Consider the following 56,673-nt stretch of genomic DNA (forward strand, 5'->3'; position numbering starts at 1 on the left):
GGCCAGCAAGGCGAACCAAAAGATCCTCCCCCTCTGGGGGAGGTGGCCCGGAGGGCCGGAGGGGGCCGCCGTCAGGCGGCTACGGAACCAGCACAACCTTCCCCACGTGCTCGCCGGCCTCCAGGTGCGCATGGGCCTTGGCTGCGTCGGCCAGGGGGAAGGCGGCGTCGACGATGGGTTTCAGCTTGCCCGCCGCGATCCACGGCCAGACGGTGCGCTCGACCTCGGCGGCCAGGCGGGCCTTCTCGTCGGAGGGGCGGGGGCGCAGGGTCGAGCCGGTGATCACGGCGCGCTTCTGCATCACCTTCATCACCGGCACCTCCAGCGTCCCGCCGGCCAGGGCGGCGATGTAGACGATGCGGCCGCCGGTCTTCAGGGCGTCGAGGTTCTTGTCGAAATAGGCGGCCCCGACCATGTCGAGCACCACGTCGACACCGCCAGCGGCCTTGGCGACTTCCGCGAAGTCCTCGGTCTTGGCGTCGACCGCCAGGTCGGCGCCCAGTTCCAGGGCCTTGGCCTTCTTGTCGGCCCCGCGACCGGTGGCGATGACGATCGCGCCGGCCGCCTTGGCCATGGCGATCGCCGTTGTCCCGATCCCGGACGTCCCACCATGAATCAGAATGGTCTCGCCAGGCTTCAGCGCGCCGTGTTCGAACACATTGGCGAAGACGGTGAAGACGGTCTCGGGCAGGGCCGCGGCGTGGACGAAATCAAAGCCCTCGGGCACCGGCAGGGCCTGGCGAGCGTCGACCACGGCGTATTCGGCATAGCCCCCGCCGCCCAGCAGGGCGCAGACCTTGTCGCCGACCTTCCAGCGTCCGGCGGCGACCTCGACCTCGCCAGCGACCTCCAGGCCCAGCGTCGTCGGCGCGCCGGGCGGCGGCGGATAGAACCCCAGGCGCTGCAACAGGTCCGGACGATTGACGCCGGCCGCGCGCACCCGGATCAGGATCTCGCCCGGCCCCGGAACGGGACGTTCCACCTCCGCCGGGCGCAGGGCGTCGGCCGCCCCCTTGCCGCCTTCGATCTCGATCGCGGTCATGGTCTGGGACATGCTGGCGGCTCCGTCGCGCTTGCGTCGCGCCCTAGGTAGGCGTCTGATGGCCGATCGGAAAGGGAGGATGGCCGATGATGGAAGAGCCGGTCGAGCCGCGCGCGTTCCGTGGCGATGCGCTGAACAGCGCCGCGCACGAGGATCTGGAGACCTACGGCGTCATCGAACTGGAAGAGCGGATCGAGGCTCTCGAAGCCGAAATCGCCCGCACCAAAGCCCAGCTGAGCAAGAAGAAAGCCGGGCGCGCCGCGGCCGATGCGCTGTTTGGTCGCCTCGACTAACGAATGGTTTACGCTACCCGTGGACCCTTGAGGCGCGTCCGTCGGTCACAGTGAGTCGGGGCGGTCGCGAAACGGGACGTTAAGACTTGGCACGGGGGTTGCAGTCCGCCTCCTCAAGCGAGACGTCCTCGCGGCCTTAGAGGCATTGAGTAGACATGACCGATCCGAACGCGTCCACGGCCCCCTGGCGGGCGGGAGTCATTCAGGACTTCGCGCGCTCCGAACTGTTCGACCGCACCTTCGACGAGGGCATGCTGCTGGTCGAGGAGACCGCGGCCTATCTCGACGGGGCCGGCCGTCATGACAGCAAGATCCTGTCGCGCAACGCCGCCCTGGCCTACGCCAGCGAAAGCATGCGCCTGACCACGCGTCTGATGCAGGTGGCCTCGTGGCTGCTGGTGCAGCGGGCGGTCAAGGAAGGCGAGATGGCCCCCGAGGCCGCCTGCGCCGAGAACTATCGCCTCGCCGTCGAGACCAGCGAGCAAGCCGCGGCGATCGAGGACCTGCCGTTTGGTCTGGTGAACCTGCTGCAGCGCTCCGAGCGCCTGTACGAGCGGGTCCGCCACCTGGACCGCCGCATGTATGTCGAGGCCGCCGCCGTCGACGAGGCCCCGCGCCCCGTCCAGGCCCAGTTCGACCGCCTGACCGCCGCCTTCGGCGTCGCTTGACGTGTTTCCTTGGCGCCTTCGGCGTCGCCTAACATCTTTCTTGGGCGCCTTCGGCGTCGCCTGATCCCCGTTCAAACCGACGTCGAAGCGGGGTAGGACAGGCGCGTGACCCAAGCGCCTTCCCCCGATTCCGCCATTCCCGCCGGCCCCTTCAAGGGCCGTGTCCTCATCCTGGCCGGATCCGATTCCGGCGGCGGCGCGGGCATCCAGGCCGACATCAAGACCGTCACCGCGCTTGGCGGCTACGCGGCCACGGCGATCACCGCCATCACGGTGCAGAACACCCTGGGCGTCACCGGCGTGCATCCGATCCCGCTCGACATCATCGAGGCCCAGGCCCGAGCCGTGCTCGACGACATCGGCGCCGACGCCTTCAAGACCGGCATGCTGGGCGACGTCGGCGTGGTCGAGACCGTGGCCCGCGTCCTGGCCGGCGCCCCGCACGTGCCGGCCGTCGTCGATCCGGTGATGATCGCCAAGGGCGGCGCCCCGCTGCTGGCCGACCGGGCGATAGACGCGGTCAAGGCGCTGATGATCCCGCGCGCCACGCTGCTGACCCCCAACGCCCCCGAGGCTTCGGCCCTGACCGGTCTGCCGGTCGAGACCATCGACGACCAGCGCCGGGCCGGCGAGGCCCTGCTGGAGCTCGGCGCTCACGCCGTCCTGATGAAGGGCGGCCACGTGGCGGGCGAGCGGGTCGTCGACCTGCTGATCACCCGCCAGGGCGAGACAAGCTTCGAGGGCGAGCGGATCGACACCCGCCACACCCACGGCACCGGCTGCACCCTGGCCAGCGCCATCGCCACCGGCCTGGCCCAGGGCCTGCCGCTTACCGAAGCCGTCGCACGGGCCTGGAACTACGTCCACGAGGCCATGCTGCGCGCTCCGGGCCTGGGCAAGGGCCACGGCCCGCTCGACCACGCCTGGCCGGTGCGGGGATGAAATCGAGCCCGAAAGGCGCGAAGCTTTTCTGGATCGCCGCCGCGGCGGTGCTCGTCGTGGCCTATGTCTACGTCACGCATGGCGGCGTGCGGGACGGCGGCGTGACCCGCATCGGGATCGCCGGCGCGCCGGGCGAGCGGCTGGCGCGACACTTTCCAGGCTCGGACACGGTGTGCGAATTCACGCCCGGCATCAAATCGCCGCCGGACGCGAGCATGCTCTACACCGACGACAACACGCACGACGCCGTCCAGTCCGTTCGCGCCGTCTGCCCCGACATCGGCAAGCTCGACATCCCGTTCAGCTTTCTGGCGGTCGAGGAAAGCGTCTTCGTCGGCCTCAAGGGTTGCCGCGTGACCGGCGTCTACAAGATCTACAAGGGCGAGCGGCCGATGGACGGCTCTCCGCAAGGGTTCTGCGCGCCGCCCTCCCGACTGCTGGTGACGAACGATGGAGGCGTGGGCCTTGACCCCTGAGACCTTGGAAGCCCGCCTGATCGACATCGTCCGCGCCACGCCGACGACGATGCAGGTGCTGCGCACCGTCCGCGACCTTGATTTGCCCGACTGGATGATCTTCTCCGGCGCGGTCTACCAGCCGGTGTTCAACAGCCTGACCGGCCGGCCGCTGGACTACGGCATCAAGGACTACGACGTCGCCTATCACGACGACGGCGACACCTCGTACGAGGCCGAGGACGTCGTCATCCAGCGCGTCGCCGCCGCCTTCGAGCCGCCGCTGCGCGAGCTGGTCGAGGTGCGCAACCAGGCCCGCGTGCACCTGTGGTTCGAAAAGAAGTTCGGCGCCGACGAACCCTATCCGGCCCTGCGCTCCAGCGCCGAAGCCCTGGAACGCTTCGTGGCCACCGCCTTCTGCGTCGGCGTGCGGCTGGAAGCCGACGACGCCTTGCGCGTCTGGGCTCCGTTCGGCCTGGACGACCTCTTCGCCATGCGCCTGCGGCCCAATCCGCTGCGGGTGAAGGGGGCGGGCGGCTGGGCGCGCACCACCGGCTCGGCCAAGGCCCGCTGGCCGGAGATCAGCATCGAGGGCTGAGGCTCTGGACGTCGCCGCCGCGCCGCTCTACGGAATTTGATAGCGCTATCATTTTCGTGAGCGACCTCCATGGCCCTGCCGCGCCGCACCCTGTTCAAAGGCCTCCTGGCGGGCGCCGCCGTCGCGCCGGCCCTGGCCGCGCAAGCCGTGGAGGCCAAGCCGGCCGCCCAATCGAGCGTCAAGGTGACGGTCCCGACCTGGGGCAAGGGTCCCGACGGCCGCCGCACCGCCGACCTGGGCGATGGGACCTACCTGAACCCGATCATCGCCGGCGATCACCCCGACCCGACGATCCTCAAGGACGGCGACGTCTACTACATGACGTTCTCGTCGTTCCTGGCCTATCCGGGCCTGGTGATCTGGAAGTCGACGGACCTGGTGAACTGGACCCCGGTCGGGCCGGCCCTGCGCAAGCCGCTGGGCACGATCTGGGCCGTCGATCTGGTCAAGCACGACGGCCGCTACTTCATCTACATTCCGGCCGATCCGACGGGGCAGGGCTGGTCGATCTTCGCCATCTGGGCCGACAGCATCGAGGGGCCGTGGAGCGATCCGGTCGACCTGAAGATCAGCGGCTGCATCGATCCGGGCCACGTCGTGGGCGAGGACGGCAAGCGCTACCTGTTCGTCAACGGCGTGCGCAGGATCCGCCTGACCGACGACGGCCTGGCCACCGACGGCCAGCTGGAAAAGGCCTACGATCCCTGGCGCTATCCCGACGACTGGATCGTCGAGAACTTCGCGCCCGAAGGCCCCAAGCTCTTGCGCCACAACGGCTGGTTCTACCTGATCACCGCCGTCGGCGGGACGGCCGGGCCGGTGACCGGCCACATGGTCATCGCCGCCCGCTCGCGCTCGGTGAACGGGCCGTGGGAGCACTGCCCGCACAATCCTCTGGTGCGCACCCGCAGCGAGGCCGAGCCCTGGTGGTCGCGCGGCCACGCCAGCCTGGTCGAAGGCCCGGCCGGCGACTGGTGGATGGTCTATCACGCCTACGAAAACGGCTTCCGCACGCTGGGTCGCCAGACCCTGCTGGAGCCGATCGAATGGACCGCCGACGGCTGGTTCAAGCCCCTGGGCGGCGACCTCTCCAAGCCGATCAAGAAGCCGCGCGGCGGCAAGGCCGGACCGTCGGGCTTCAACCTGTCGGACGACTTCTCGGCCGACCGCTTCGGCCTGCAATGGGCCTTCCACGATCCCAAGCCCGGGGAGGGCGAGCGCACCACCTTCGAAACCAAGGCCTTGCGCCTGAAGGGCTCAGGGACCTCGCCGATCGACAGCGCGCCCCTGACCTGCATCGTCGGCGACCGCTCGTACGAGGCCGAGATCTCGCTGGACCTGATCGGCGACGCCGAGGCGGGGCTGCTGCTGTTCTACAATCACAAGGCCTTCGTCGGCCTGGGCGTCACACCGACGGCGCTGAAGACCTTCCAGTATTCCGAGGAGCTGGCCTGGGCGCGGATCAGGCACGAGGCCCGCAGCGTCCGCCTGAAGGTGCGCAACGACGAGCACGTCGTGACCTGGTGGTATTCCTACGACGACGGCGCCACCTGGACCCGGCATGGCACGCGGATGGAGGTCTCGGGCCTGCACCACAACGTGTTCGGCGGCTTCATCAGCCTGAAGGTCGGGATCTACGCGGCCGGGGCGGGCGAGGTGCGGCTGCGCAATTTCGTCTACCGGGCGGGCCTGCCCAGGACGGTCGAGAGCGCCTGACGTCCCGCGCAGGGAGTATTGTCATCGTGACAATACTCCTTTTGCTTCATGGATCATTGCCCGTTACCGCTTGAGCCTCACGCAAGAGGAGGCTTCCGGTGCGGATTGCGGTTCTGACGTTCGATGGGTTCAACGAGCTGGACTCGTTCATCGCCGCGGCGATCCTAAACCGCATGAAGGCCAAGGGCTGGGCGGCCTGCATCACCTCGCCGACGCCGGAGGTCACGTCGCTGAACGGGGTGACGGTGCAGCGCCAGCAGCCCCTCGAATTCGCCGCCGAGGCCGACGCCGTGCTGATCGGAAGCGGGTCGAAGACCCGCGAAATCGCCGCCGATGCGGACCTGCTGGCCCGGCTGAAGCTTGATCCCGCGCGCCAGCTGATCGGCGCCCAATGCTCGGGAACGCTGCTGCTGGCCAGGCTCGGCCTGGTCGGCGACCTGCCGGCCTGCACGGATCTGACGACCAAGCCCTGGGTCATCGAGGCCGGCGTCCAGGTGCTGGACGCGCCGTTCGTGGCCCACGGCAATGTCGCCACCGCCGGCGGCTGCCTGGCCTCGCAGTACCTGGCCGCCTGGACGATCGCGCGGCTGGCGGGCCTGGCCGAGGCGGAGGAAGCCATCCGCTACGTCGCGCCGGTGGGCGAGAAGGACCTCTACGTCGCCCGCGCCCTGGCGGCGATCACGCCCTTCCTGCCGGCCGGCCAGGCCGCCGCCTGATTTTCGGGAGAAGCCCCATGCGCCAATGGACCATCGACGCCTTCGCGTCCGCCCCCTTCAAGGGCAACCCGGCCTGCGTGGTCGAGCCGTTCGACCGCTGGCCGAGCGACGCCTGGATGCAGGCCCTGGCGGCCGAGAACAACCAGGCCGAGACGGCTTTCCTGCTGAAGACCGCCGATCCGGCCCGCTACGGCCTGCGCTGGTTCACACCGGCCAGGGAGGCCCCGCTTTGCGGCCACGCCACGCTGGCGTCGGCCCACGCCCTGTTCGCGGAGCTGGGCGCGGACGTCGAGGTGCTGGCCTTCGACACCCTGTCGGGCGAGCTGCGCGTGCGGCGCGACGGCGAGCGGCTGGAGATGGACTTCCCGGCCAACCCGCCGCGCCGGGTCGAGATCCCGGAGGGGCTGGAGGAGGCCCTGGGCGCGCCGGTGCTCGAGGCCTGGGCCGGCGCCTATCTGGTGGCGGTGCTGGAGGACGAGGCGGCCGTGCGGCGGCTGGAGCCGGACTTCGCCGCCCTCAACCGTCTCGAAAGCGCGGCGACCGACGGCAAGGGCCAGGTCATCGCGGTCGCCCTGGCCGATGCGGGCCGGCCCTATGCGGTGGTCAGCCGCTTCTTCGCGCCGGCGGCGGGCATTCCCGAGGATCCGACCACGGGCTCGGCCCACTGCATCCTGATGCCGCTCTACGGCGACAAGCTGGGCAAGCCGGCGCTGGAGTTCCACCAGGCCTATCCGGGCCGGGGCGGGGACCTGTCATGCGAAAGCCGCGGCGCGCGCGTGATCCTGCGCGGCCGCGGCCTTACGGTGGTGGAAAGCCGGCTCCGGGTGGAGCCGGCCTTCACAAGCTAGTCGCGGTTACCAGCGACCGCGGTTGTCGTTGCGGTCGCCGCGGCCGTAGCCCTGGCCGTAGTCGCGGTCATGACGCTCGTAGCGGATCTGGGCGCTGACGCGGTCCAGGCGGCGGTCGAGGTCGGCGCGCTCCCAGCCGTTCAGGCCGCCGGCGCGGTAACGGTATTCGAGGCGGGCGACTTCGCGCAGCTCGCCGTGCAGACGGCGGGCTTCGTGGCGGTTCAGGTCGCCGTTGCGCACGCCGCGGTCGATCCGCTGCTCAAGCTGAGCCTGACGCTGGTTGATGGGCTGGGCCATGGCCGCGGCGGGGATGGTGGCGGCCGCCAGGGCCGAGACCGCAACGATCGGGAGAATGATCTTCTTCATCGGTTCGGTTCCTTCTCAATCTGATCCGCCGTCCTTGTCGGCGGCGTTGAGGAGAAGAAACCACGTCCCGCCTGAAGCGGTTCTGAGCCCGTCGTTATGTTGGGTTCATCTACCTGAAGGCGTCCCTCGACAAGCTCAGGACGAGGGAGAGGTCAGGCGGCCGCCGCCATGCGCGCCGCGGCGGCCACGGCGTCCTCGATGGCGGCGTAGAGCTTGGTGACCTCGATCGGCTTGGCGACGTGGCCGTCCATGCCGGCGGCGAGGTAGCCCTCGACCTGGTGGACCAGGGCGTTGGCGGTGACCGCCACGATCGGGGTGCGGGCGCGGCCCTCGGCGGCTTCCAGCGAACGGATGGTGCGGGCGGCCTCGACGCCGTCCATCACCGGCATGTGGATGTCCATCAGGATCACGTCGTGACCGCCGGCGCGCCAGGCCTCGACGCAGGCCGCGCCGTCGGCGACCAGCGCCACCTCGGCGCCCAGCGGGGCCAGGACGGCGGCGATGACCTTCTGGTTGGTCAGGTTGTCGTCGGCGGCCAGCACGCGCAGGCGGCGGCCGGCGGCGGCGTCGGACGGCTCGTCGACCGGGGCGGCCTGGGCGATCTCGCCCTCGCCGCGCGGCATGGCCACGACGACGGTGAAGGTCGAGCCCTGGCCCTCGCGGCTCTGGACGTGGATGCCCCCGCCCATGACGGCGGCCAGCTCGCGACAGATCGACAGGCCCAGGCCCGAACCGCCGAAGCGGCGCGTGGTCGAGCTGTCGGCCTGGACGAACTTGTCGAACAGGCGCGGCAGGATGTCGGCGGCGATGCCGATGCCGGTGTCGGTGACGTCGATGCGCAGGCCCGAACCGTCCTCGGCCGAGGCGAAGCGGACCGAGACCGCGCCCTCCAGCGTGAACTTCAGGGCGTTGGACACCAGGTTGTTGAGGATCTGGCGCAGGCGATCGACGTCGCCGTGCCAGCCGCCCAGGGCCTCGGGGGCGACCATGACGCCGAAGTCCAGGCCCTTGTCGCGGGCCTGGTCGACGAAGGTCTCGCGCAGCGAGGAGGCGAGGGCGGAGAGCTCGAAGTCGCGCTCGACCAGCTCCAGGCGGCCGGCCTCGATCTTCGACAGGTCGAGCACGTCGTTCAGCACCGCCAGCAGCAGGCCGCCCGACTCGCGGATCACCGACAGGCGCTCGCGCTGCTTGGACGACAGGTCGTCCATGGCCATCACTTCGGTCATGGCCAGCACGCCGTTCAGGGGCGTGCGGATCTCGTGGCTCATATTGGCCAGGAAGTGCGACTTCAGCACGTTGGCGGCGTTGGCGTCGTCGCGCGCCTTGACCAGTTCGCCCATGGCCGAGCGCAGGTCGTGGTCGTTGGCCTCCAGCCGGGCCACGAGGTGGTTGAAGCTGTCGGTCAGGCTGTGGAAGACGTCGTCGTCGCTGGCCTGCTGGACGGGGCTGTAGCGGCCGCCCTGGGCCATGTCGTGCATGGCGTCCGACAGACGCTGCATCGGCTTGGTCATCCGCCGGGCGAGGCTGTTGGCCAGAAGGATGGCCAGGCCCGCGGCGCCGAAGAACAGGGCGCCGGTCAGGGCCAGGTCGCGGGCCAGGATCTCGACCAGGCTCGGTTGGCGCGCCACCAGCGACAGTTCGCCGACCTTGCGGCCGAGCAGGGTCACCGGACGGGTCAGGGTCTCGACGTTGTCTTCGTTCTCGACGCCGATGCGGGCCACGATCTGGCCCGAGGTGTCGGTGAGGCGGGCGCCGGCCACGTGCGGGGCCTTGATGACGGCGTCGAGGGCGCGGCTGGCGCCCACCGCGTTGTGGTCGGCGAGGGAGGCGGCGGCGCCGGCGGCGACCATCTCGGCCAGCACGCGGTGGTTCTCGCGGGCTTCCTGGCGGGCGACGCTCCACTGCTGGAGCATGAAGCACAGGCACGCCGCGGTCAGGGCGGCGATCGTCGTGCCCAGCGCAACGCCGGCGATCCGCGCCTGTAGAGGCGCGTGAGCCGAAGTTTCGGAGATGTGCCTCGTATCGTCCATGGGCCTTCCGGCAGGTCTAACATGGGCATTCTGCCGGTAGGTTCCTAACGCTTCGCTTCCAGCCCCAGGTGCAGTCGCGACAAAACAACGCTAGGGCGCATTTCACCATTGCCGACGGGTTAACGATTCGTTTACCTATTCACTCGGTTCTCTGGAGGAGTCGGGTAAGTGGAAAAAGTGTTCGTAGCTCAACGGGTCGCCAATAAGTTGTTTGCGACCGAAAACGCCGTCGATGCGGCGATGGTGAACGCCGCCGAACTGATGTCGGACATGCTGAGGGCCCGTAAGGACCTTGGTCTGTCGGCCGTCGTCGGCGACAAGGCCAGCGCGAAGCTGGTCGAGGCCCTGGCTGCGCTGGGAGAAGCCCGCAGCGCCATGGTCGACATGCACAACGAGCTCAGCGAAGTGAAGCTCCGCGTGGGTATCCGCACCAAGCTCGCGGGTGTGGAAGTCAAGGAAGACAACGTCACGACCACCGGTCAGAAGTCGACGGACCTGCGCGGCGTCGCCTGACGGCGAAGTTGCAAGACTTTAACTTAGCAAGGCCCCTAATTTGCGTTAGGGGCCTTGCGCATGTTTGGAAACCTCATCGCCGTCGCCATCTGGGTCGCGATCATCGCGCTGGCGGCGTTCGCGTGGGCGAAGGGCGGTAAGGCCGAACGGCTGGCCGCCCTGGCGGTGGTGATCGGCAGCGTCGGGGTCTCGGTGATCCACCTGCTGCTGCCGCCGGCGATTCAGCCGGTGATCCTGCTGATCGACGATGCGGCCCTGGCGGTGGTCTTCCTGCTGCTGGCCATGCGTTTCGTCAGCGCCTGGCTGGGCGTGGCGATGCTGCTGCAGGCGGTGCAGTTCAGCCTGCACGCCTACTATCTCGTGGCCGAGAAGGCGCACGACAACCTCTACAAGATGGTCAACAACATCAACACGATCGGGGTGCTGGCCTGCATCCTGCTGGGCACCGTCCTGGCCTGGCGCCGCAAGGCCCGCGCCGCAAAATAATTGCCGAGCGCGGACGATCGGTCGCGCCCAGCGGAATAAAATTCCAGAAAATGGCGCTTGCGTTCGCCGCGAAAACGGGGTTTTTCGCCGGCGGGCCACGCCCCCCCAACGGGGCGCAGTCCATCTGTAAGGATGGGAGACATCGCCATGACTACCCTCGCCAAGCCGGCAATCCGCCCGGCTCGCCCCGAGTTCTCTTCCGGCCCCTGCGCCAAGCGCCCAGGCTGGACCCCCGAAAATCTGAGGAACGCGGTCCTGGGCCGCTCGCACCGCTCCAAGCTGGGCAAGGCGCGCCTGAAGGCCGCCATCGACCAGACGCGCGACGTGCTCGAAGTGCCCGCCGACTTCCTGATCGGCATCGTCCCCGGTTCGGACACCGGCGCCGTCGAGATGGCGATGTGGTCGATGCTGGGCGCCCGCCCCGTGCAACTGCTGGCCTTCGAGTCCTTCGGCAAGGACTGGGTCACGGACGTCACCAAGCAACTGAAGCTGCCCGACGTCGAGGTGCTGAGCGCCCCGTACGGCGAGCTGCCCGACACCGCCAAGGTCGATCCGGCCAAGGACCTGGTCTTCACCTGGAACGGCACGACCTCGGGCGTGCGCGTGCCCAACGCCGACTTCATCTCGGACGACCGTGAAGGCATCACCATCTGCGACGCCACCAGCGCCGCCTTCGCCCAGGACCTCGACTGGACCAAGCTCGATGTCGTGACCTTCTCCTGGCAGAAGGCGCTAGGCGGCGAGGGCGCGCACGGGATCCTGATCCTGTCGCCGCGCGCCGTGGCCCGCCTGGAAAGCTACGTCCCGGCCTGGCCGATGCCCAAGCTGTTCCGCATGACCAAGAACGGCAAGGTCACGCTCGACCTGTTCGAGGGCGCGACGATCAACACCCCGTCGATGCTGTGCGTGGAAGACGCCCTGGACGCCCTGCAATGGGGCGCCTCGATCGGCGGCCTGCAGGCCATGCAGGGCCGCGCCGACCAGAACCTGAAGGTCCTGGCCGACTGGGTCGAAAAGACCGCCTGGGTCGACTTCCTGGCCGCCAGCCCGGAAATCCGCTCCAACACCTCGGTGTGCCTGAAGGTGGTCGACGCCGAGATCGCCGCCCTGCCGGCCGACGCCCAGGCCGACTTCGCCAAGAAGCTGGCCAGCCTGCTCGAGAAAGAGGGCGCGGCCCTCGACATCGGCGGCTACCGCGACGCTCCGGCCGGCCTGCGCATCTGGTGCGGCGCCACGGTCGAGGCCTCGGATCTCGAGGCCCTGACCCCGTGGCTCGACTGGGCCTTCTCGGAAACCAAGGCGGCGGTCCTGCAAGCGGCCTGACGCTGGTGTTCGCCGATCCCCTCACGCAGCGCCTGGCCGATTTCGTGATCGGCCTCGGCATCGACGTGAGGCCGGGCGAGCTCCCCGACGACACCTTCCTGCCGGGCGTGGACATCCGGTTCGGCGGGTTGGTGATCGACGAGAGCCGCCTGGCCCATCCCGGCGACATCCTGCACGAGGCCGGCCACATCGCCGTCACCGAGCCCGAAGGCCGCCAGGCCGAACGGCTCGAACCCTCCGACGGCGAGGAAATGGCCACGCTGGCCTGGTCCTGGGCGGCCCTGACCCATCTGGGTCTGGAGCCCGCCGTGGTCTTCCATCCGGAAGGCTACAAGGGCGAGGCGGCCTGGCTGGCCGAGACCTTCGCGTCGGGCGGCGCCATCGGCGTGCCGCTGCTCCAGTTCTACGGCCTCTCCCTCGAACCGCGACAGGCGGCCGAGCGCGGGGTCGCTCCCTTCCCGCACATGCTGCGCTGGCTTCGCTGAGCGCGGCTTTCAAGACAGACATCGCGGCCCGACCGGCCGCCACCGATCAAGGAACTCGCAACATGGCTCCTCGCGTCCTCATCGCCGACAAGCTCAGCCCCGCCGCCGTCGACATCTTCAAGAACCGCGGCGTCGACTTCGACATCAAGGTCGGCCTGTCTAAGGATGAACTGATCGCCGTCATCGGCGACTACGACGGCATCGCCATCCGCTCGGGCGCCAAGCTCGACAAGGACGTCATCGCCGCCGCCAACAAGCTGCAGGTCATCGCCCGCGCCGGCATTGGCGTCGACAACGTCGACATCCCGGCCGCCACCGCCAAGGGCGTGGTGGTGATGAACACCCCGTTCGGCAACTCGATCACCACGGCCGAGCACGCCATCGCCATGATGTTCGCCCTCGCTCGCCAGCTGCCGGCCGCCGACGCCAGCACCCAGGCGGGCAAGTGGGAAAAGAACCGCTTCATGGGCGTGGAGCTGTACGCCAAGACCCTGGGCCTGATCGGCGCCGGCAACATCGGCGGCATCGTCGCCGACCGCGCCTTGGGCCTGAAGATGAAGGTCGTCGCCTACGACCCCTTCCTGAGCCCTGAGCGCGCGATTGAAATGGGCGTCGAGAAGGTCGAGCTGGAAGAGCTGCTGGCCCGCGCCGACGTCATCACCCTGCACACCCCGCTGACCGACAAGACCCGCAACATCCTGTCGGCCGAAAACCTGGCCAAGACCAAGAAGGGCGTGCTGATCGTCAACTGCGCCCGCGGCGGCCTGGTCGACGAAGTGGCCCTGCGCAAGCTGCTGGACGACGGCCACGTGGGCGGCGCGGCCTTCGACGTGTTCGTCACCGAGCCGGCCAAGGAAAACCCGCTGTTCGGTTCGGACAAGGTGGTGGCCACCCCGCACCTGGGCGCCTCGACCTCGGAAGCCCAGGAGAACGTGGCCCTGCAGGTCGCCGAGCAGGTCAGCGACTACCTGCTGACCGGCGCCGTGACCAATGCGCTGAACAGCCCGTCGGTCAGCGCCGAGGAAGCCCCGAAGCTGAAGCCGTTCGTGGCCCTGGCCGAGAAGATCGGCGCCCTGGCCGGCCAGATGGTCGACTTCGGCATCAAGGCCATCGACATCGCCTTCGAGGGTGAAGTCGCCGCCCTGAACGTCAAGCCGCTGACCTCGGCGGCCCTGGCCGGCGTGCTGAAGCCGATGCTGGCCGAGATCAACATGGTTTCGGCCCCGGCCGTGGCCAAGGAGCGCGGCATCACCGTCTCAGAGAGCCGCCAGGAAAAGAGCCCGACCTACGACTCGCTGCTGCGCGTGACCATCACCACCGAGAAGGGCAAGCGCGTCTTCGCCGGCACGGTGATCGCCGGCGCCCCGCGCGTCGTCGAGGTCAAGGGCATGGAGCTGGACGCGGGCTTCTCGCCGGCCATGCTCTACATCAACAACCTGGACAAGCCGGGCTTCATCGGCGCGCTGGGCATGCTGCTGGGCGAAGCGGGCGTCAACATCGCCACCTTCAACCTGGGCCGCGTCTCGGCCGACGAGGACGCCATCGCCCTGGTCGGCGTCGACCAGGCCCCGAGCGAAGAGCTGCTGGCCAAGATCCAGGCCCTGCCGCACGTGAAGGAAGCCCGCGCGCTGACCTTCTGAGACTGATCGGACGGTGGATGGAAGGAGACTTCCATTCACCGTTTCATCCCCGTCTCTCCCAATTGCCTTCCTGGGCCTTGTGCCCAGGATCCATCGTTCAGCCGCTCAGACCTCGACAGGGCGAACTGGGTCTGAGCGGTCGCCGGCATGGGCCCTCGCCACAAGGGCGAGGGAGGCGGCGTGGTGGGCGGGGCGGTGATGAGCACGGCCGGGATGCGTTTCCAGACCACCCATCCGCGCCACGCGGATGCAGATCGCGTGCAGAGCGTGACAAGAATGGCCGCGCAGGCGTCGCCGCCATTTTCAAGCCCCAGGTGAGCGGCTAGGGCAGGGCTCGCCTCTCTCCAGGAGCCCTGATGTCCCGCAGCTTCAAGCGCAAGATCAACTGGCTGGCCTTCGCCGTGTTCGCGGCCGCCGCCGCCTACGCCTTCTGGAAGGCGGTCACGCCCGGCGACGACAGCGTCGGACTGATCCCGTGGGACAAGGCCAAGCACTTCATCGTCTTCTACGTCCTGGCCGTGCTGGGGTGCCTGGCCATGCCCAAGAGCCGGCTGTGGCGGATCGGGGCGGTGCTGGTGGCGTTCGGCGCGCTGATCGAGATCGTGCAGTACTTCGTGGGCCGCGACATGTCGTTCGGCGACCTCGTCGCCGACTTCTGCGGGGTGTCGGCGGCCTATGGCTACAGCGTGGTGGGGGCGATCCGCCGCAAGCTGCCGGCCCGCTGAGCTTGACCGTCGTTACGGGGGCGCTCACCACTGCGGCGTGAAACCGTTTCCGCCGCTCAAGACCGATTCCGACGACATGCTGCACCTGGACGCCCTGCGGGCGCTGGGGGCGGTGCTGATCGTCGTCTTCCACTTCAACCGGTTCATCAATATCGACGGCCGCTGGCAGGCGGTTGACGACACGGTCAAGAGCTTCAGCCTGCTCGTCGACCTGTTCTTCGTCATCTCCGGCTATGTGATCAGCGCCGTCTATACGGGCCGGATCCGCACGGTGTCGGACTTCCGCTGGTTCCTGCAGAAGCGGGTGGCGCGGCTGATGCCGCTGCACTGGCTGACCCTGGGCGTGTTCATCGTCATAGTGATCGCCGGCGTGCTGGGCCTGGTCAACGACCGCGACCCCAGCCGCTACGACCCCGCCTGCGTCGTGCCCAACCTCCTGAACCTGCAGGCCTTCGGCGTCTGCCGGGCCCAGACCTTCAACTTCGTCAGTTGGTCGATCAGCGCCGAGTGGGCGATGTACCTGATCCTGCCGATCCTGTTGTGGCTGGCGGGACGGGGGACGGCCTGGCTGACCCTGGCGACGACCGCGATCCTCGCGGTCCTGTTCGCGGTTCCGCTGTTCGTCCCCTCGGCCGCCCAGCCCTTCCACATGTGGACCGCCGACTTCGGGATCGCCCGCGCCGCGCCGGGCTTCATGATCGGCATGATCGCCTATGGGATCCGCTGGGCCCTGGGCCGGCTGCCGGGCGCGCGCTGGTGGTTCTTCGGATCGTGCGTCGCCTTCGTGGCCGGCGCGGCCGCGCAGCTGGACCGCAGCATCCTGCTCTTCGTCTGCTACGCCGTCGGCCTGCTGGGCGTGGCGGCCGACAACGCGCCGGTGAAGGCCGGCGCCGTCGTGCGCTGGCTGGCGCCGTGGGGGCAGCTGTCCTACTCGATCTACATGCTCCACCCGATCGTACTGAAGATCGCCCTGAACTGGGTGGGCCTGGGCATGCTGCACCTGACCGGCGACGTCATGCGCCTGTGGTGCCTGGCCTGGGGCCTGGTGCTGATCCCGGTGAGCTACGCGTCGCTGATGTATTTCGAGAAGCCGGCGCGGGATGCGATCGCAGGGTGGGGCAAGAAAAAGAAACCTCTCCCATAGGGAGAGGGAGGGGTCCGCCGCGTAGCGGTGGGAGGGTGAGGGGTTACGAGGTTTGACGTCGTGCCGGCACGCCGTCTTCCGTCCCTAACCCCTCATCCGGCGCTTCGCGCCACCTTCTCCCTATGGGAGAAGGGGTTTTGATACGTGATCCACGAAGGCCGGGAGCGCGCTGATCGAGGCCAGCTCCACGTAGCGCGGATGGTTCTGCGGGGCCTCCGCCGCCTCGTGCGCCCAGACCAGCGGGTAGGGGATCAGCGCGCCCCAGGCCCCGGCTTCCAGGGCCGGCAGGATGTCGGAGCGCATCGAGTTGCCGGCCATCAACGCCTGCTCCGCCCCCGTGCCGTAGCGTTCGAACACCCGGCGGTAGGTCTCGGCGTTCTTTTCGGAGACGATCTCGACGGCGGCGAACAGGTCGCCCAGGCCCGAGGCGGCCAGCTTCTGCTCCTGGTGCAGGAGGTCGCCCTTGGTGATCAGGATCAGGCGGTAGCGCTTGGAGAGCTCGGCCAGGGCCTTTTCGACGCCGGGCAGGGGCTCGACCGGCTCGGTCAGCATTTCGCGGCCGACGGCCAGGATCTCGCGGATCACCCGGGTGGAGACCGCGCCGTCCGTCAGGTCCAGCGCGGTCTCGATCATCGACAGGGTGAAGCCCTTGGCCCCGTAGCCATAGACCCGAAGGTTCTTCTTCTCGGTCACGGCCAGCTGGGCGTTGATCCGCTCCTCGTCGCCGAATTCCGCCAGCAGTTCGACGAACCGCTGGTGCGACAGGCGGAACAGGGTCTCGCAGTGCCAGAGGGTGTCGTCGGCGTCGACGCCGACCGTGGTGATGAGGCTCATCTCCTCCGTCTACATCACCCCAGGGTTCGCTTGTAGAGGTCCAGCAGGTTGGCCCAGGCCGTTTCGGCGGCGGTCTCGTTGTAGACCTGGCTGCCCTTGACCGTCCAACCATGGGCGGCGCCGGTGAAGACCTCGACCTTGGCCGGGCGCTTGGCGGCGGCGAAGGCGGCCTTCAGCTTGTCCTTGGTGTCCGGCTCCTTCTGGTCGTCGTTGTCGGCGATCTCGATCAGGAATTCGGCGTGGGTCTTGGGGATCAGCAGGTGCGGGCTGGTCGGCTGGTCGGTGACCAGGCCCCCGCCGTGGAAGCTGGCGACGGCGGCGATGCGGCCCGGCGCGGCGGCGGCGGTGCGGAAGGCCAGCGGCCCGCCCATGCAGTAGCCCTGCACCCCGACCTTCTTGCCCTTGTCGGTCTCCTTCTGGGCGTCGAGGAAGGCGACATAGGCCAGGGCGTCCTTGTCGGTGCCCTCCGGGGTGACGGTGGCGCGCAGCGGCGTGATCTTGGCGCGGTCTTCGGGGTTGGCGAAGTTGAACGTCCCCTCGACCACCGGCGCCTTCTTGATGCGGTAATAGAGGTTGGGAACCAGCACGACATAGCCCTGGGCGGCCAGGCGGCGGCCCATGTCGCGGAACACGGGGCGCAGGCTCATGACGTCGGGCCAGATCAGCACGGCGGGCCATTTGCCCTTGCCGGCCGGCTTGAACAGCGCCGCGTCTGCCTCGCCATCGGGCGTCTTGATGACGACGTCGGTCTCCACGACCTTGTCGTCGGCGCGGGCGGCGGTGGCGGCAAGGCCGCCTGCCGCGGCCGTCATCAGGCCGAAGGCGCGGCGCGAGACGCGCGGATCATGGACCAGGCCTTGGTGGATGTCGTCGTCGCACATCGCGCGGGCTCCTTCGCAACTGAGAGGCGCCCGCACGGTGCACGACCAGAGCCCGAAGGCAATCGGCCGGACCCGTTTAAGTTCAGAAGCTGAGGATTACGAATAGCGCGCCGCTGGCCACGATGCCGGCGCTCAGCACCAGGCCGAGGGCCTGACCCGCCAGGCTCTGACCGACAAGGCGCGACCAGGCGATCTTCGACGCGCGCGGGGCGGCGACGGTGCGATCGTGGACGGCGACGGTCATGGCTCTGGTCTCCTCGTTTACGCCCAAGCTTGTGGGGCCTGACGAGTTAACGACCGTGAACCGCCGAACGATCCAGGCGTGCGACCGATTGAACCAGGGTGCGCCTAAAGGGCCACACCCCGGCCGTCCGGAGCGGGTCCGGGAGCGGGGCGAGGGGGCGGCTGGGGGCAGGCCGAGTGGGCCTTGTTGATCCGCCGCAGCGAGGCGGGAAAGCGGTGCAGCTTGCCGTCGGGCCGGATCGGCCGGGCGACTAGGTCGCCCTCGCAATTGGGGCAGACGCCGAGGAATCGGGCGTCGGCGCAATCGGCGCAGAAGGTGCACTCGAAGGTGCAGATGCGGGCCTGGTCGCTTTGGGGCGGCAGGTCGCGGTCGCAGCATTCGCAATTGGGGCGCAGTTCGAGCATGGGCCGTCCTCCCGTGTTCTTATGCGTTGAAGCCCCGCACCATAAGGGCTTGAGGGCTCCGCGCGCGAGGGGGCGTCTTCGTCGATCACGGTAATGTGGCGGGCGGGGCGGAAACGCGTGATCCAGGGGGTTGACCCCCCCTCCCAAGGTCCCTAAACACGCCGCCGTTTGCGCAGGCGGGCGGGGTTCTCCCCGGCCCGCCTTTTTGCGAAAATGACCATGCGTTCTGGAGGCGCTTTTCGAGATGTCCCAAGACCTTCTCCCCGGCGTTACTGGCGTTCTGGTCCTGGCTGACGGCACGGTGCTGCAAGGCGTCGGCTGCGGCGCGGTCGGCGATGCGGTCGGCGAGGTGTGCTTCAACACCGCCATGACCGGCTATCAGGAAATCCTGACCGACCCGTCCTACATGGCCCAGATCGTGGCCTTCACCTTCCCGCACGTCGGCAATGTCGGCACGAACGCCGAAGACGTCGAGCAGGTCACCGGCGTGGCCGAGACGGCCGCCCGCGGCGCGATCTTCCGCGACGTCCCGACCGATCCGGCCAACTGGCGCGCCAACAGCGACTTCGACGGTTGGATGCAGCGCCGCGGCGTCGTCGGCCTGGCCGGCGTCGACACCCGCGCCCTGACCCGCAAGATCCGCGAGACCGGCATGCCGCACGGCGTCATCGCCCACGCGCCGGACGGCAAGTTCGACCTGGAGGCCCTGAAGGCCAAGGCCCGCGACTGGTCGGGCGTAGTCGGCCTGGACCTGGCCAAGGACGCCTCGACCACCCAGACCTTCACCTGGGACGAGGGCCTGTGGTCGTGGCCGGCGGGCTACGCCAAGCTCGACAACCCGAAGTACGAAGTGGTCGTCATCGACTACGGCGTGAAGCGCAACATCCTGCGCGCCCTGGCCCATGTCGGCGCCCGCGCCACGGTGGTGCCGGCCAGCACCTCGGCCGAGGACATCCTGGCCCGCAATCCCGACGGCGTGCTGCTGTCCAACGGCCCGGGCGACCCGGCCGCGACCGGCCAATACGCCGTGCCGGAAATCCAGAAGCTGGTCGCCAGCGGCAAGCCGGTGTTCGGCATCTGCCTCGGCCACCAGATGCTGGCCCTGGCTCTCGGCGCCAAGACCGTGAAGATGGAACAGGGCCACCACGGCGCCAACCACCCGGTCAAGGACCTGACCACCGGCAAGGTCGAGATCGTCTCGATGAACCACGGCTTCACCGTGGACAGCGAAAGCCTGCCCGAGCCGGTGCAGGAGACCCACGTCTCGCTGTTCGACGGCACCAACGCCGGCATCGCCCTGAAGGACAAGCCGGTGTTCAGCGTCCAGCACCACCCGGAAGCCTCGCCCGGCCCGACCGACAGCCTCTACATCTTCGAGCGCTTCGCCGGCCTGATGGACAAGGCGAAGTAAACGAGGCGAAGCAAGAACAGGACGCCCCGCCGAAAGGCGGGGCGTTTTTCGTTTCGGCCTCCGCGACGTCGGCTGTCACGAAACCATCTCCCAGGGTTCACGCACCGCTTCGGCGACCCGTGTTAGCTTTTCGGCCGTTCCCCAATCCCCGCGAGGACGGCATGACGGCCTATGAACGCATCGGCGGCGAGGCCGCCGCCCAGTCGGTGATCTCCGACTTCTTCGTCCGCGCCCAGGCCGACGATCGCCTGAAGGACCTGTTCGGCGGCGAGATCGCCCCCGGCGCCCGCGCCTTCGTGGCCGCCGCCCTCGATCCGGACGCGGCCGAAGCCCGCGGCGACCAGGACCTGGCCTTCGTCTGGCTGGGCGCCAACAGCCTCGAGGACGACGAGCTCGACCTGGTCATCGGCCACCTGGCCGCCGGCCTGGAAGCGGCCGGGATCGACGACGAGATCATCGCCGACGTCGCCGACCAGATCGAGATCCTCCGCGACGAGTCGCTCGGTCCCGACGAGGACGAGTTCGACGACGAGGACGGCGACGAAGAGGGCGAAGTGGCGGCCTGACGCCTGCGAAGCCCCCTCCGGCCCTCCGGGCCACCTCCCCCAGAGGGGGAGGATTTCCTAAACGCCGTGCCTAGAAGATGCTCCCCCTCTGGGGGAGCTGTCGCGAAGCGACTGAGGGGGTCTTCTTCCCCTACGTCCCAAACTGCGTGAACGGCACCTTGTTGAACAGCTCCCGCTCGCCGCCGCGCGGGTCATCCTGCATGCGGGTGGCGTCGTCGAACACCAGGGTCTGGCGGCGGGGCAAGGTGTAGGGCTCCCACTTCGGAATGGCCGCGCAGTTGGGATCGCCCGTGCGGGCGAAGGCGACGAAGGCGTCCATCATGGTGTTGGACATCGCCTCGCTGCGCGGGCCGGTCCCGACGATCGAGCCCTTGGCGTCCAGCGTGCCGAAGACCAGGCCGATGTCGATCGTGTGGGGCGCCCCCCAGACGCCGCCGTCCTTGGGCGACTTCCAGTCGACCTGGTAGACCCAGGCCGGCGCGCGGGTCGGGGCGCGGGCCTCGGCCTGCAGGATCGCCGCCTTCCAGGAGCGGCCGGCGGTCGAGGCGGCGAAATAGACGTCCGACGGCGAATAGGCCGGATACATCTTGCGATAGGCCGCCACCACCGTGGCCGGGTCGATGTCGATGCGGGCGTTGAACTGGCCGGGCAGCTTCTCGACCACCTGCTCCCAGGTCATGTCGAACACCTTGCGGTCCCAGCCGGCGAAGCCGCGCGTCTCGTCATGGGTATTGCCGCAGATCAGCGGCACGTCGAGGCCTTGGGTGGCGGCGTCGGGGAAGAACGGGTGGCGGGTCAGCGACCGCTCGTCGAGCACCGGGCCCATGTAGACGCCGCCCGAACCGGCGACCGGATCGACAGCCTTCAGGCCGTTCAGCAGCTGGTCGGCGGGCAGGGCGCGCAGGGCCGCCAGGTCGCTGATCCCCAGCTTGTCGAGGAACAGCTTGGCCCGCTTGGTGGCGTTGAACGGGCCGCCGGCGGTGACCTGCTGGCCGCTCATGGTGACGGCGCGGTGGAACAGGCCCTTGGCGGCCGGCATGGCCAGCAGGGTGGCGATCTTGGCCCCGCCGCCCGATTGGCCGAACAGCATCACCCGATCCGGATCGCCGCCGAACTGCGCGATGTTGTCCCGCACCCATTGCAGGGCGAGCACCAGGTCCAGCTGGCCGACATTGCCGCTGTCGGCGACGCTGGGATCGTCGAACAGGCGGGCCAGATAGAGATAGCCGAAGGCGTTGAGGCGGTGGTTGACGGTCACCACCACCACGTCGCCGCGCCTGGCCAGCTTGGTCCCGTCATACCAGGGGCTGCCGCCCGAGCCGCCATTGTAGGCGCCGCCGTGGATGTAGAACATCACCGGCCGCTTGCCGCCGTCGGCGAGGCCGGCCTTCGAGGCCTTGGCGGGGGTCCAGACGTTGAGGAACAGGCAGTCCTCGGAAAGGGTCTCGCCGTCCTCGCCCTTGCCGGTCTGCATTGAGGCCGCGCCATAGGCCAGGGCGTCGGCGACGCCGGTCCAGGGCTGGGGTTTGCGGGGCGGGGAAAAGCGGTTGGTCCCGCCGGTGTCGGCGCCGTAGCGCAGGCCCTTGAACACGTGGACGCCGTCGGCGGTGGTCGCGCCTCGCACCTTGCCGGCGGCTGTGGTCACGATCGGCGAGCGGGCGGGGGCCGAGGGCTTGGCCTGAGCGGGAAGGGCTCCGGCGGCGGCCGCCGCGCCGGCGGCCAGCAGCAGGCTGCGACGATCCATCTTGGTCTTCCTCCGGCGCTTCTGACGAGCTTGCCGCAAGGGCTAGCACGAAACATGACACCGGTATCAATCCATTTTACGCGTGACTCCGCACGAAAGCCGCGGTCGAGGGGAGGGCGTAGGCCGAAGCCTACGAACTGCGCGCCTCCTCGCCCAGGAACCGCACCTTGGCGCCCTTCTCCACCGCCGCGCCCAACTGCTCGGCGTCCCAGTTGGTCAGGCGCACGCAGCCGTGCGAGGCGCGCTTGTTGACCAGCTTGGGATCGGGCGTGCCGTGGATGCCGTAGGTGTCCTTGGTCAGGTCGATCCAGGTCGAGCCGACGGGGTTGTTCGGTCCGGCCTTGATGGTCAGCTTGCCCTTGGGCTTGCCGAAGGTCAGGCGCGAGGGATCGTAGGTGTAGGTCGGCCGAGGCGCGATCGTGCGCACCGCCCATTCGCCGCTGGGGGCCGGGCGCTCGGTGCTGCCCACCGTGGCCGGATAGACCGCCAGCAGGTTGTCCTGGCCGTCATAGGCCCGCACCTGGCCGATCGCCTTGTCGATGTCGATGCGCGTCACCTTGGCCGGCAACTCGCGCGGGCCCAGGGCGGCCACGGCGATGCGGGTCCCGGCCTTGGCGAAGTCGGCGCCGGGGTTGAGGGCCTGCAGCAGGGCCTCGTCCATGTGGAAGCGCTCGGCCAGGGCCTCCAGCGGGCCGGTGTAGGAAAGCGCCGGCAGCTTGGCCATCGCCTCGTAGTCGTCCTTGGGGATCGTCTTGGCGTAGGGGCCGGCGGCGTCCTCTTCGGTGATCACGTAGTCGGTCAGCACCTGGCCGCCGTCGGCCTCGATCAACGCCTTCCACAGGTCGGGCGTCACCTCGCCGTCGACCGTGAGGCCCTGCGCCTGCTGGAAGGCCTCGATGGCCAGCTTCAGGTTCGTGCCGGTCACGCCGTCGATGGAGCCTGGCGAAAAGCGGGCGCGGTCGAGCAGCACCTGCACCCGCACCAGCGAGGGCGCGATCGTCGAGGGATCGGCCGGCGGCGCGGTCTGCGGGCCGGCCGCCTCGACGGCCTGGGCCAAGGGTGAGCGGCCAGGCTGGGCCGGCGCGGCCTTGGGGGCCTGCGCGGCGGCAGGAGGAGGCGGCGTCTCGGCCTTCTGCTCTCCGCGCGAGCAGGCGGCCGCCGCCAGGACGCATCCGGCCAGCAGGGCCGCGAGACGAAGGGTCGAAGGCATCGCATACTCCACGCAACGAGGAACGTCTTGCAGGTCTCAAGCCTTGAGCCATGGCGAAGTTCCGGAGGCGGTGCGCTTGGCGGCTCGATGGCGAAGGGGGACGAGGGAACGGCGTCGCGGTCGGCGGCTGGGCTCGATCCTGCTCGTCCTGCTGCTGACGGGCTGCGTGGCCGGGGCCGGATGGCTGTTCTGGCCGACGGCCGCGCCGCCGCCCGAGACGCCGACCGGCGACGGCGCCGACGAGCCTGTCGCCGCCGCCCCGCAATACGTGCCGTCCAACGACCCGCCGGCCGCGCCGCTGGCGCCGCTGCCGCTGGACGAGACCTGCGAGGGCTCCGCGCCGTCCGGCGCGGCCCAGGCCAACGCCGACAGTCTCAATACCCTCTCCTGGGCGCCGTTCGGCCGGCAGGAGGTCGGCTGGACGATCTACGCCCCGCGCATCGGCGCCGAGCTGGCCACCGCCTGCGGCCCCGGTACGACCCGCTTCGCCGGGGCCCTGGCCGGCTGGCAGGCGGCCCATCGCCTGCCGCCCACCGGCGTGCTCGACCCGGCGACCTTCGACGTCATGAAGACCCGCTGGACCCTGGCCCGGCCCTTCGCCGCCATCAACGCCCGCGGCGAATGCCCCAACGCGCCCGCACAGTCAGGCCTCTCGGCCGCCCGTTCCGACGAGGTCTATGGGAGCAAGCCGGCCTATCTGCGCCCCGGCGCGCTGGACGCCTATCGCCGGCTGGTCGAGGCCGCGCGCAAGGACGGCGTGGTCTCGGCCCGCGATCCGCGCGTGCTGACCATCTTCTCGAGCTTCCGCGATCCGGCCGCCGACGCCGCCCGCTGCGCCCGCGACAACAACTGCCAGGGCGTCAGCCGCACGATCTGCTCGGCCCACCGCACGGGCCTGGCGCTCGACCTCTTCGTCGCCGCCGCGCCGGGCTACGGCCCCGACTCCAGCGCCGACGACAACCGCCGCTTCATGGCCCGGTCGGACGTCTATCGCTGGCTGGTGGTCAACGCCGGCCGCTTCGGCTTCGTCAACTACGTGTTCGAGCCCTGGCACTGGGAATGGACGGGCGAGCCGCCGCTGCCTGGCGTGCCGATCTCAAGCCTGCCTCAAGAAGGATCACAACCTCTCGATCAGTCGCCGCCCGCGCCTCAACCCGGCCAGAAACCGTTCCTACATAAGAATCCATGAGGTTCACGGACATCCTTCGCCGGCGGGACATTCTGGCCAGCCTTTCCGCCCTGGCCGCGACCCCCGCCCTGGCCGCGCCGCGCATGGTCGCTCCGCCGCGCCCTCCGATCGTGACCGTGCTGGGAGACTCCATCACCGCCGGCCTCGGCGTGCGCCCCGGCGAGGCGATGCCGGCCCGTCTGCAAGCGGCCCTGGCCGCGCGCGGCGTGAGCGTCCAGGTACGCGCCGCCGGCCGCAACGGCGACACCAGCGCCGGAGGTCTTTCCCGCCTCGAAGGGGCGCTCGGAACCGACACCGCCCTCTGCGTCGTGGCCCTGGGCGGCAACGACCTGCTGCAGGGCCTGCGCCCCGAGGCGACGCGAGCCAACCTGCGCGCCATCCTCACCCGCCTGCGCGAGCGGCGCATCCCCGCCGTCCTGGCCGGCATCAACGCGCCGGCCCTGCTGGGCGCCGACTACGCCCGCCGCTTCAACGCCGTCTATACCGACCTGGCTCGGGATTTCGCCGTCCCCCTGTTGCCCAACCTCCTGGCCGGCGTCGGCGGCTCGCGCCGCTACATGCAGAGCGACGGCATCCACCCGAATGCGGAAGGGGCGCGGATGATCGCCGCCAACCTGGCGCCGGTGGTGGCGCAGGCCCTGGCGCGGGGGACGCAGGTGGCGGTGCGCTGACCCCCTCAGTCGGCTTCGCCGACAGCTCCCCCAGAGGGGGAGCATCTTGGCGCTCAGATCCTCCCCCTCTGGGGGAGGTGGCCCGGAGGGCCGGAGGGGGTCGCCGTCAGGCGATCAGACAAAGAACTCCACCGCCAGCAGCACCACCCCGGCGATCCACGCCGTCTCCACGACCATCAGCGCCACCGGCCGCCAGCCGGCCGTCATCACGTCCTTGAACGAGGTCTTCATCCCAAGGCCGGCGATGGCCGTGACCAGGCACCAGCGGCTGATCTCGGCGGCGCCGTCGACGGCGAGCTTCGGCAGCCAGCCCAGGCTGTTCACCGCTACCAGCGCCGCGAAGGCCACAAGGAACAGCGGCAGTTGCGGCCTGGCGCCCGTCCCGCCGCCCGGCAGCAGACGCGCCGCCAGGAAGGCGATGGTGAACACCACCGGCAGCAGCATCGACACCCGCAGCAGCTTTACATAGGTCGCCACGTCGCCGGTGTGGGGCGAGATCATGTAGCCGGCCCCGACCACCTGGGCGACGTCGTGGATCGTGCCGCCCAGGAACACCCCGGCCTTGGTCTGGTCCAGGTGCAGGGCCGCCGTCAGCAGCGGATAAGTGATCATGGCGATGGTCGACAGGGCCGTGACCACCACCACCGTCAGGATGGTGTCGCGCTCGCCGTCCTTGTCGCGCGGCAGCACCGAGGCGATGGCCAGGGCCGCCGAGGCCCCGCAGATGCCGACCGCGCCGCCCGACAGCACCCCGAAGCCCTGCCGCAGCCCCATCCGCTTGGACAGGAACGCCCCCAGCAGGATGGTCGAGACCACCGCCACGATCACCGTGACGATCGGGGTCAGGCCGAGACTCAGGATCTGCCCCGCCGTGATCCGCGCGCCCAGCAGGGCGACCCCGAACCGCAGTATGGCCTTGGACGAGAACTCGATGCCCGGGATGCAGCGGCCTTCCTGGTGCAGGAAGTGGAAGGTCATCCCCAGCAGCAGCGAGAACAGCATCACCGGCGCGCCGTAGTGCTGGGCCAGCCAGGTCGAGGCCAGGGCGATGGTCCCGGCCACCAGCACGCCGGGATAGAGCTTGATCAGCGCCGCCTGGCCGGGGAACCGCGCCTTGGTCCCGGCGGGCGCGGGCTCGGGGCGCGACAGGCCCTCCATGCCTTCCAAGGATTGGAAAAGCGCCCGCGCGGCGGCCGCGTCGGTGTCGAGATCGGAATTCATCGCCAGGCCCTTTGACGAGTCGCCATGCCGACGACGCCTTTCGTCTGGGCTCTGACGGCCGGGATGGCAAGATCAACCCGTCCTTCTCCCCTTGCGGGAGAAGGTGTCGCCGAAAGGCGACGGATGAGGGGTCTCTCAAATGGAAGAGGCTTCCTCCCAGCCCGTCCGCTGTACGCGCTTTGAGTTTTGAGAGACCCCTCACCCGACCCCCGCCTTCGCGGGGGCCACCCTCTCCCGCAAGGGGAGAGGGATCAGCTGCGCTTCATCGCCGCCAACGCCGAGATGTACGCCTCCATCAACCGCACCAGCTCGTCCTCCAGGGCCTGCGGATCCAGCGCCAGGCCCGGCTCAGCCGCCGCCGCGCGCAGCAGGCCGACGGCGGCGTGGGTCAGGACGAAGGCCGACTCCGGCGTCAGGTCGATCTGCAGCCGGGCCTTGCCTGCGATGGAGGCGAGGAAGGCCTGGTGGTGCGTCTCCAGCACCGCGTCGCCACGATGGAACATGGCCCCCAGCAGCGCCTGGCGCGTGGCCGGCGAGCCCTCGAAGCCGTTCATCAGCGCCCGCACGATCGGCCGCACGCTGCCCAGGTCCGGCTGAGCGATCAGGGTCTGGGCAATCGCGTCGCGCACGGCGCTGGTCCGCCGCTGGGCCAGGGCCGCCAGGATGTCCTGCTTGTCGGCGAAGTACTGGTAGACCGTGCCGACGCTCACCCCCGCCCGCTCGGCCACGTGATTGGTGGTCAGCCGCTCGGGTCCGCCGCTCTCCAGAAGCTGAAAGGCCGCGTCGAGAATGGCGTCCACCGTGGCCTGGGCGCGACCCTGGCTCGGCGCTCTGCGTTGTTTTTCAGCCACTTGCCGACCCTCTCCACGCGTCCGCCACGCCTGAAGACAAGGCGAGTAGGAACATGAGCAATGCTTACATACGCTTGAGGCCGAGAACAGGTCTGTCCCCCGTGGCGGACTGGAAGGAGCCCAGATGATCCGTCCCATCGAAGACGTCCGCGCCCGCGTCGCCTCGCAGAAGACCCGCCTGCCGGGCTTCTACGGCCAGATCGACTTCGACCGCACGCCCGAGCGATTCACCGAGGATCCGGCCTTCGCCGTCGCCCGTGACCGCAACCCGCTCGGCGTCAGCGTCACCCAGGACGATCTCGACCGCGTGCGCGCCTACACCATGCTGGGCGACATCGTCGCCGACGCCTATGCCGCCCTGATCCCGCAGTACGGCTTTCGCCGGCTGATCGACATGCTGACCACCGCCTGCGACCAGGGGATCGAGGCCGTGAGCGACGCGCCGCCCGAACTGGTCGCCTTCGTCGCCGAGATGGCCGCCACGCCCGACTGGATCGACATGGACCTGGTGCGCGAGGGCCAGCGCCTGGAGCGCAACGCCGCCGCCTTCCTCGCCCCCTTCGCCATCCGCGGGGCGTTCGTGGCCACCTTCCTCAACAAGTACTCGGCCCTGCCCATGGCCCTGACCGGCACGCTCGGCGCCGAGACCGCCGCCAAGCGGGTCAACGAGACGGCCGCCTTCTTCGCCACCACGATCCTGCCCGGCGCGCTGGAGCCGCACGGCGAAGGCTTCAAGGCTGCGGCCATGGTGCGGCTGATGCACTCGATGGTGCGCTTCAACGCCCTGCGCTCGGGCCGCTGGAACTCGGAAGTCTACGGCGTGCCGATCCCGCAGGTCGACCAGATGCCGGCCGGCCTGATCCCGGTGTTCCTGATGTCGTTCCAGATGCTGCGGAAGGGCCGTCGCCAGTTCACCCCGGCCGAGCGGGCCAAGGTCGAGCTCAGCCGCTACCGCTGCTTCCTGCTGGGCCTGCCGCAGGACCTGCTGGCCGACACGCCCGAGGGCGTGGTGCGGATGATGACGGCCCGCGACAGCACCCTGCGCCGGGGCTTCGACGACGAGACCTGCGGCGCCCTGATCCGCGCCACCCTGGGCGCCTACCTGCCGCCCGACGAGAGCCCGGCCAACCGGCTGCACGACCGCATCGAGCGCCGTTTCGCCAAGGCCTTCTTCCTGCGCCACTTCCTGCGCGGCGACCGCAAGCGCGCGGCGAGCATGGGGATCGAGGTGGGACCGGCCGACGAGGTGGTGTTCGTGATCGTGGCCCTGCTGGTCACCCTGCAGATGAAGGCCTTCGAACTGGCGGATCACGTGCCGGGGGTGAGGGAGCTGGCTGACGCGGCGCTGGTGCGGCGGATGCGGGCCCTGCTCAAGCGTTACGGCCACGCCGAGTTCACGACCGATGCGGCGAACTACCGGCCGACCAATGCGCGGGCGGCGGCGGCCTGACCGCTGCGCGGCCCCCTCAGTCGCTCCGCGACAGCTCCCCCAGAGGGGGAGCATCTGCTCGGACTAGATCCTCCCCCTCTGGGGGAGGTGGCCCGGAGGGCCGGAGGGGGGACGTTTTCAGCCGCCGAGGCGCTGTCCGTCTCTCCCCCCACCGATCGCTACGCGATCGCCTCCCCCATAGGGGGAGGTTCTCAATCGGCGTCGTCGAAGTCCTCTTCGCCCGCCGTCTCCTCGTCGCCGGTCAGCGCGGTGTCCAGGCTGTCGATGATCTCGTCCATCTGCTCGGAGGTGATCGACACGTAGATGGCGTCGCCGCCGACGGCCGAGACCAGCAGGCGGTAGCCGTCTTCGGTTTCCTGCAGGGAGAAGGTTTCCAGGGGCTGCAGCTTGGCCATCGAGGCGTCTTTCGTCAGGGAGATCCGAAGCCCGCCGATGTAGTCGCCCGCCCGCCGCGTTTCAACGGACGTCTTTCAAGGTTCCTCGCCGCAGCAGGGCGATGTGGCAGGCGATCAGCACCTCGCGCTCGACCCACGGGAAGTCGGCGCGGGCGATCAGCAGCGAAACCAGGCCGTGCAGGCCCGCCCACAGGGTCTGGGTCATGCGCTGGACGTCGTCGTCATGGGTGAGGCCCGCGTCGCGCATCTCGGCCACGATTTCCGCGAAGCGCTGGAAGGCCCCGATGCCCGCCATCATCGGGCGGTCGCCGACCCGCTCCTTGTAGGAGCCGTCCAGGCCCTTCTCGACCATGAAGGCCACGCGATAGGCGTCGGGCTCCTCGAGGCCGAAATCGACATAGACCCGCAGGGCGCGCTCGAAGCATTCGGCCGTGGGCTTGAAGCTGGCCCGGGCCTCTTCCATCCGCGACACCAGGGTGGCGAAGGCCCGCACGCACAGCTCGGCGGTGATGTCGTCCTTGGTGGCGAAATAGGCGTAGAGGGCCGGCTGCGAGACGCCCGTGGCCTCGGCGATCTGGCGGGTCGAGACCGCGTGCAGGCCCTTCTCGCTGAACAGGCGCAGGGCCGCGTCGAGGATCTCCTCGCGTCGTTCGGCGCCCTGTCCCTTGGGTTTGCGGGGGGAACGGATCTTCGGCGCGGTCATCGTCCCTCCTTTCCGCAGCGGGGCCGGCTTGACAACCCACAATAATCGATCAGTGATTACTTATCACTGATCGACGATGGGGGCGAGGGCATGGACGGGGCGCGTGCTGGATATGGAGGCGTCGTCCTGCTCACGGCGCTGGCGACGGCGTCGGCTCTCGCCCTGGCGGCCTGCGGCGGCAAGACGGCCGCGCCCGAGGCCGCGCCGCCGCCCGCGGTCGAGGCCGTCAGCGTCGGCGCGCCCGGCGCGGCGTCGGACCTCACCGCCTCCGGAACCCTGGAGCGCCGCCGCGAGATGGCGCTGTCGTTCCGCATCCCCGGCGTCCTGACCCGCGTGGCGGTCGAGGCCGGCGACAGCATCGCCGCCGGCCAGACCCTGGCCAGCATCGATCCGGCCGGGGTCGACGCCCGCCAGATCCAGGCGAGCGCCGACCTGGAGCGCGCCCGCCGAGACGCCGAGCGGGCCCGCAAGCTCTACGCCTCCGGCTATGTCGCCAAGGCCCGGCTGGACGACGCCGAAAGCGCGCTGAAGGCGGCCCAGGCGGCCAACGCCGGCGCGGCCTTCGACCGGCGCTGGGCGCGGCTGGCCTCTCCCGTCTCGGGCGTCGTCCTGGCCCGCGCGGCCCAGGCCGGCGAGGTGGTGGCGGCCGGCCAGACGGTGCTGACCGTCGCCGATCTCTCCAGCCCGCTGGTGCTGCGCCTGCCGCTGCCGGCGCGCGACGCCGCGCGGGTTCGGGTCGGCTCCAGCGCCGCCGTCACCGCCGACGCCTTGCCCGGCCAGACCCTCAACGGCGTGGTCACCCGCCTGGGCCAGGCCGCCGACGCCCGCACCGGCGCGGTCACGGTCGAGATCGAGGTCGAGGCCCGCCCTGAGCTCAAGAGCGGCCAGATCGCCTCGGCCCGCCTCAGCGCGCCGGCCGCCGACGCCTCGGCCCGCGCCGCCTTCGCCCGCATTCCTGCCGAGGCCCTGCTGGAGGCCTCGGGCGACAAGGCCGCCGTGCTGCGCCTCGACGGAACCACCGCCCGTCGCACGCCCGTGCGGTTCGGCGGCTTCGACGGCGACGACGCCCTGGTCGCGGGCCTGTCCCCCGGCAGCCGGGTGATCACGGCCGGCGCCGGCTTCGTCTCCGACGGGGAAAAGGTCAGCGTGGTGGATCCGCGCGCGCTCGCCGCCCCGACCCGCAAGGTCGCGGCCCAATGAACCTGAACCTCGCCGCCTTCGCCGTCCGGCGCTGGCAGTTCACCATCGTCGTCTTCGGCCTGCTGGTGATGCTGGGCGTCAACGCCCTGATGACCGTGCCCCGGTCCGAGGACCCGCACTTCCCGATCCCCATCGTGCTGATCCGCGCCGTCCTGCCCGGCGCCGAGCCGGCCGAGATGGAGCAACTGGTCGCCGACCCGATCGAGACGGCGGTCTATGGCCTGGACAGCATCGACAAGGTCGAGAGCACCAGCCTCGACGGCGCGGCGGTGGTCCGCGTGTTCTTCACCTGGGACGTCGATCCCGAGCGCAAGTTCGACCAGGTGGTGCGCGAGGTGAACGCCATCCGCGGCAGCCTGCCCGCCGGCCTGCAACGGCTGGACATCGAGCGGGTGCGCACCACCGAGGTGGCCATCGTCCAGGTGGCCCTGGTCAGCGACAGCCTGCCGATGCGCCGGCTGGAGAAGGCCGCAGACCGCCTGTCCGAGCGCCTCGACCGGGTGCCCGGCGTGCGCCAGACCCGCTATTACGGCGCCCCGGCCTCTGAAGTGCGGGTGTCGCTCGATCTGGCTCGGCTGGCCGCGCTGAAGCTGCCGGCCTCGGCCGTCGCCGACGCCCTGAAGTCGGCCGGAATCGAGGCTCCGATCGGCGCGGTGCAGGCCGGCGGCCGCCGCTTCAACGTCAAGTCCGGCGGGGCCTTCCGCTCGCTGGACACGGTCAAGGACACCCCCGTCCGCTCGCTCGGCGGCCAGGTGGTGCGGGTGCGCGACGTCGCCGACGTCGTCTGGGCCCAGGAGGAGCCGACCCATCTGGCCCGCTTCGACGGCAAGCGCGCGGTCTTCGTCGCCGTCACCCAGAAGGACGGCCAGGACGTCGGCCGGATCACCAAATCGGTCGAGAAGGTGCTGGCCGACTACGAGAAGGTGCTGCCGGCCGGGGTGAAGCTGGAGCGCGGCTTCGTCCAGGCCCACAATGTCGATCACCGCCTGAAGAACCTGTTCCGCGACTTCGCCGTCGCCCTCGTCTTGGTGCTGATCACCCTGCTGCCGCTGGGACCGCGCGCGGGCCTGGTGGTGATGGTGTCGATCCCGCTGTCCCTGCTGATCGGCCTGTCGCTGATTCAGGCCTTCGGCTTCACCCTGAACCAGCTGACCATCGCCGGCTTCGTGCTGGCCCTGGGCCTGCTGGTGGACGACAGCATCGTCATCACCGAGAACATCGCCCGCAGAATTCGGGAAGGCGAGGAGCGCACGGCCGCGGCGATCAACGGCTCGGGCCAGATCGCCCTGGCGGTGATCGGCTGCACCGCCACCCTGATGCTGGCCTTCCTGCCGCTGATGGCCCTGCCGGCCGGCTCGGGGGCCTATATCCGCTCGCTGCCGGTGACGGTGCTGTGCACGGTGGGCGCGTCGCTGTTCGTGTCGCTGACCATCATCCCGTTCCTGGCCAGCCGGGTGCTGGACAAGCATTCCGATCCCGAGGGCAACCGCCTGCTGCAGGCGGTCAACGGCGTGATCCACACCGTCTATCGGCCCGTGCTGCACCGGGCTCTGGCCCGGCCATGGCTGGCGCTGGCCATCATGCTGGCCCTCTGCGCCACGGCCGTGCCGATGCTGAAGGCGGCCGGCTCCAGCCTGTTCCCCGCCGCCGAGACGCCGCAGTTCCTGGTGCGGGTGGTCACGCCCGACGGCTCGTCCCTGGCCCGCACCGACGCGGCCCTGCGCTATGTCGACCAGCGCCTCTCGCGCGAGCCCGAGGTCGTCTGGCGCGCCGCCAACCTGGGCCGCGGCAATCCGCAGGTGTTCTACAACCAGTCCCAGCGCGAGAGCGCGGTGACCTACGCCGAGATGTTCGCCAGCCTGAAGGCCTGGGAGCCGGGCAAAAGCGAGGCGCTGCTCGACCGCCTGCGCGCCGACTTCGCCAGGTATCCGGGGGCGCGGATCAGCGTCGAAGTGTTCGAGAACGGGCCGCCGATCGAGGCCCCGGTCGCCGTCCGCGTCACCGGCCGCGACCTGGGCGTGCTCAAAGCCCTGGCCGCCCGGGCCGAGGCGATCCTCAAGAGCACGCCGGGCACGCGCGACGTCGGCAACCCCGTGCGCCTGGACCGCACCGACCTCGACCTCGGGGTCGACGAGGCCAAGGCCGCCGCCCTGGGCGTGCCGGCCGGCGCGGCCCGCCGCGTGGCGCGCCTGGCGCTCTCCGGCGAGGAGACCGCCCGCTTCCGCGACGCCGACGGCGACGACTATGCGGTCAAGGTGCGCCTGCCGATGGAGGCCGTCGACGGCGCCGACCGCAACGCCCTGTCGGCCCTGTCCGGCGTCTATGTGCCCACCGCCGACGGCGAGGCCGCGCCGCTGTCGGCGATCGCCTCGCCGAACCTGAAGTCCAGCCCCGCCCGCATCGACCGTTTCGACCGCGAACGCACGGTGACGGTCACCGCCTTCGTCCGCACCGGCTACCTGACCGACACCGTGACGAAGGACGTGCTGGCCAGGCTCCAGAAGGAGCTGCCCATGCCGCCCGGCTACGCCCTGAGCCTGGGCGGCCAGGCCGAGGCGCAGTCGGAAAGCTTCGCCGGCCTCGGCGCGGCGGTGATGGTGGCTGTGTTCGGGATCCTGGCGGTGCTCGTCCTGGAGTTCCGCAAGTTCAAGACCGCCCTGGTCGTGGCCGGGATCATCCCGTTCGGGGTGTTCGGCGCCGCGGCGGCCCTGTGGCTGACCGGCAATTCGCTGTCGTTCACCGCCACCATCGGCCTGATCGCCCTCATCGGCATCGAGATCAAGAACTCGATCCTGCTGGTCGACTTCACCGAGCAGCTGCGCCGCGACGGCATGAGCCTGCACGACGCCATCGAGAAGGCCGGCGAGGTGCGCTTCCTGCCCGTGCTGCTGACCTCGGCCACGGCGATCGGCGGGCTGATGCCGCTGGCCCTGGAACGCTCGGGTCTCTACTCGCCCCTGGCGATCGCCATCATCGGCGGGCTTGTGACCTCGACCGTGCTGTCGCGGGTGGCGACGCCGGTGATGTACTGGCTGACGGCGCGCGGGGAGGAGAGGGCGGCGGCGGCCTAGATCCCGAGGGCGGGGGCGACTGCGTTGTTGCGTCGCAGCATTCGGCCTTGATTTGACAACGTTGTCATCCTATATCGCCGGCGTCGGGGCAATTCGGCCCTGGCGACGAAGATGACTGGATTTCCCATGCTGAGCCTGATCGCCCTGGCCGTTTCGGCCTATAAGAACCGCGCCGTCCTCTGATTTCGGCTGCGTAAGCGCCTCTTTTGGGGCGTCCTAGGAAATGGCCCGCGCGCTCCGGCACGCGGGCCTTTCTTTTGTTTGCGGTGCAGCAAGCAGCATGTCGAACGATGATGCTTGCATAACGAGACTTACGGTCTAAGCTTCCCTGGCCAGCCTGGGGAGGACGGCATGAAAGTCGCTCGACAGCCCGCGGTCCGCACATCGCTGCGACCCACCGATCATCCGTACATGACCGGCGCCTGGACGCCGCAGCACGAGGAGCTCGACGCCGAGGACCTGGTGGTGCTGGAGGGCGCGATCCCGCTCGAACTGGACGGGGTCTATCTGCGCAACACCGAGAACCCGGTGCATGATCCGCTGGGCCGCTACCACCCGTTCGACGGCGACGGCATGGTGCACCAGATCGACTTCCGGGGCGGCAAGGCGCGGTATCGCAACCGCTTCATCCGCACGCGCGGCTTCGAGGCCGAGCAGGAGGCGGGGCAGAGCCTGTGGGGCGGGCTGGCCGACGGTCCGGGAACCTCGCTGCGGCCGGGCTTCGGCGCTCATGGGGGCCTGAAGGACAGCGCCAGCACCGACATCGTCGTCCATGCCGGCGAGGCGATCGCCACCTTCTACCAGTGCGGCGAAGCCTATCGGCTGGACCCCCTGACGCTGGAGACCCTGGGTCCGGCGCCGTGGGCGCCGATCGACGGGGTCTCGGCCCACGCCAAGGTCGATCCGGCGACCGGCGAGCTGTTGTTCTTCAACTACTCCAAGCACGCGCCCTACATGCACTACGGCGTGGTCGATCGGAGCGGGCGGCGGACGCTGTACCAGCCCGTGCCGCTGCCGGGGCCGCGCCTGCCGCACGACATGGCGTTCAGCGAGAACTGGGCGATATTCAACGACCTGCCGGTGTTCTGGGACGCGGGGCTGCTGGAGCGGGGCATCCACGCGGTGCGGCTGCACAAGGGCGTGCCGTCGCGCTTTGCTCTGGTGCCGCGCCAGGGCGGCGAGCCGCGCTGGTTCGAGGCCGCGCCGACCTATGTGCTGCACTTCCTAAACGCCTACGAGGAGGGCGACGAGGTGGTGGTCGACGGCTATTTCCAGGAGAATCCGACGCCCCGTCCGCTGGCCGACGCGCCCGAGCAGTACGCCCACCTGATGGCCTATCTCGACGAGCACAGCTTCCGGCCCAAGCTCCATCGCTGGCGGTTCAACCTGGCGACGGGCGAGACCGTCGAGCAGCGGCTTGACGATCGGGTGCTTGAGTTCGGCATGTTCAACCAGGCCTTCGCCGGCAAGCCCTATCGCTATGCCTATTCGACGACGGCCAAGCCGGGCTGGTTCCTGTTCGACGGCTTCGTCAAGCATGACCTGGTCTCCGGCGAGAGTTGGGGCCTGAAACTGCCGGAAGGCCGCTACGCCAGCGAGGCGCCGTTCGCGGCGCGGCCGGGCGCGGTGGGCGAGGACGACGGCTGGCTGGTGAGCTTCATCATCGACGAGACCGCCGGGACGTCGGAGTGCCTGATCGTGGATGCGCGGACCATGGAGCCGGTGTGTCGCGTGGCGCTGCCGCACAAGATCAGCAGCGGGACGCACAGCGTCTGGGCGGGGCGGTCGGAGCTGCGCGGCTAGTCTCGCGTCCGCCCCAAAAAACGCCCGTCATTCCCGCCCTTGTGGCGGGAACCCCTGGTTCCGCTCGCAGGTGAAGCGCAAGCGGATCGCCAAGCGATCCGCCTCATCCGCCCTCGCGGCTGACAGAGGGTTTCCCGCCACAAGGGCGGGAATGACGGGAGATTTATGATGGGCTTGGGGCGTTGGCGCGCCTTCTGGCGTCACGCCTTGCGCGGAAACCACGGCACGAACCCCGAGGTCCGCGCCACATAGGCCGCGTAGTCCGGGCGGGTCTTGGCCAGCCGCCCCTCGGTCGTCGGAACGCCGCTCCAGCGGGTGAGGGTGATGGTCAGCAGGATCGGGCCGGCGATGGAGGCCAGGCCCCAGGGCAGGGCCTCGGCGGCGATCAGGAACAGGCCCCACCAGACGCAGGCGTCGCCGAAATAGTTGGGGTGGCGGGTGTAGCGCCACAGGCCCTGGTCCATCACCTTGCCGGCGTTGGCCGGATCGACCTTGAAGCGCACGAGCTGGGCGTCGCCGACGGTCTCGAAGGCGATGCCGATCACCGCCAGGGTAGCGCCGATCGCGGCCAGCGGGCCGAGCGGTCCGGCGGCCTGGCCCAGCTGGACGGGCAGGGCGACGACGTACTGCATGGCGTATTGCAGGGCGAAGACCAGCAGCAGCGAGGCCTTGGCGAAGCTCCAGCCGCGCACCTTCTCGGCATGGCCCAGCATGGCGACGTAGCGGCGGTCGGCCCCGTGTTTGCGCCAGCGCCAGAAGAGATAGCCGCCCAGGCGTGCGGCCCAGACGGTGCAGAGCGCGGTCAGCAGCAGTCCGCGCGGGGTGGGCGGGCCTTGCAGGAAGGCGGTCCAGGCGATCAGGGCCATGCCGACGCCCCACCAGGCGTCGATGAAGCTGACGTCGCGGAGCTTGAGCGAGACGCCCCACAGGACCAGGAAGGCCAGCCCCGAGACGGCGGCGTCGACGAGCAGGATCTGCAGCATCTCAGGTTCCGATCACCAGGCTGACCGTGGTGGTGGTCGAGCCGCCGATATTGAGGGTCTGGACGGTGCGGGCACCCTCGACCTGATAGTCGCCCGCCGCGCCCGTTGTCTGCTTGAAGGCGTCCAGCGCCATGCGCACCCCCGTGGCTCCGACCGGGTGGCCGGCGCCGATCAGCCCGCCGGACGGATTGACCGGCAGGCGTCCACCCATGGCGATGTCGCCGGCCTCGATCGCCTTCCAGGCTTCGCCAGGGGCTGTGAGGCCCAGATGGTCGATGGCCATATATTCGGTGATGGCGAAGCAGTCGTGGGTCTCGACGGCGTGGATCTCCGACAGGTGGGAGACGCCGGCCCGGGCGCGGGCGTCGTCGATGGCGCGGCGCACCTGCGGGAAGACGTGTCCCCCCTTCGAACTGGCGTCGGCGCTCTTGGCCAGCTTGCGGTCGAGCGGGATGGGCGCCGAGCGATGGCCCCAGCCTTTGATGCGCGGCAGGCTGTCGAGCGGGATCCCCCGGGCCTCGGCGTAGGACCGCGCGCGTTCGGACGAGGCCAGGAAGATCACCGCCGTCCCGTCGGTCACCTGGCCGCAGTCCTGCTTGCGGGTGCGGCCCTCGACGATCGGATTGGCGACGTCGTCGGCGGTGAAGGCCTCGGGCGGAAAGCGCCAGTCGCGGGTCTGGGCGTTGAGGTTCCGACGGGCGTTGGCGAAGTTGTTCTGCGAGATCGCCATCAGGTGTTCGTACCGCAGGCCGAAGCGCTGGTCGTAGACCTCGGCCAGGTCGGAGAAGGCGGCGGGCCACAGGAAGCGGGCGTCCTGGTGCTCGTGGCCGGCCCAGGCGGCCGCGCCCAGGTGCTCGGCGGCGGTCTGGCCGGAGACGTTGCGCATCTGCTCGATGCCGACCACGCAGGCCAGGTCGTAGCGGCCGGCCTCGAGCTCGGCGGCGGCCGACAGAATGGCGACGCTGCCCGAGGCGCAGGCGGCCTCGTGGCGCATGGTCGGCAGGCCGTCGAGGTCGGGATGCACGAGGCCGAAGAAGCCGCCCAGCAGGCCCTGGCCCGCGAACAGCTCGCCGGCGAAGTTGCCGACGTGGCCGGTGTCGATGTCGGAAGGAGCGAGGTCGGTGGCGGCAAGTCCCTGCGCCACCGCCTCGCTGAAAGCGTCGGCCAGGCCCCAACCCTGGCGCGACCAGTTGGCGGAAAAGTCGCTCTGCCATCCCCCCCAGGATGTAGACCATGGCTCTTCTCCGCGCCGGCAGGCGAGTTTCCCGTCCCCCGCTCTTGTTAGTCTCGTTATAAAAGCGAGGGTGCGGCGAGGCAATTGACAGGGATGGGCGAACGCCATCACGACAGAACGATGTCGCCTGAAAACCACAGTTTTCGCACGGTGCGCGCGAGTTCGGCGGCGCGGGCTCTGAATCTGATCGGTGACCGCTGGACCCTGCTGGTGCTGTACGCCGCGTTTCGGGGCGTGAACCGGTTCGACGGCTTCGTGGCGCGGACGGGCATGGCCCGCTCGCTGCTGACCGACCGCCTGGCGCGGCTGGAGGCGGCGGGGGTGCTGGAGAAGCGGCTCTACCAGGAACGGCCGGCGCGGCATGGCTATCACCTGACGGAAAAGGGCCGGGGGCTGTTCGACGCGGCCCTGATGATCCTGCGCTGGGAGGAAAGGCGCAGCGGCGAGCCGGCCCAGCGGGTGATCCACAAGCCTTGCGGCTGCGTGTTGAAGACCGAAATGGCCTGCAAGGCCTGCGGCGGGGTTGTGAGCGCGCGCGAAGTGACGGTGGCCCCGGGACCGGGCGCCGGTTTCGATCCCGCGCCGCCGCCGCGCGCCCAGCGTCGCTCTATCGCGGAAGGAGAGGGGCGGGGCGACCCGGCCGTGGAGCGGGCCGTGGCCGTGCTCGGCGACCGCTGGACCTCGTACCTGGCGGCGGCGGCCTTCTACGGCCTGAGGCGGTTCGGCGACTTCCAGGCCGAGTTGAACGTGGCCAGCAACATCCTGTCCGACCGCTTGGCGCGGCTCGTTTCGCTGGGGGTGCTGGAGAAGGTCCGCTACCAGGAGCGGCCCGAGCGCTGGGAGTACCGGCTGACCGGGGTGGGCCGCGAGCTGTTCCCGCTGATCGTGGCGCTGATGGCCTGGGGGGATCGGTGGCTGGCGGGGCCGGAAGGCCCGCCCGAGGTGCTGACGCATGTTCCGTGCGGTCAGCGACTGGAGGCGGTGGTGATCTGCGCGGCCTGCGGCGGGACGGTGGGGCCGGAGACGACGGAAGTCGTGTGATCCTTCTGCCCTTGCGGGAGAAGGTGTCGGCGAAAGCCGACGGATGAGGGGTTGCACGAACGAAAACGCCGCGACGGCTGGTCAGCTGTCGCGGCGTTTTGCTTTTGAGAGACCCCTCACCCGACCCCCTTCGGGGGCCACCCTCTCCCGCAAGGGGAGAGGGATCAGAGGCGATCCACCGGCGTCGCGGCGTCGCCCGTGGCTTCCCGCGGCGTGGTCCAGCGGGCCATCTTGGGGGTGATCCAGCGTTCGAAGTCGTCGATGACCTCGTAGACCACCGGCACCAGCACCAGCGACAGGATGGTCGAGGTGATCAGGCCGCCGATCACGGCCACGGCCATGGGCTGGCGGAACTCCGAGCCCTGGCCGAGGCCCAGGGCGGTGGGCAGCATGCCGGCCATCATCGCCAGGGTGGTCATGACGATCGGGCGGGCCCGTTCGTGGCAGGCGTCGATCAGGGCCTCGCGCTGGCTCATGCCGGCCCGCTCCTGCTCGATGGCGTACTCGACCAGCAGGATCGAGTTCTTGGCCGCCAGGCCCATCAGCATCAGGAAGCCGATCAGCGACGGCATCGACAGCGGCTGGCCGCAGACCACCAGGGCCACCAGGGCGCCGCTGATCGCCAGCGGCAGGGCCGAGAGGATGGTGATCGGCTTGAAGAAGCTGCGGAACAGCAGCACCAGCACGCCGAACACCAGGCCCACGGCCGACAGCAGGGCCACCGCGAAGCCCGTGAAGAGCTCGGTGAAGGCCTCCTGGTCGCCGGCCGAGGCCGGGGCCACGCCGGCGGGCATGTTCTTCATGGTCGGCAGGGCGTTGATCTCGGCCAGGGCCTGACCCAGCTGGGCGCCGCCGTTGAGGTCGGCCTCGATGGTCAGCTGCCGCTTGCGGCCGAAGCGGTCGATCTTGGCGGGACCGGCCTGGAAGCTGATGTCGGCGACGCTGTCGAGGCGGGTGATCCCTCCTGCGGCCGTCGGCACCTGCAAGGCGCCGATGGCCGCCAGGTCGGATCGCGCGCCTTCCGGCAGGCGGATGCGGATCGGAATCCGGCGCTCGCCCTGGGTCATCTTGGCGACGTTGGCGTCGATGTCGCCCACCGTGGCCACGCGGGCGATGGCGGCGATGTCGGTGACCGAGACGCCCAGGCGGGCGGCCTCGTCGGCGCGGGGCCGGATGACGATCTCCGGACCGCTGGGCGGCGAGGAGGGACGCGGGTCGGCGACGGTTTTCAGGCCGCGCATCTCGCGCTCGATCTGGAGAGCGGCCTTGTCGAGGGCCGCGCCGTCGTCCGAGGTGATGATGTTCTGGATGTCGGACGAGCCCCAGTCGCCCTGCAGGTTGACGCGGGCGTCGGGGATGTCGCGCAGGCCGGCGCGGATCTCCTGCTTGATCTCCGTGACGGTCAGCTTGCGGTCGCCCTTGAGCACCACGGTGACGGTGCCGTCGCGCACGTCGGCGCCGCTCTGGCCGCTGAAGCCGCTGGCGATGTTGGAGCCGACCTGGACGAAGACGTGGGCGGTCTCGGGCCGGGCCGCGAACATCCTGGTCGCCGCCTGGGCCGTGCGGTCCATGTCGGCGATGGTCGCGCCGGGCGGGCCTTGCAGCTTGATGTAGTAGTAGTTGGCGTTGCCGGCCGGCTGGAAGCCGACGGCCAGCACGCCGATCGAGGCCAGGAAGATGGCCCCGGCGATCGAGCCGAGGGTCAGCACACCGCCCAGGATGAAGGCGATGATCCGGTGATCCAGCGCCCAGTCGAGGCTCTTGCGATAGAGGCCCTCGAACGGCTTGCGCTCGTGCGGGCGCAGGACGGGCTTGAGGAAATAGGCGGCCAGCAGCGGGGTCAGCAGGCGGGCCACGACCAGCGAGAACAGCACCGCGACGGCGACCGTCAGGCCGAATTCCTTGAAGAACTGGCCGGGGATGCCGGGCATGTACGACACCGGCACGAACACCGCGACGATGGTGAAGGTGGTGGCGACGACCGCCAGGCCGATGGCGTCGGCCCCCTCCATCGCCGCCGCATAGGGCCGCTGGCCCTTGGCGACGCGTTTCTCGATGTTCTCGATCTCGACGATGGCGTCGTCGACGAGAATGCCGATGACCAGGGTCAGGGCCAGCAGGGTGACGACGTTCAGCGAGAAGCCGACCATGCCCATGAAGGCGAAGGTCGGGATCAGCGACACCGGCATGGCGATGGCGGTGATCAGGGTGGCGCGCCACTCGCGCAGGAACAGGAACACCACCAGCGAGGCCAGCAGCATGCCTTCCAGCAGGGTGTGCTTGGTGGCCTCGAAGCTGGCGCGGGTTTCGTCGACGGTGGAGTAGATCTTGGTGAAGGTCACCCCGGCGTGCTTCTGGCCCAGGGTCTCGACGGCCTGCTTGACGCGGTCCTCGACCTCGACGTCGCTGGACTCGCGGGTCTTCATCACCTGGAAGGCGACGACGGGCTTGCCGTCCAGGCGGGCGAAGCCGCGCTCCTCGCCTGCGCCCTGGCCGACGTCGGCGACGTCGGTCAGCTTCACGTAGCGCGAGCCGACCGGGATGGTGATCTGCTGCAGCTGCTCCAGGGTGTTGGCCGCGCCGAGCACCCGCAGGGTCTGCTCGCGGCCGCCGACCGTGGCCCGGCCGCCGGGGGCGTCGAGGCTGAAATTGGCCAGGGCCTGGTTCAGCTGGGGCGCCGTGACGCCGAAGGCGGCCATGCGGGCGGGGTCGAGGACGACGTTGATCTCGCGCTCGGCGCCGCCGACGCGGGCCACCTGGGCCACGCCCTTTTCGCCCTGGAGGGCGCGGGTGATGGTGTCGTCGACGAACCACGACAGGTCGGCCGTGCTCATCGACGGGGCCGAGACCGCGTAGGTGATGATCGGGGCGCTGTCGATCTCGAGCCGCTGGACGATCGGCTCGTCGACCTCCTTGGGCAGGCTGGCGCGGGCCTGGTCGACCTTGGAACGGACCTCGTCGGTGACCTTCTGCAGGTCCTCGCCGAGTTCGAACTCGATGGTGGTGGTCGAGGCGCCTTGCGTCACGGACGAGCGGATCGTCTTGACGTTGGAGATGCCCGAGACCGCGTCCTCGATGACGCGGGTGACCTGGGTCTCCAGTTCGCCCGGGGCCGCGCCGCTCTGGGTGACCGAGATGGTCACCGCCGGGAAGGTGACGTTCGGGAACTGCTTGACCGGCAGCGACAGGTAGGCCCCGACGCCGGCGATGATCAGGGCGATGAAGACGACCGCGACCGGGATCGGGTTCCTGATCGACCAGGCTGAGATGCGGAGGTCGGCCATCAGTTGGCGGCCTTCTGCCCGTTGGCGGCCACGGGGATCGGCTTGACGACGTCGCCGTCGCCGATGAAGGCGCCCGAGCCGACGACGACGCGCGTCCCGGCGGCGGGGCCCTGGACCAGCTCGACCCAGCCGCCGCCGCGGCGGCCGGTGCGGACCGGAACCTGCTTGGCGCGGTTCTGGGCGTCGATGACGACCACCGACAGGCCCGAGGCGTCATAACGGATGGCCGCTTCCGGCACGGCGACGACCGCCGCGCCGGAAGCGCCGAAGATCGCCTTGCCGAAGCCGCCGGCCCGCAGGTCCTCGCGCACGGGCAGGCGGATGCGCACCTTGCCCAGGCGGGTGTCGGAGTTGACGCGCGGGCTGATCAGGCGGATCGCGCCCGACACTTGCGTGCCGCCGGGCAGGGTGACCGTCGCCGGCTGGCCGACCGACAGGCCCGACAGGTCCTGTTCGTTGACGTCGGCTTCCAGTTCGACGAGGCCGTCGCGGACGATGCGGAACCAGGGCGTCGTGCCGCCGCCGGCGATCTCGCCCGCCTTGACGCCGCGCTCGACGACCCGGCCGCCGACCGGGGCGACGATGGTCATGCGGCTCTGGCGGGTCTTCAGTTCGTTGAGGGCCGCGGTCTGGGCCTTGGCGCTGTAGCGGCGGCTTTCGATCTGTTCCTGGCTGAGCACGCCCTGGCCGTCGAGACCCGAGACGCGGGCGGCTTCGGCCTGGGCCTGGGCGGCGACGGCGGCCTGCTGGTCGACCTGAGCCTTGAGCAGAGTGGCGTCCAGCTGGACGAGCGGTTGGCCGGCGCGGACCCAGTCGCCCTCGTCGGCGTAGATGCGGGCGACGCGGTAGCCGGAGAGTTCCGAGCCGACGGCGGCCTCGTCCCGCGCGATCAGCACGCCCGAGGCCTCGATCCCGCCGCCCAGGGGACGGGTCTGGACCTCGCCGACGCTGACGGCGCGGGCCTGACTGGCGGGCGCGGTCTTCTTCTCGTCCTTGCCGCCGCAAGCCGTCAGGACCAGGGCGGACGCGGTCAGCAGGGCGAGCGCGCGGGCGGTTTTCATCGTCATGGGCGGGGTTCTCATCGCGGGGCGCGTTCGGAGGCGGCGGCGTCGGCGGACGCGCGGGGCGGAAGCGGGGCGGGGGCGTTGGGCGACCAGCCGCCGCCGAGCGCCTTGTAGGTCTGGACGGCGCGTTGCAGGGCCTGGGTCTGGGCGCCGGTCAGGGCGCTGCGGGCGCTGCGCCAGCTCTGCTCGTTCTGCAGGTTGGTCGTCAGGTCCACCAGGCCCAGGCCATAGCCCTTGCGGCTGGCGGCGTAGGCGCTGGCGGCGCGGGCCTCGCCGGCCTTCAGCAGGGCGACGCGGCGGTTGTCGGCGGCCAGCTGGGCGATGGCGTTCTCGGCCTCGCCATAGGCCGTCTGCACGGCCTTCTCGTAGGCGACGGCGGCCTGCTCGGTTCGGGCGTCCTGGGCGTCGATGTCGGCCAGCAGCTGGGGAATGTTGAGCAGCGGGATCGAGACGCCGCCGCCCAGGGTCCAGCTGCCGGTGGTGGTCGAGGTCGTGCCGCCGCCCGCGCCGCCGGCGCCGAAGTTGAAGGCCGGCGAGACGCTCTTGGCCCAGCCGAGCCCCGGCGTCAGGGTGAAGGTCGGGAACAGGGCCAGCTGGTTGACCTTGAGATTGCCGGCGGCGGAGGCCAGGCGCGCCTGGGCCTCGCGCACGTCGGGGCGGCGCTCCAGCAGCGCGCCGGGCATAGTGGCCGGCACCGGCGGCGGAGCGTCGAGGGCGGCCTCGACGTTCAGGCTGGCCAGCGGGTCGATCCCGCGTCCCACCAGGATCAGCAGGCTGCGGCGCGAGGCCTGGAGCTGGGCCTCGTAGTCGGCGGCCTGGGCCTCGGACTGGGCCAGGGTGGCGGCGGCGCTGTCGGCTTCGGAACCGGCCGACAGGCCAAGCCCGGCCTTCCTGGTCGCCAGGTCGCCCAGCGACTTGCTGATGCGGGCGCTCTCTCGGGCGTCGGCCAGCTGCACGGCCAGGCCCTTGGCCTCGAAATAGGACTGGGCGACGTTGGCGGCCAGGGCCGCGCGGGCGCCCTCATAGGCGAAGCGAGCGGCGGCCAGATCGTTGTTCACCACCTGCAAGCCGGCCTTGCGGCGGCCCAGATAGTCCAGCTCCCACGAGACGTCGAAATTGGCGCTGTAGTTGTCGGTGTCGCCGCCGAGGGTGAAGCCCTGGCCGCTCTGGTCGAGGATCTCGGTGTGCTGGCGGCTGGCCGCGCCCTTCACCTGGCCCGACGGGATGTAGAGCTGGCGGATGTTGCTCTTGCGGACGGCGCGGGCCTCTTCCAGCACGGCGGCGGCGCTGCGGGCGTCGGGGCTGCGCTCGAGGGCGGTGGCGATCAGGGCGTCGAGCTGGGGATCGCCGAACTGGGTCCACCACTGGTCGAGGGCGGCGGCGGGCAGAGGCGCGCCGGCCGGGGCCTCGAAAGCCGTCGGCAGGCGGGTGTCGGGCGTGCGCGGGGCGGCGGTGTTGCAGCCGGCCAGCAGCAGGGCGGCCAGGCTCGCGCCCGCCAGGGCGGCGAGACGCGCAGCCGTCGGCCGGCGATCCGCGATCGCGTCGGAACTCATCGAGATTTCACCCCACACTGTCGGACGACCGACCCATAACGGATAGACAGGACCGTCGTTCGCTCAATTAGGGCGACAACTCACAGGAAAAAAGCCCGTCTCGCCGCTGTGCGACGGGAATTGTCCCCGATTGCGGTCACTACGTAGACGACCTCGTCCCGGCCTGGCGCCTTCGCGCCTGATGACCGGGGTGATCATCGCGTCTCGATACCCGGAATTCAAGGCGGTGCAGCTTGCTGGAAAATTACGGCGGTTGACGCTTGAGAAAACATACTCAATCATCGAAACAATCGTTCGACTCTCGATGTCGAGCCCGCTCGCCTTGCGGTCGAGCGGCCAAGAAAGCTTTGCGTACAAAGTATCCGGCGAGAGGGGGATCCCAAGGTGTCGGCGTCTAAGTTCGCATCTTCCATTTTCGAAACGCGTGATTTCGCGACGGCGGGCGGCCGTCCGAGGCGTTCGCGCGCGGAGGATACCGTCGACCCCTAGTAGAGAGATCCGTCCTCGCCCAAGCGCTCCGAAAAAGAAGAGACAGACCGGGAGAGGGAAGATGACCAGGAAGACCTATCTGCGCGCGGGCTCCGCCGGCGCGCTGGCGATGGCGCTCGCCGCGACGGCGGGCGCGGCGTGGGGGCAGGAGGCGACGCAGGTCGAGGAGGTGGTGGTCACCGGCTCCTTCATCCGCGGCACGCCCGAGGACGCGGCCCTGCCGGTGGACGTGATCGGGGTCGAGGAGCTGCAGAAGCGCGGCTCGCCCTCGACGGTGGAGATGATCAAGGCCCTGTCCGTGTCGAACGGGGTGCTGGGCGACACCAACCAGTTCGACAGCCGCGCCCAGGGCTCGGAGGGCTCGGGCTCGGTGAACCTGCGGGGGCTGGGCTCGCAGCGCACGCTCGTTCTGCTGAACGGCCGGCGCCTGGCGATCAATCCGCTGGCCGCGGCCGGGGCCGGCATCGTCGACACCAACATCATTCCCGCCGCCGCCATCGGGCGCGTGGAGGTGCTGAAGGACGGGGCGGCGGCGACCTATGGCTCGGACGCCATCGCCGGCGTGGTCAACTTCATCACCAAGAAGAACGTCGACGGGCTGGAGATGGCCGCCGACTACCGCGCCATCGACGGTTCGGACGGCGACTACGGCCTAAGCCTGACCTACGGCAAGCGGTGGGAGCATGGCGACATGCTGCTGAGCGCCGGCTGGCAGCACCGCTCCAAGCTCAGCGTCGCCGAGCGCGACTGGGCCAACCAGTCCTATCTTTCGAATCCGGAGGCGGGCTGGTCGGCGGCCGGGAACCCCTCGACCTTCATCCCGCTGGCGGCGCCGACCAACGCCTATCGCGACACCGGCTGCGCGCCTCTGGGCGGCTATCCGGGCTTCAGCGGCGCGACGCCGGTCTGCTACTGGCACTACACGCCGTTCGACAATCTCGTCGAAAAATCCAACGCCGTGCAGGTCTATGGCGAGGTCAACGCCCGGCTTTCCGACACCACCAAGTTCCATGTCGAGGTGCTGTACGCCCATACCGACGTGCCTGACTGGAACACCTCGCCCTCCTATGCCGCCCTGGCCACGCCGACGGCGGAGGGATCGGGAATCGCGGGCCGCTACATCGTGCCCGCCGGCAGCCCGGGGCTCGTGGCCTATCTGGCGGCCAATCCGTCGATCCCCGCCGCCCAGTTCGCCTTCGGGGCCATCAACGCCGCCAACCGGCCCTATGGCATCGGCGGCAATCCCAAGTTCGGCTACGGCCCGTCGATCGGCTCGCGCTCGTTCGACGCCTACCGCGTCTCGGCCGACCTGAAGGGCGAATGGAGCAACGGCGTCGGCTGGGAGGCGGCCCTGACCTATTCCCAGGAAGTCGGCATCCGCACCGGCTACGACACCCTGGTCAACCGCTTCGCCCTGGCGCTGCGAGGACTGGGTGGACCCAATTGCGACGCCGATCCCAATACGGCCGGGATCCAGGGGACGCCGGGCGTCGGCGGCTGCCTCTATTACAACCCCTTTTCCAACGCGATCCCCAGCAACGCCATCACCGGCGTGGCCAATCCGGGCTACATCCCGAGCCTGGCCAACAGCGCTGAACTGACCGACTGGTTCTTCAAGAAGCTGTCGACCAAGCAGACCTCGCGCTTGTTCGTGGCCGAGGCGGTGCTGAACGGCAAGACGGCCATCACCCTGCCGGGCGGCGACATCGCCTGGGCGGCCGGGGTGCAGTACCGCCGGACCTATTTCACCTCGACCTTCAACGACATCAGCAACGCCCTGATCAATCCGTGCATCAATACGCCGGACTTCGGGGTGACCAACTGCACCGGCTCGGCGCGGAACGGGCCGTTCATGTTCCTGGGCGTCAACACCCCGGCCGACAATCAAAGCGACGTCGTGGCGACCTTCGGCGAGCTCAGCCTGCCGATCACCGAAACGGTGCAGGCCCAGCTGGCGGCGCGCTACGAGGACTACGGCGGGGCGGTGGGCTCGACCTTCAACCCCAAGGCCTCGGTGCGCTGGCAGGCGACGCCGTGGATGGCGGTGCGGGCCTCGGCCGGCTCGACCTTCCGCGGGCCGCCGGATCCGCTGACCACCACGACCTCGGTGACCTCGCTGCAGGGCATACTGGGCGTCTTCCGGGCGGTCGACATCTTCGGCAATCCGGACCTGAAGCCCGAGAAGGCCAACACCTACAATTTCGGCCTGCTGTTCAAGGCGGGCGCCTTCAAGGCCAGCGTCGACTACTTCCGGTTCGACTTCAAAAACCCGATCGTCGCCGAGCCTGTGGCGGGCGTCACCAGCGCGCTCTATCCGAACGGCGCGGCCGGGGCCAACAACTGCGGGAACGCGGCTTACGCCGCCTTGCAGGCGCGCTTCACCTTCAACGGCGCGTGCGCGACGCCGACCACAAGCATCGCGCGGCTGAAGACCTTCTACATCAACGGCGCGCCGGTCGAGAATTCGGGCTTCGACTTCTCGGCAGACTACGCCTTCCAGGGCGTGCTGGGCGGCGAACTGGCCGTGGGCGGCAGCGCGACCTACATCCAGAAGTACGAGGTGGGGGCGACCACGGTCGAGGGCGTGGTCGTGGAGAAGGCCTTCGACGCGGTGGGCCTGCTGAACTACCAGACCACCGTGGTGCCGATCCCGCAGTGGAAGGGCGACGTCTTCGCCGAATGGAGCCGGGGGCCGCACAACCTGCGCCTGACGGTGCACTACATCGGCAAGTACACCGACCAGCGCACCGCGCCATTCGCGACCGGGGCCTACAGGGACACGACCGGGGCGGCGGTGACCGTGGCCAACGGCAAGACCATCGACGCCCAGGTGCTGACCGATCTGGCCTATCGGGTGATCCTGCCGCGGGATGCGACGGCGAGCATCGCGATCACCAACCTGTTCGACCAGGACCCGTCCTACGCCCGGCTCGACCTCGGCTACGACCCGTTCACGGGCGACCCGCTGGGGCGGACCTACAAGGTGAGTCTGCGCAAGAAATTTTGAGATCCCCGCCTCGGGGAACTGGCGACGATCGGCTGTTCCTCCGACCGGTCGTCCTCTGGGCCGGAGGCGAAAGTCTCCGGCCTTTCCTTTTCTCCTCCCCCGCTTGCGGGGGAGGGGGACCACGAAGTGGTGGAGGGGGCGAGACTGGGCGGGCAGCGGCGGTCGCCCCCTCCGTCACGCTGCGTATCCGCAGCGCGCCACCTCCACCGTTTCTCGGGGGAGGAGTTTAGGACCCTCAGACCTGCGCCACCGCGCGCCGCACGGCTTCGGCCAGGTCGTCGAGGTCGGCGATGTCGAGGTCGGCGGCGAAGGGCAGGCCCAGCATCTTGCCGGCCAGGTGGTCGACGACGGGCACGGAGTCGGCCTGGATCTCGGGGTCGCGCACGCCCACGCAGGTGACGAAGCGGCCCTCGACGGCCAGCAGGGCGGCGACGGCCGGGGCGCAGCCCTCGGCGACGCTGACGACGCAGGCGCTGGACACCCACGACAGACCCCAGCCGGGCTGGAACTGGATCGGCGAGCCGAGCAGCAGCATGCGCAGGCGCTGGGCGTTGGTGGCCAGTTGCTGGCGCTTCAGGGTCCAGCCGTCGAGGCCGGCCTCGCCCTCGAAGGCAGGGGCCTGGAGGCGTGCGATCAGGTCGGCGTCCTCGGCGGCGACGAACACGCCCTGGCCGCCCGGCAGGCCGACGACCACCGGGACCGGGGCGTCCATGATCACGTCGTAGCCGAAGGTGGCGTCGACCACGATCGGCAGGCCGGTCTCGGCCTGGAAGGCGGCGAGGGCGGCGAGGTCGGGGGCGCGGCCGAAGGCGCAGGTGGTGACGATGGCCTCGAGCGGGCAGGGGGCTTCGGCCAGGCGTTCGCGCAGGTGGGTGGTGTCGACCATCCAGGTGAATGGATCGACGTCGACCAGCCACGGCGTCAGGCCGGCGGCGGCGACGCCCGCCAGGGTCTCGCGGCCGGCCAGGGCCGAGACGATGCAGACCCCGCCGGGGCGGGCGCCCTGGGCGGTCAGCAGGTCGGCGGTGGCGGCGGCGCGATCGGCGGCGGCGCGCACCGCGGTGGGACGGGAGAAGCGCTGGGCCAGCTTGCTGTTCAGGTCGCCGACCGGAGCCAGGGCGCGCGAGACGGCGTCGAAATCGATCGGCGCGTCGGAGGCGGGACCCTGGACTTTCGGCTGCGACGCCAGAACGGCGGCTGTGAGGGAGGACATGCGATCGACGCTTCCGCAACAAAGGCGCCCCGACGACGCCATCATGGTTAACTGAAGGTATCGAGTGACTCGGGGCCGCCCGATGCGGCGCGCCGTCGCGGTGTAGATTCCGGCTTTTGCGGGTTTTGCCTGGGATCCGCCCCCTATCCGCCCGTCATTCCCGCCCTTATGGCGGGAACCCCTCTTTCAGCCGCAAGGGCGGATGAGGCGGACTGCCGAGCAGTCCGCCTGCGCTTCACCTGCGAGCGGAACCAGGGTTTCCCGCCACAAGGGCGGGAATGACGGGAGTTTGGGGGAAGGGCGCTATCCCCTCACCGTCCACCCGTCCCGCAGTTCGCGCTTGAGCACCTTGCCGATGTGGCTGCGGGGCAGGGCGTCGACGAGGACGAGGTCGGAGAGGCGCTGGGTCTTGCCCAGGCGCTCGTTGGCGAAGGCGCGGACGGTTTCTGCCGAGGCCGCGGCGCCGGGCCGCAGGGCGACGAAGGCGACCGGGGTCTCGCCCCAGGCGTCGGACGGCACGCCGACCACGGCGGCCTCCAGCACGTCGGGGTGGGTGGCGATCACGGCTTCCAGGTCGCTGGGATAGATGTTGAAGCCGCCGCTGATGATCATGTCCTTCTTGCGATCCATCAGGGTGAGGAAGCCCTCGTCGTCGAAGCGGCCGACGTCGCCGGTGCGGATGAAGGACAGGCCCTCGGGCGAGGTCCAGGTCGCCTCGGCGGTCTTGCCGGGCTGGCCGTGATAGCCGTTCATCATGCCGGCCGAGCGGCCGACGATCTCACCCACGACGCCGGGGCCGACCTCGACGCCGTCCTCGTCGATCAGGCGGATGTCGTGGCCGGGAGCGGGGCGGCCCACCGTGTGCAGCTTGTCGGGATGCTCGTGGGCCATGAGGATGCAGGTGCCGCCGCCCTCGGTCATGCCGAAATATTCGACGAGGCCGCCGGGCCAGCGGCGCAGGACCTCGGCCTTCAGTTCGGGGGCGAACGGGGCGCTGGTGCAGAACTTCAGGCGTGTGGTCGACAGGTCGAAGCTGTCGAAGCCCGGATGGGCCAGCAGGCGGCGGTACTGCACGGGCACCAGCATGGCGTGGGTCATGCGGTACTGCTGGGCCAGTTCCAGGAAGCGGCCGGCGTCGAACTTCTTCATCAGCACCACGGTCCCGCCGCCGGCCAGGGTGGGGAAGAAGCAGACCAGGGTGGTGTTGGAATAGAGCGGGGTCGACAGCAGGGTGACCGCGTCCGCCCCATAGCCGACGGCGTCGCCGCGGAAGACGTGCTTCCAGCGCATGCCGTGCGACTGGACGATGCCCTTGGGCGCACCGGTGGTGCCGCTGGAATAGATGATGTTGAACGGATGCTCGGGGCCGATCTCGACCGGGGCCGGCGTCGCGCCTTCAGGCGCCAGCCAGGCCTCGAAGGCCTCGCCGGCGGCCGAACCGTCCAGCGCGATGGTGCGGGTGGCGACCGGGGCGGGCTTCTGCGCTTCGGCCACGCCGGCGTCTACGAAGAACAGCCTGGCTCCGCAGTCGGCGACCATGCCGGCGATGGCCTGGGGCGTCGAGGAGGGGGCCAATGGCGCGACCGCCACCCCGGCCCGCAGGCCGCCGAGGAAGACGGCCGCATAGGGGATGGACGACAGGGCGCAGACGGCGACGGCCTCGCCCGGCTGGACACCATCGCGCTGCAGGGCGGCGGCGACGCGGTCGGCCAGGGCGTCGAACTGGCGGTAAGTGACGGCCTCGCCGGTCTCCATGATCACGGCGAGATGGTCGGGCGTCTCAAGGGCCCGCTCGCGGAGGATGTCGCCCATCACGCCGTAGTCGGCGGTGATCATGGAGGGGATGGTGGGCATGGGCTGTTCCTTACTCGGCACATCATCTCCTCCCCCGCTTGCGGGGGAGGGGGACCGCGAAGCGGTGGGGGGGGGGCGAGACTGGGCGCCGTGCCAGCCGTCGCCCCCTCCGTCACGGCGCTGATAGCGCCGCGCCACCTCCCCCGTTTTACGGGGGAGGAGCAAAGATCAGGCGTCCTTGAAGCCCTTGCCCTCGGCGACCAGCCGCTCCAACAGGGCCGACGGCTTGAAGTCGTCGCCGTGCCTCTCCTGGAACTCCTTCATCTTGGCCAGGACCTTGTCGAGACCCACCAGCTCGCCCCAGAACATCGGGCCGCCGCGATAGACCGGCCAGCCGTAGCCGTTGATCCAGACGATATCGATGTCCGAGGCCCGGATGGCCTTGCCTTCCTCGAGGATCTTCGCGCCCTCGTTGACCATCGGGTAGAGGCAGCGTTCCAGGATCTCCTCGTCGCTGATCTGCCGACGCTGGATCTGGCGCTTCTCGGCGAAGTCGAGGATCACCTTCTCGACCTCGGCCGACGGTTTGGCGACGCGGTTCTCGTCGTAGTCGTAGAAGCCCTTGCCGTTCTTCTGGCCGCGACGGTCCATCTCGCACAGCACTTCGCGGACGGTGGAGGAGCTGGTCTTGGCCGGGTCCCAGCCGATGTCGAGGCCGGCCAGATCGCTCATGGCGAACGGACCCATCGGCAGGCCGAAGTCGTAGAGCACGCGGTCGACGTCCCAGGGCATGGCGCCTTCGAGGATCAGCTTCTGGGCCTCGCGCTGGCGCTGGGCCAGCATGCGGTTGCCGACGAAGCCGAAGCAGTTGCCGACCAGCACCGCGACCTTGCCGATCTTCTTGCCGGTCTGCATGGCGGTGGCGATCACCGACTTGTCGGTCTTCTCGCCGCGAACGATCTCCAGCAGGCGCATGACGTTGGCCGGCGAGAAGAAGTGCAGGCCGATGACGCTTTCGGGCCGGCTGGTGACGGCGGCGATGGCGTCGACGTCGAGATAGGAGGTGTTGGTGGCCAGGATCGCGCCGGGCTTGGCGATCTTGTCGAGCTTGGTGAAGACCTCCTTCTTGATCTCCATCAGTTCGAACACGGCCTCGATGATCAGGTCGCAGTCGGCCAGGTCCTCCAGGTGCATGGAGGGCGTCAGCAGCCCCATGCGCTTTTCGACGTCGTCCTGGGTGAGGCGACCCTTCTTGGCGGTGTTCTCGTAGTTCTTGCGGATGGTGGCGACGCCGCGGTCGAGGTTCTCGGGCTTGGCCTCGATGATCGTCACCGGCACGCCGGCGTTGAGGAAGTTCATCGAGATGCCGCCGCCCATGGTGCCGGCCCCGATGACGCCGACCTTCTTGACCGGGATGGTGGGGGTGTCGTCCGGCACGTCGGGGATCTTGGCGGCCTGGCGCTCGGCGAAGAACACGTAGCGCTGGGCGGCCGACTGGCTGCCGGTCATCAGCTCCATGAACAGCCGGCGCTCTTCCTTCAGGCCCTCGTCGAAGGGCAGGTTCACCGCCGCCTCGATGCACTTGATGTTGTTCTCGGGCGCGAGGAAGCCGCGGAACTTCTTGGCGTTGGCCTTGCGGAATTCGGCGAAGATCTCGGGCTTGCCGCGGGCGGCCTCGACCTTGGCGGAAAGATCGCGGACCTTGGCCAGCGGCTTGTCCTCGGCCAGCACGACCTTGGCGAAGGCGATGGCCCCGTCGCGCAGCGCGCCTTCCTCTACGAGGCTGTCGAACAGGCCCATGGCGAGGGCCGCTTTCGCCGGCACGTGCTGGCCGGTGGTGACCATCTCCAGCGCTTTCTCGACGCCGACGATGCGCGGCAGGCGCTGGGTGCCGCCGGCGCCGGGCAGCAGGCCGATGTTCACTTCGGGCAGGCCCGCCTTCGCGGACGGCACGGCGACGCGGTAGTGGGCGACCAGCGCCACCTCCAGCCCGCCGCCCAGGACCGTGCCGTGGATCGCGGCGATCACCGGCTTGGGCGAATTCTCGATCGTGTTCTGTACGTCCTGCAGCGACGGGCCGGTCATGGCCTTGCCGAACTCGCTGATGTCGGCGCCGGCGATGAAGGTCTTGCCCTCGCAGATCAGCACGATGGCCTGGACGGCCGGATCGCCGATCGCCGCCTCGAAGGCGTTCTTCAGCCCTTCGCGGACCTGGGCCGACAGGGCGTTGACGGGAGGAGAGTTCAGCGTGACGACGCCGATGTCGCCTTCGACGGTCAGATCGGTGACGGCGTTGATCGCGGCCATGCGGTTCCACCCTTTTGGTTCGTTTGAACGCTTGTTTGATCCTAGCCTGCACGACGCCGCGCGAGAGTCCAGAGGGGCGCGGACGGCGCCGCTTTTTCGGGCGCCGCAGGTTGACGCCGTGGGCGTCGTACTGGACATTCGAAGGGTTCAGTTTCGGCCGAGAGAGCACCTGCCGGTGCGGGCCGACGTGACGTCGCGTCGGTGCGTAAGCCCACGGTCTCCCAAGAACAATCGGTCAAACTGGGGAGGGAGTTCGCACCAGGACCGGCCGGCCGCCGCCGCTTGCAGGCGTGCGGGACATTCCAAGACCGTTTCAGGCGCGAGCGCGACGCGGTGCATACGACGCGTCGAAACTAAGAGGTGAAGCGCACCTCGGCGCGGGGGCACGGCTCCCGCGCCGCCTTGTGTGGACTTGGGGTGCGGGCCTGACGTGCGGGCTTGACCCTGTCGCATCGCGAGCCGATGGAATTCCCATGACCGACACCACGCTAGAAGCCTTCGCCCGCGGCCTGCCCAAGGCCGAACTGCACATGCACATCGAGGGCAGCCTCGAACCGGAACTGATGTTCGCCCTGGCCGAACGCAACGGGATCGCCCTGCCGTACAAGTCGGTCGAGGAGATCCGCGCCGCCTACGCCTTCTCGAACCTGCAGGACTTCCTCGACATCTACTATCAGGGCGCGGGCGTGCTGATCACGCGGGCCGACTTCAAGGACCTGGCCGTGGCATATTTCGAGCGCCTGGCGGCCGACGGCGGGGTGCACGCCGAGATCTTCTTCGACCCGCAGACCCACACCGAGCGCGGCGTCGCGTTCGAGACCGTCATCGACGGCCTGCTGGACGGCATGGCGGAAGCTGAAAGCCGCTGGGGCGTGACGTCGAAGCTGATCCTCTGCTTCCTGCGCCACCTGTCGGAATACAGCGCCTTCGAGACCTTGGAGCTGGCCAAGCCGCATCTTTCCAAGATCGCCGGCGTGGGCCTGGACTCCTCGGAGGTCGGCCATCCGCCGGCCAAGTTCGCCCGGGTGTTCAAGGCGGCCCGTGACCTGGGCCTCAAGATCGTCGCCCATGCGGGCGAGGAGGGGCCGCCGGAATATGTCTGGGAGGCCATCGACCTGGTGGGCGTCGACCGCATCGACCACGGCAATCGTGCCCTGGAGGACGAGGCCCTGACGGCGCGTCTGGTCGCCGATGGGACGACCCTGACGGTGTGCCCGCTGTCGAACCTGAAGCTCTGCGTGGTGCCCGACCTGACGGCGCACCCGATGAGGAAGATGCTGGATCTTGGCCTGAAGGCGACGGTGAACTCCGACGACCCGGCCTATTTCGGCGGCTACCTGCTGGATAACTATCTGCAGACCGCCAAGGCCGTGGACCTGACGCGCGACGATCTCGTGGTGCTGGCCAGGAACAGCTTCTCGGGCTCGTTCCTTGGCGAGGCCGAGAAGGCGCGACGGCTGGCGCAGGTGGATGCGTACGTGGCGGGGAACTGACCGCCACCACGTCTGAAACTCCTGTCATTCCCGCCCTTGTGGCGGGAACCCCTCTGTCAGCCGCAAGGGCGGATGGGGCGGCGTGCTCAGCACGCCGCTGGCGTCTCACGTGCGGGCGGAACCAGGGTTTCCCGCCACAAGGGCGGGAATGGCGGGCTATGGGGAGGGCTCAAACGCCCTACCGCGCCATCAGCCCCATCAGGAGCGGCCGGGCGAACAGCCTTGCGGCGTCTTCCCGCGTGACGCCCGGCGCCCAGGCCTGCAGCGAGGCCGCCGCGTTGAGCATCGAGTTGATCATGTGCGCGGCGACCAGCGGGTCGACCGCGCGCACCGAGCCGTCGGCTATGCCGTCGGCGATCATGCCGGCGAAGCGGTTGGAGCCGCGGGCGTAGCCGTCGCTCATCTCGTGGCGGATCTCGATCGGCAGGGCGCCCATCGACGAGGCGCGCAGCAGCGGGCCGTGGTCCGACAGCTGGTACTCGACCAGGGCCGCCGTCGCCGCCGACACCGCGGTCCAGCCACCGTCCGATAGACTCAGGGCCGAGAGCTGGGCGCGGCGGGTGACCGCGAAGGTGCGCTTGAAGCACTCGACCACCAGGGCGTCCTTGTCCTCGTGGTGGTGGTAGAACGAGCCCTTGGTGACGTTCAGCGCCGCCGAGATGTCCTCGACCGAGGCCCCGCGATAGCCGCGCTGGTTGATCAGGCGGGTGGCGGCCACGAGGAAGGTCTCGCGCCAGTCCTGGCCTTCGTCGGAGACCGGGGTCGGGTCGGGCAGGGCGGGCGGCGCCCAGTCGCGGCCGGCCGCGGCGATGCCGCCGACCAGGATGTCGTACATCCGCTCGCGCACCCGCTCGTAGTCGTCCAGGTCGAAGCGGCGCAGCCAGGCGCCGGTCCAGAAGACCTGTTCCAGCAGCAGGTGGGCGCGGGCGTTGCGCTCGGCCTTGTCAAGATGGGCGAAGGCCTCGCCGTCGAAGAAGCCGCGCACGCGGCGGAAGATGTCGGCGAAGGCGGCCTGGACCGAGGCGCGCATCGGCTCCTTCAGGGCGCGGATCTCGGTGAAGCTGGCCAGGGGCGCGGCCTCGCCGGCGCGGACCCGGCGCGACAGGTCGAGATAGAGGGTCAGGAACTTGCGGATGCGGCCGGCGGCGTCGGGCTGCGCCGCGGCCTCGTCGATCATGGCGTCCAGCCGCTCCAGCCCGCGGATGAAGCAGGCGGCGGCCAGGTCGTCCTTCTTGCGATAGTAGTAGGTGACGCTGGTGGTGATCAGTCCGACCTTGGCGGCGACGTCGGCCAGGGTCATGCCCTTGACGCCCTGGCGGTTCAGCACCGCCGTCGCGGCCGCCAGTATGGCTTCCTTCTTCTGTGCGTAACGC

The 56,673-nt window shown here is 69.7% G+C and carries 46 protein-coding genes and 3 pseudogenes (1 of these 49 only partly in view); 26 read left to right on the top strand and 23 right to left on the bottom strand.

Features of this window, described 5'->3' with window-relative positions; genetic code table 11:
• Nucleotides 1-79: 79 nt before the first annotated feature.
• Entirely contained in the window at nucleotides 80-1,054 is a 975-nt protein-coding gene (locus tag AC07N1_RS15605; RefSeq protein WP_494672632.1) for an NAD(P)H-quinone oxidoreductase, read from the bottom strand.
• A gap of 74 nt (nucleotides 1,055-1,128) precedes the next feature.
• On the opposite strand from AC07N1_RS15605, the gene AC07N1_RS15610 reads away from it, so the two are divergent.
• The 8 genes from AC07N1_RS15610 to AC07N1_RS15645 all read left to right on the top strand — a co-directional run bounded on the left by AC07N1_RS15610 (nucleotide 1,129) and on the right by AC07N1_RS15645 (nucleotide 7,278).
• Entirely contained in the window at nucleotides 1,129-1,335 is a 207-nt protein-coding gene (locus tag AC07N1_RS15610; RefSeq protein WP_487289117.1) for a DUF1192 domain-containing protein, read from the top strand.
• Between the two features lie 155 nt (nucleotides 1,336-1,490).
• On the top strand, nucleotides 1,491-2,003 hold the full coding sequence (gene rcdA, locus AC07N1_RS15615) for a protease adaptor protein RcdA (RefSeq protein WP_487289119.1): 513 nt from the start codon (nucleotides 1,491-1,493) through the stop codon (nucleotides 2,001-2,003).
• Nucleotides 2,004-2,138: 135 nt separating this feature from the next.
• Nucleotides 2,139-2,945: a bifunctional hydroxymethylpyrimidine kinase/phosphomethylpyrimidine kinase gene (thiD, locus tag AC07N1_RS15620; protein WP_494672705.1), complete on the top strand. Its 807-nt coding sequence runs from the start codon at nucleotides 2,139-2,141 to the stop codon at nucleotides 2,943-2,945.
• Nucleotides 2,942-3,421, top strand: a complete 480-nt coding sequence (locus AC07N1_RS15625; protein WP_494672633.1) for a hypothetical protein — start codon at nucleotides 2,942-2,944, stop codon at nucleotides 3,419-3,421. Before thiD ends, AC07N1_RS15625 begins: the two co-directional genes overlap by 4 nt.
• A gap of 49 nt (nucleotides 3,422-3,470) precedes the next feature.
• Entirely contained in the window at nucleotides 3,471-3,998 is a 528-nt protein-coding gene (locus AC07N1_RS15630) for a nucleotidyltransferase family protein (RefSeq protein WP_494672706.1), read from the top strand.
• Between the two features lie 69 nt (nucleotides 3,999-4,067).
• A complete protein-coding gene (locus AC07N1_RS15635) occupies nucleotides 4,068-5,714 on the top strand; it encodes a family 43 glycosylhydrolase (RefSeq protein ID WP_494672634.1) in 1,647 nt (548 codons plus the stop codon).
• 98 nt (nucleotides 5,715-5,812) lie between these two features.
• Nucleotides 5,813-6,430 carry a DJ-1/PfpI family protein gene (locus AC07N1_RS15640; RefSeq protein WP_494672635.1) on the top strand — a complete coding sequence of 206 codons (618 nt, stop codon included), beginning with the start codon at nucleotides 5,813-5,815 and terminating at the stop codon, nucleotides 6,428-6,430.
• Between the two features lie 17 nt (nucleotides 6,431-6,447).
• Entirely contained in the window at nucleotides 6,448-7,278 is an 831-nt protein-coding gene (locus AC07N1_RS15645) for a PhzF family phenazine biosynthesis protein (RefSeq protein ID WP_494672636.1), read from the top strand.
• A gap of 6 nt (nucleotides 7,279-7,284) precedes the next feature.
• Here AC07N1_RS15645 and AC07N1_RS15650 read toward each other — a convergent pair whose 3' ends face one another.
• Together AC07N1_RS15650 and AC07N1_RS15655 are read right to left on the bottom strand one after the other, a co-directional pair.
• A complete protein-coding gene (locus AC07N1_RS15650; protein ID WP_494672637.1) occupies nucleotides 7,285-7,644 on the bottom strand; it encodes a hypothetical protein in 360 nt (119 codons plus the stop codon).
• A 152-nt stretch (nucleotides 7,645-7,796) separates the two neighbouring features.
• A complete protein-coding gene (locus tag AC07N1_RS15655) occupies nucleotides 7,797-9,674 on the bottom strand; it encodes an ATP-binding protein (protein WP_494672638.1) in 1,878 nt (625 codons plus the stop codon).
• Between the two features lie 168 nt (nucleotides 9,675-9,842).
• Here AC07N1_RS15655 and AC07N1_RS15660 point away from each other — a divergent pair, with 168 nt between their 5' ends.
• From AC07N1_RS15660 to AC07N1_RS15690, 7 genes are all read left to right on the top strand, one after another.
• Complete coding sequence (locus AC07N1_RS15660; protein WP_494672639.1) at nucleotides 9,843-10,187, top strand: hypothetical protein; 345 nt, start codon at nucleotides 9,843-9,845, stop codon at nucleotides 10,185-10,187.
• A gap of 60 nt (nucleotides 10,188-10,247) precedes the next feature.
• A complete protein-coding gene (locus AC07N1_RS15665; RefSeq protein WP_494672640.1) occupies nucleotides 10,248-10,673 on the top strand; it encodes a hypothetical protein in 426 nt (141 codons plus the stop codon).
• A 147-nt stretch (nucleotides 10,674-10,820) separates the two neighbouring features.
• Complete coding sequence (locus tag AC07N1_RS15670; RefSeq protein ID WP_494672641.1) at nucleotides 10,821-11,996, top strand: phosphoserine transaminase; 1,176 nt, start codon at nucleotides 10,821-10,823, stop codon at nucleotides 11,994-11,996.
• A 5-nt stretch (nucleotides 11,997-12,001) separates the two neighbouring features.
• Nucleotides 12,002-12,481 (top strand): hypothetical protein, encoded by a 480-nt coding sequence (locus tag AC07N1_RS15675; protein ID WP_494672642.1) that lies wholly within the window; start codon nucleotides 12,002-12,004, stop codon nucleotides 12,479-12,481.
• A gap of 62 nt (nucleotides 12,482-12,543) precedes the next feature.
• Nucleotides 12,544-14,121 carry a phosphoglycerate dehydrogenase gene (serA, locus tag AC07N1_RS15680; protein ID WP_110121610.1) on the top strand — a complete coding sequence of 526 codons (1,578 nt, stop codon included), beginning with the start codon at nucleotides 12,544-12,546 and terminating at the stop codon, nucleotides 14,119-14,121.
• Nucleotides 14,122-14,477: 356 nt separating this feature from the next.
• The gene (locus tag AC07N1_RS15685; RefSeq protein ID WP_494672643.1) at nucleotides 14,478-14,846 is read left to right on the top strand and encodes a VanZ family protein; all 369 of its coding nucleotides are present in this window, start codon (nucleotides 14,478-14,480) and stop codon (nucleotides 14,844-14,846) included.
• Nucleotides 14,847-14,883: 37 nt separating this feature from the next.
• Nucleotides 14,884-15,990 carry an acyltransferase family protein gene (locus AC07N1_RS15690; RefSeq protein WP_494672644.1) on the top strand — a complete coding sequence of 369 codons (1,107 nt, stop codon included), beginning with the start codon at nucleotides 14,884-14,886 and terminating at the stop codon, nucleotides 15,988-15,990.
• On the opposite strand, the pseudogene AC07N1_RS15695 reads toward AC07N1_RS15690, so the two are convergent.
• The 5 genes and pseudogenes from AC07N1_RS15695 to AC07N1_RS15715 all read right to left on the bottom strand — a co-directional run.
• Nucleotides 15,969-16,067, bottom strand: a pseudogene (locus tag AC07N1_RS15695) (hypothetical protein); the annotation flags it as partial. The gene AC07N1_RS15690 and the pseudogene AC07N1_RS15695 overlap by 22 nt on opposite strands.
• 43 nt (nucleotides 16,068-16,110) lie before the next feature.
• Nucleotides 16,111-16,824 (bottom strand): HAD family hydrolase, encoded by a 714-nt coding sequence (locus AC07N1_RS15700; protein WP_494672645.1) that lies wholly within the window; start codon nucleotides 16,822-16,824, stop codon nucleotides 16,111-16,113.
• A 14-nt stretch (nucleotides 16,825-16,838) separates the two neighbouring features.
• Nucleotides 16,839-17,705 carry a dienelactone hydrolase family protein gene (locus tag AC07N1_RS15705; protein WP_494672646.1) on the bottom strand — a complete coding sequence of 289 codons (867 nt, stop codon included), beginning with the start codon at nucleotides 17,703-17,705 and terminating at the stop codon, nucleotides 16,839-16,841.
• An 82-nt stretch (nucleotides 17,706-17,787) separates the two neighbouring features.
• Nucleotides 17,788-17,949, bottom strand: coding sequence for a hypothetical protein (locus tag AC07N1_RS15710; protein ID WP_494672647.1), 162 nt, complete (start codon nucleotides 17,947-17,949; stop codon nucleotides 17,788-17,790).
• A 104-nt stretch (nucleotides 17,950-18,053) separates the two neighbouring features.
• Complete coding sequence (locus tag AC07N1_RS15715) at nucleotides 18,054-18,353, bottom strand: DUF1272 domain-containing protein (protein WP_494672648.1); 300 nt, start codon at nucleotides 18,351-18,353, stop codon at nucleotides 18,054-18,056.
• A gap of 244 nt (nucleotides 18,354-18,597) precedes the next feature.
• Here AC07N1_RS15715 and carA point away from each other — a divergent pair, with 244 nt between their 5' ends.
• Together carA and AC07N1_RS15725 are read left to right on the top strand one after the other, a co-directional pair.
• A complete protein-coding gene (gene carA, locus AC07N1_RS15720; protein WP_494672649.1) occupies nucleotides 18,598-19,764 on the top strand; it encodes a glutamine-hydrolyzing carbamoyl-phosphate synthase small subunit in 1,167 nt (388 codons plus the stop codon).
• Between the two features lie 161 nt (nucleotides 19,765-19,925).
• Complete coding sequence (locus AC07N1_RS15725; protein ID WP_494672650.1) at nucleotides 19,926-20,330, top strand: globin domain-containing protein; 405 nt, start codon at nucleotides 19,926-19,928, stop codon at nucleotides 20,328-20,330.
• Nucleotides 20,331-20,460: 130 nt separating this feature from the next.
• On the opposite strand, the gene AC07N1_RS15730 is transcribed toward AC07N1_RS15725, so the two are convergent.
• Both AC07N1_RS15730 and AC07N1_RS15735 read right to left on the bottom strand, forming a co-directional pair.
• Nucleotides 20,461-22,074, bottom strand: a complete 1,614-nt coding sequence (locus tag AC07N1_RS15730; RefSeq protein ID WP_494672651.1) for a carboxylesterase/lipase family protein — start codon at nucleotides 22,072-22,074, stop codon at nucleotides 20,461-20,463.
• Nucleotides 22,075-22,204: 130 nt separating this feature from the next.
• On the bottom strand, nucleotides 22,205-23,284 hold the full coding sequence (locus tag AC07N1_RS15735) for a L,D-transpeptidase family protein (protein WP_494672652.1): 1,080 nt from the start codon (nucleotides 23,282-23,284) through the stop codon (nucleotides 22,205-22,207).
• Nucleotides 23,285-23,360: 76 nt separating this feature from the next.
• On the opposite strand from AC07N1_RS15735, the gene AC07N1_RS15740 reads away from it, so the two are divergent.
• Nucleotides 23,361-24,473, top strand: coding sequence for a D-alanyl-D-alanine carboxypeptidase family protein (locus AC07N1_RS15740; protein ID WP_494672653.1), 1,113 nt, complete (start codon nucleotides 23,361-23,363; stop codon nucleotides 24,471-24,473).
• Nucleotides 24,470-25,144 (top strand): arylesterase, encoded by a 675-nt coding sequence (locus AC07N1_RS15745; RefSeq protein WP_494672654.1) that lies wholly within the window; start codon nucleotides 24,470-24,472, stop codon nucleotides 25,142-25,144. The genes AC07N1_RS15740 and AC07N1_RS15745 overlap by 4 nt, the downstream gene beginning before the upstream one ends.
• Nucleotides 25,145-25,258: 114 nt before the next feature.
• Here AC07N1_RS15745 and AC07N1_RS15750 read toward each other — a convergent pair whose 3' ends face one another.
• Together AC07N1_RS15750 and AC07N1_RS15755 are read right to left on the bottom strand one after the other, a co-directional pair.
• Complete coding sequence (locus AC07N1_RS15750) at nucleotides 25,259-26,365, bottom strand: YeiH family protein (protein ID WP_494672655.1); 1,107 nt, start codon at nucleotides 26,363-26,365, stop codon at nucleotides 25,259-25,261.
• Between the two features lie 251 nt (nucleotides 26,366-26,616).
• Nucleotides 26,617-27,216, bottom strand: a complete 600-nt coding sequence (locus AC07N1_RS15755) for a TetR/AcrR family transcriptional regulator (protein ID WP_494672656.1) — start codon at nucleotides 27,214-27,216, stop codon at nucleotides 26,617-26,619.
• A 124-nt stretch (nucleotides 27,217-27,340) separates the two neighbouring features.
• On the opposite strand from AC07N1_RS15755, the gene AC07N1_RS15760 reads away from it, so the two are divergent.
• Nucleotides 27,341-28,666 carry an oxygenase MpaB family protein gene (locus AC07N1_RS15760; RefSeq protein ID WP_494672657.1) on the top strand — a complete coding sequence of 442 codons (1,326 nt, stop codon included), beginning with the start codon at nucleotides 27,341-27,343 and terminating at the stop codon, nucleotides 28,664-28,666.
• A gap of 191 nt (nucleotides 28,667-28,857) precedes the next feature.
• Here AC07N1_RS15760 and AC07N1_RS15765 read toward each other — a convergent pair whose 3' ends face one another.
• Together AC07N1_RS15765 and AC07N1_RS15770 are read right to left on the bottom strand one after the other, a co-directional pair.
• A complete protein-coding gene (locus AC07N1_RS15765; protein ID WP_494672658.1) occupies nucleotides 28,858-29,061 on the bottom strand; it encodes a hypothetical protein in 204 nt (67 codons plus the stop codon).
• Nucleotides 29,062-29,122: 61 nt separating this feature from the next.
• Entirely contained in the window at nucleotides 29,123-29,764 is a 642-nt protein-coding gene (locus AC07N1_RS15770; protein ID WP_494672659.1) for a TetR/AcrR family transcriptional regulator, read from the bottom strand.
• Between the two features lie 90 nt (nucleotides 29,765-29,854).
• Between AC07N1_RS15770 and AC07N1_RS15775 the strand changes: the two genes are divergently transcribed.
• The 3 genes from AC07N1_RS15775 to AC07N1_RS15785 all read left to right on the top strand — a co-directional run bounded on the left by AC07N1_RS15775 (nucleotide 29,855) and on the right by AC07N1_RS15785 (nucleotide 35,838).
• Entirely contained in the window at nucleotides 29,855-30,964 is a 1,110-nt protein-coding gene (locus AC07N1_RS15775) for an efflux RND transporter periplasmic adaptor subunit (RefSeq protein ID WP_494672660.1), read from the top strand.
• Nucleotides 30,961-34,035, top strand: a complete 3,075-nt coding sequence (locus AC07N1_RS15780; protein ID WP_494672661.1) for an efflux RND transporter permease subunit — start codon at nucleotides 30,961-30,963, stop codon at nucleotides 34,033-34,035. The genes AC07N1_RS15775 and AC07N1_RS15780 overlap by 4 nt, the downstream gene beginning before the upstream one ends.
• Before the next feature lie 351 nt (nucleotides 34,036-34,386).
• The gene (locus AC07N1_RS15785) at nucleotides 34,387-35,838 is read left to right on the top strand and encodes a carotenoid oxygenase family protein (protein WP_494672662.1); all 1,452 of its coding nucleotides are present in this window, start codon (nucleotides 34,387-34,389) and stop codon (nucleotides 35,836-35,838) included.
• Between the two features lie 200 nt (nucleotides 35,839-36,038).
• Here the strand turns inward: AC07N1_RS15785 and AC07N1_RS15790 are convergent, their stop codons facing one another.
• Entirely contained in the window at nucleotides 36,039-36,821 is a 783-nt protein-coding gene (locus AC07N1_RS15790; RefSeq protein WP_494672663.1) for a DUF1295 domain-containing protein, read from the bottom strand.
• Between the two features lies 1 nt (nucleotide 36,822).
• Nucleotides 36,823-38,056, bottom strand: a pseudogene (locus AC07N1_RS15795) (acetyl-CoA acetyltransferase).
• A 119-nt stretch (nucleotides 38,057-38,175) separates the two neighbouring features.
• On the opposite strand from AC07N1_RS15795, the gene AC07N1_RS15800 reads away from it, so the two are divergent.
• A complete protein-coding gene (locus tag AC07N1_RS15800) occupies nucleotides 38,176-39,096 on the top strand; it encodes a winged helix-turn-helix transcriptional regulator (RefSeq protein ID WP_494672664.1) in 921 nt (306 codons plus the stop codon).
• A 164-nt stretch (nucleotides 39,097-39,260) separates the two neighbouring features.
• Here the strand turns inward: AC07N1_RS15800 and AC07N1_RS15805 are convergent, their stop codons facing one another.
• The 3 genes from AC07N1_RS15805 to AC07N1_RS15815 are packed head-to-tail and all read right to left on the bottom strand — an operon-like array spanning nucleotide 39,261 to nucleotide 44,997.
• Nucleotides 39,261-42,380, bottom strand: a complete 3,120-nt coding sequence (locus AC07N1_RS15805) for an efflux RND transporter permease subunit (RefSeq protein WP_494672665.1) — start codon at nucleotides 42,378-42,380, stop codon at nucleotides 39,261-39,263.
• Nucleotides 42,380-43,447 (bottom strand): efflux RND transporter periplasmic adaptor subunit, encoded by a 1,068-nt coding sequence (locus tag AC07N1_RS15810; RefSeq protein ID WP_494672666.1) that lies wholly within the window; start codon nucleotides 43,445-43,447, stop codon nucleotides 42,380-42,382. Before AC07N1_RS15810 ends, AC07N1_RS15805 begins: the two co-directional genes overlap by 1 nt.
• 11 nt (nucleotides 43,448-43,458) lie before the next feature.
• Nucleotides 43,459-44,997 (bottom strand): efflux transporter outer membrane subunit, encoded by a 1,539-nt coding sequence (locus AC07N1_RS15815; protein ID WP_494672667.1) that lies wholly within the window; start codon nucleotides 44,995-44,997, stop codon nucleotides 43,459-43,461.
• 270 nt (nucleotides 44,998-45,267) lie between these two features.
• Here AC07N1_RS15815 and AC07N1_RS15820 point away from each other — a divergent pair.
• Nucleotides 45,268-48,493, top strand: a pseudogene (locus tag AC07N1_RS15820) (TonB-dependent receptor).
• Between the two features lie 235 nt (nucleotides 48,494-48,728).
• On the opposite strand, the gene AC07N1_RS15825 reads toward AC07N1_RS15820, so the two are convergent.
• The 3 genes from AC07N1_RS15825 to AC07N1_RS15835 form a co-directional block, all read right to left on the bottom strand.
• The gene (locus AC07N1_RS15825; protein ID WP_494672668.1) at nucleotides 48,729-49,706 is read right to left on the bottom strand and encodes a DegT/DnrJ/EryC1/StrS family aminotransferase; all 978 of its coding nucleotides are present in this window, start codon (nucleotides 49,704-49,706) and stop codon (nucleotides 48,729-48,731) included.
• 303 nt (nucleotides 49,707-50,009) lie between these two features.
• Nucleotides 50,010-51,560, bottom strand: a complete 1,551-nt coding sequence (locus tag AC07N1_RS15830) for a class I adenylate-forming enzyme family protein (protein ID WP_494672669.1) — start codon at nucleotides 51,558-51,560, stop codon at nucleotides 50,010-50,012.
• 168 nt (nucleotides 51,561-51,728) lie between these two features.
• Nucleotides 51,729-53,807 carry a 3-hydroxyacyl-CoA dehydrogenase NAD-binding domain-containing protein gene (locus AC07N1_RS15835; protein WP_494672670.1) on the bottom strand — a complete coding sequence of 693 codons (2,079 nt, stop codon included), beginning with the start codon at nucleotides 53,805-53,807 and terminating at the stop codon, nucleotides 51,729-51,731.
• A gap of 473 nt (nucleotides 53,808-54,280) precedes the next feature.
• Between AC07N1_RS15835 and AC07N1_RS15840 the strand changes: the two genes are divergently transcribed.
• Nucleotides 54,281-55,300 (top strand): adenosine deaminase, encoded by a 1,020-nt coding sequence (locus AC07N1_RS15840; protein WP_494672671.1) that lies wholly within the window; start codon nucleotides 54,281-54,283, stop codon nucleotides 55,298-55,300.
• Between the two features lie 178 nt (nucleotides 55,301-55,478).
• Here AC07N1_RS15840 and AC07N1_RS15845 read toward each other — a convergent pair whose 3' ends face one another.
• On the bottom strand, nucleotides 55,479-56,673 hold the 3' portion of the coding sequence (locus tag AC07N1_RS15845; RefSeq protein ID WP_494672672.1) for a TetR/AcrR family transcriptional regulator. 35 nt of this gene lie beyond the right edge of the window; only the last 1,195 of its 1,230 coding nucleotides appear in the window; its start codon lies off the right edge, out of view; the stop codon is at nucleotides 55,479-55,481.

It is taken from the genome of Caulobacter sp. GW821-FHT09B11, from assembly GCF_059418205.1.

Coding starts and splice junctions, on each gene's coding strand:
- AC07N1_RS15605 (WP_494672632.1), bottom strand. CDS start 1,054: ATGTCCCAGACCATGACCGCGATCGAGATCGAAGGCGGCAAGGGGGCG.
- AC07N1_RS15610 (WP_487289117.1), top strand. CDS start 1,129: ATGATGGAAGAGCCGGTCGAGCCGCGCGCGTTCCGTGGCGATGCGCTG.
- rcdA (WP_487289119.1), top strand. CDS start 1,491: ATGACCGATCCGAACGCGTCCACGGCCCCCTGGCGGGCGGGAGTCATT.
- AC07N1_RS15625 (WP_494672633.1), top strand. CDS start 2,942: ATGAAATCGAGCCCGAAAGGCGCGAAGCTTTTCTGGATCGCCGCCGCG.
- AC07N1_RS15630 (WP_494672706.1), top strand. CDS start 3,471: ATGCAGGTGCTGCGCACCGTCCGCGACCTTGATTTGCCCGACTGGATG.
- AC07N1_RS15635 (WP_494672634.1), top strand. CDS start 4,068: ATGGCCCTGCCGCGCCGCACCCTGTTCAAAGGCCTCCTGGCGGGCGCC.
- AC07N1_RS15645 (WP_494672636.1), top strand. CDS start 6,448: ATGCGCCAATGGACCATCGACGCCTTCGCGTCCGCCCCCTTCAAGGGC.
- AC07N1_RS15650 (WP_494672637.1), bottom strand. CDS start 7,644: ATGAAGAAGATCATTCTCCCGATCGTTGCGGTCTCGGCCCTGGCGGCC.
- AC07N1_RS15655 (WP_494672638.1), bottom strand. CDS start 9,674: ATGGACGATACGAGGCACATCTCCGAAACTTCGGCTCACGCGCCTCTA.
- AC07N1_RS15665 (WP_494672640.1), top strand. CDS start 10,248: ATGTTTGGAAACCTCATCGCCGTCGCCATCTGGGTCGCGATCATCGCG.
- AC07N1_RS15670 (WP_494672641.1), top strand. CDS start 10,821: ATGACTACCCTCGCCAAGCCGGCAATCCGCCCGGCTCGCCCCGAGTTC.
- serA (WP_110121610.1), top strand. CDS start 12,544: ATGGCTCCTCGCGTCCTCATCGCCGACAAGCTCAGCCCCGCCGCCGTC.
- AC07N1_RS15685 (WP_494672643.1), top strand. CDS start 14,478: ATGTCCCGCAGCTTCAAGCGCAAGATCAACTGGCTGGCCTTCGCCGTG.
- AC07N1_RS15700 (WP_494672645.1), bottom strand. CDS start 16,824: ATGAGCCTCATCACCACGGTCGGCGTCGACGCCGACGACACCCTCTGG.
- AC07N1_RS15705 (WP_494672646.1), bottom strand. CDS start 17,705: ATGTGCGACGACGACATCCACCAAGGCCTGGTCCATGATCCGCGCGTC.
- AC07N1_RS15710 (WP_494672647.1), bottom strand. CDS start 17,949: ATGACCGTCGCCGTCCACGATCGCACCGTCGCCGCCCCGCGCGCGTCG.
- AC07N1_RS15715 (WP_494672648.1), bottom strand. CDS start 18,353: ATGCTCGAACTGCGCCCCAATTGCGAATGCTGCGACCGCGACCTGCCG.
- carA (WP_494672649.1), top strand. CDS start 18,598: ATGTCCCAAGACCTTCTCCCCGGCGTTACTGGCGTTCTGGTCCTGGCT.
- AC07N1_RS15725 (WP_494672650.1), top strand. CDS start 19,926: ATGACGGCCTATGAACGCATCGGCGGCGAGGCCGCCGCCCAGTCGGTG.
- AC07N1_RS15730 (WP_494672651.1), bottom strand. CDS start 22,074: ATGGATCGTCGCAGCCTGCTGCTGGCCGCCGGCGCGGCGGCCGCCGCC.
- AC07N1_RS15735 (WP_494672652.1), bottom strand. CDS start 23,284: ATGCCTTCGACCCTTCGTCTCGCGGCCCTGCTGGCCGGATGCGTCCTG.
- AC07N1_RS15745 (WP_494672654.1), top strand. CDS start 24,470: ATGAGGTTCACGGACATCCTTCGCCGGCGGGACATTCTGGCCAGCCTT.
- AC07N1_RS15750 (WP_494672655.1), bottom strand. CDS start 26,365: ATGAATTCCGATCTCGACACCGACGCGGCCGCCGCGCGGGCGCTTTTC.
- AC07N1_RS15760 (WP_494672657.1), top strand. CDS start 27,341: ATGATCCGTCCCATCGAAGACGTCCGCGCCCGCGTCGCCTCGCAGAAG.
- AC07N1_RS15765 (WP_494672658.1), bottom strand. CDS start 29,061: ATGGCCAAGCTGCAGCCCCTGGAAACCTTCTCCCTGCAGGAAACCGAA.
- AC07N1_RS15770 (WP_494672659.1), bottom strand. CDS start 29,764: ATGACCGCGCCGAAGATCCGTTCCCCCCGCAAACCCAAGGGACAGGGC.
- AC07N1_RS15775 (WP_494672660.1), top strand. CDS start 29,855: ATGGACGGGGCGCGTGCTGGATATGGAGGCGTCGTCCTGCTCACGGCG.
- AC07N1_RS15780 (WP_494672661.1), top strand. CDS start 30,961: ATGAACCTGAACCTCGCCGCCTTCGCCGTCCGGCGCTGGCAGTTCACC.
- AC07N1_RS15785 (WP_494672662.1), top strand. CDS start 34,387: ATGAAAGTCGCTCGACAGCCCGCGGTCCGCACATCGCTGCGACCCACC.
- AC07N1_RS15790 (WP_494672663.1), bottom strand. CDS start 36,821: ATGCTGCAGATCCTGCTCGTCGACGCCGCCGTCTCGGGGCTGGCCTTC.
- AC07N1_RS15800 (WP_494672664.1), top strand. CDS start 38,176: ATGTCGCCTGAAAACCACAGTTTTCGCACGGTGCGCGCGAGTTCGGCG.
- AC07N1_RS15805 (WP_494672665.1), bottom strand. CDS start 42,380: ATGGCCGACCTCCGCATCTCAGCCTGGTCGATCAGGAACCCGATCCCG.
- AC07N1_RS15810 (WP_494672666.1), bottom strand. CDS start 43,447: ATGACGATGAAAACCGCCCGCGCGCTCGCCCTGCTGACCGCGTCCGCC.
- AC07N1_RS15815 (WP_494672667.1), bottom strand. CDS start 44,997: ATGAGTTCCGACGCGATCGCGGATCGCCGGCCGACGGCTGCGCGTCTC.
- AC07N1_RS15825 (WP_494672668.1), bottom strand. CDS start 49,706: ATGTCCTCCCTCACAGCCGCCGTTCTGGCGTCGCAGCCGAAAGTCCAG.
- AC07N1_RS15830 (WP_494672669.1), bottom strand. CDS start 51,560: ATGCCCACCATCCCCTCCATGATCACCGCCGACTACGGCGTGATGGGC.
- AC07N1_RS15835 (WP_494672670.1), bottom strand. CDS start 53,807: ATGGCCGCGATCAACGCCGTCACCGATCTGACCGTCGAAGGCGACATC.
- AC07N1_RS15840 (WP_494672671.1), top strand. CDS start 54,281: ATGACCGACACCACGCTAGAAGCCTTCGCCCGCGGCCTGCCCAAGGCC.